The sequence below is a fragment of the Pseudomonas sp. HMWF006 genome (assembly GCF_003061205.1).
Taxonomy (GTDB): Bacteria; Pseudomonadota; Gammaproteobacteria; order Pseudomonadales; family Pseudomonadaceae; genus Aquipseudomonas; species Aquipseudomonas monsensis.
On sequence record NZ_QAIU01000263.1, the window covers coordinates 2,397 to 44,127 of the forward strand.

Annotated in this window: 36 protein-coding genes and 2 pseudogenes; 28 read left to right on the forward strand and 10 right to left on the reverse strand. The window is 54.5% G+C overall.

The window, feature by feature from the left end; genetic code table 11:
• From DBR24_RS10705 to DBR24_RS10725, 5 genes are all read left to right on the forward strand, one after another.
• The coding region (locus tag DBR24_RS10705; RefSeq protein ID WP_218278131.1) for a hypothetical protein at positions 1-2,013 on the forward strand (2,013 nt) is incomplete at its 5' end.
• Between the two features lie 445 nt (positions 2,014-2,458).
• Entirely contained in the window at positions 2,459-3,151 is a 693-nt protein-coding gene (locus DBR24_RS30920; RefSeq protein WP_158277029.1) for a Shedu immune nuclease family protein, read from the forward strand.
• Between the two features lie 96 nt (positions 3,152-3,247).
• Positions 3,248-4,846 (forward strand): VPA1262 family N-terminal domain-containing protein, encoded by a 1,599-nt coding sequence (locus tag DBR24_RS10715; protein ID WP_128614709.1) that lies wholly within the window; start codon positions 3,248-3,250, stop codon positions 4,844-4,846.
• Entirely contained in the window at positions 4,836-5,465 is a 630-nt protein-coding gene (locus DBR24_RS10720; protein WP_128614710.1) for a phosphatidylserine/phosphatidylglycerophosphate/cardiolipin synthase family protein, read from the forward strand. Before DBR24_RS10715 ends, DBR24_RS10720 begins: the two co-directional genes overlap by 11 nt.
• Positions 5,462-7,441, forward strand: a complete 1,980-nt coding sequence (locus tag DBR24_RS10725; protein ID WP_128614711.1) for a hypothetical protein — start codon at positions 5,462-5,464, stop codon at positions 7,439-7,441. The genes DBR24_RS10720 and DBR24_RS10725 overlap by 4 nt, the downstream gene beginning before the upstream one ends.
• Before the next feature lie 176 nt (positions 7,442-7,617).
• Here DBR24_RS10725 and DBR24_RS10730 read toward each other — a convergent pair whose 3' ends face one another.
• From DBR24_RS10730 to DBR24_RS10740, 3 genes are all read right to left on the reverse strand, one after another.
• Complete coding sequence (locus DBR24_RS10730; RefSeq protein WP_128614712.1) at positions 7,618-9,060, reverse strand: hypothetical protein; 1,443 nt, start codon at positions 9,058-9,060, stop codon at positions 7,618-7,620.
• Complete coding sequence (locus DBR24_RS10735; RefSeq protein ID WP_128614713.1) at positions 9,060-14,093, reverse strand: AAA domain-containing protein; 5,034 nt, start codon at positions 14,091-14,093, stop codon at positions 9,060-9,062. The genes DBR24_RS10730 and DBR24_RS10735 overlap by 1 nt, the downstream gene beginning before the upstream one ends.
• Before the next feature lie 298 nt (positions 14,094-14,391).
• The gene (locus tag DBR24_RS10740) at positions 14,392-14,613 is read right to left on the reverse strand and encodes a hypothetical protein (RefSeq protein WP_128614714.1); all 222 of its coding nucleotides are present in this window, start codon (positions 14,611-14,613) and stop codon (positions 14,392-14,394) included.
• A 10-nt stretch (positions 14,614-14,623) separates the two neighbouring features.
• Here DBR24_RS10740 and DBR24_RS10745 point away from each other — a divergent pair, with 10 nt between their 5' ends.
• Positions 14,624-16,435, forward strand: a complete 1,812-nt coding sequence (locus tag DBR24_RS10745) for a hypothetical protein (protein ID WP_128614715.1) — start codon at positions 14,624-14,626, stop codon at positions 16,433-16,435.
• A 331-nt stretch (positions 16,436-16,766) separates the two neighbouring features.
• Here DBR24_RS10745 and DBR24_RS10755 read toward each other — a convergent pair whose 3' ends face one another.
• Together DBR24_RS10755 and DBR24_RS10760 are read right to left on the reverse strand one after the other, a co-directional pair.
• A complete protein-coding gene (locus tag DBR24_RS10755) occupies positions 16,767-17,666 on the reverse strand; it encodes a hypothetical protein (RefSeq protein ID WP_128614716.1) in 900 nt (299 codons plus the stop codon).
• Positions 17,667-17,785: 119 nt separating this feature from the next.
• A complete protein-coding gene (locus DBR24_RS10760) occupies positions 17,786-18,085 on the reverse strand; it encodes a hypothetical protein (RefSeq protein ID WP_128614717.1) in 300 nt (99 codons plus the stop codon).
• A 202-nt stretch (positions 18,086-18,287) separates the two neighbouring features.
• Between DBR24_RS10760 and DBR24_RS10765 the strand changes: the two genes are divergently transcribed.
• Both DBR24_RS10765 and DBR24_RS34815 read left to right on the forward strand, forming a co-directional pair.
• Positions 18,288-18,656 (forward strand): hypothetical protein, encoded by a 369-nt coding sequence (locus DBR24_RS10765; RefSeq protein ID WP_128614718.1) that lies wholly within the window; start codon positions 18,288-18,290, stop codon positions 18,654-18,656.
• Between the two features lie 9 nt (positions 18,657-18,665).
• Positions 18,666-18,944 (forward strand): transposase, encoded by a 279-nt coding sequence (locus DBR24_RS34815; RefSeq protein ID WP_371921267.1) that lies wholly within the window; start codon positions 18,666-18,668, stop codon positions 18,942-18,944.
• A gap of 229 nt (positions 18,945-19,173) precedes the next feature.
• Here DBR24_RS34815 and DBR24_RS10780 read toward each other — a convergent pair whose 3' ends face one another.
• On the reverse strand, positions 19,174-19,401 hold the full coding sequence (locus DBR24_RS10780) for a solute carrier family 23 protein (protein ID WP_371921268.1): 228 nt from the start codon (positions 19,399-19,401) through the stop codon (positions 19,174-19,176).
• Between the two features lie 33 nt (positions 19,402-19,434).
• On the opposite strand from DBR24_RS10780, the pseudogene DBR24_RS10785 reads away from it, so the two are divergent.
• A pseudogene (locus DBR24_RS10785) lies at positions 19,435-19,737 on the forward strand (LysR substrate-binding domain-containing protein); the annotation flags it as partial.
• A gap of 1 nt (position 19,738) precedes the next feature.
• On the opposite strand, the gene DBR24_RS10790 reads toward DBR24_RS10785, so the two are convergent.
• Entirely contained in the window at positions 19,739-20,143 is a 405-nt protein-coding gene (locus tag DBR24_RS10790) for a thioesterase family protein (protein ID WP_128614720.1), read from the reverse strand.
• Positions 20,144-20,528: 385 nt separating this feature from the next.
• On the opposite strand from DBR24_RS10790, the gene DBR24_RS10795 reads away from it, so the two are divergent.
• From DBR24_RS10795 to DBR24_RS10815, 5 genes are all read left to right on the forward strand, one after another.
• Positions 20,529-21,710, forward strand: coding sequence for a ferritin-like domain-containing protein (locus tag DBR24_RS10795; protein ID WP_158277030.1), 1,182 nt, complete (start codon positions 20,529-20,531; stop codon positions 21,708-21,710).
• A gap of 10 nt (positions 21,711-21,720) precedes the next feature.
• Positions 21,721-22,233: a PaaI family thioesterase gene (locus DBR24_RS10800; RefSeq protein WP_123468734.1), complete on the forward strand. Its 513-nt coding sequence runs from the start codon at positions 21,721-21,723 to the stop codon at positions 22,231-22,233.
• Positions 22,220-22,483, forward strand: coding sequence for an acyl carrier protein (locus DBR24_RS10805; RefSeq protein ID WP_158277031.1), 264 nt, complete (start codon positions 22,220-22,222; stop codon positions 22,481-22,483). The genes DBR24_RS10800 and DBR24_RS10805 overlap by 14 nt, the downstream gene beginning before the upstream one ends.
• Positions 22,484-22,656: 173 nt before the next feature.
• Positions 22,657-24,237 (forward strand): AMP-binding protein, encoded by a 1,581-nt coding sequence (locus tag DBR24_RS10810; RefSeq protein ID WP_158277032.1) that lies wholly within the window; start codon positions 22,657-22,659, stop codon positions 24,235-24,237.
• A complete protein-coding gene (locus DBR24_RS10815; protein WP_128614724.1) occupies positions 24,234-24,809 on the forward strand; it encodes an acyl-CoA thioesterase in 576 nt (191 codons plus the stop codon). The genes DBR24_RS10810 and DBR24_RS10815 overlap by 4 nt, the downstream gene beginning before the upstream one ends.
• Positions 24,810-24,863: 54 nt before the next feature.
• Here DBR24_RS10815 and DBR24_RS10820 read toward each other — a convergent pair whose 3' ends face one another.
• Positions 24,864-26,429: a carbohydrate porin gene (locus DBR24_RS10820; protein ID WP_128614725.1), complete on the reverse strand. Its 1,566-nt coding sequence runs from the start codon at positions 26,427-26,429 to the stop codon at positions 24,864-24,866.
• Positions 26,430-26,596: 167 nt separating this feature from the next.
• Between DBR24_RS10820 and DBR24_RS10825 the strand changes: the two genes are divergently transcribed.
• From DBR24_RS10825 to DBR24_RS10870, 10 genes are all read left to right on the forward strand, one after another.
• Entirely contained in the window at positions 26,597-27,871 is a 1,275-nt protein-coding gene (locus DBR24_RS10825) for an ABC transporter substrate-binding protein (RefSeq protein ID WP_128614726.1), read from the forward strand.
• A 21-nt stretch (positions 27,872-27,892) separates the two neighbouring features.
• Entirely contained in the window at positions 27,893-28,855 is a 963-nt protein-coding gene (locus DBR24_RS10830; RefSeq protein ID WP_128614727.1) for a carbohydrate ABC transporter permease, read from the forward strand.
• Positions 28,852-29,694: a carbohydrate ABC transporter permease gene (locus tag DBR24_RS10835; protein WP_128614728.1), complete on the forward strand. Its 843-nt coding sequence runs from the start codon at positions 28,852-28,854 to the stop codon at positions 29,692-29,694. The genes DBR24_RS10830 and DBR24_RS10835 overlap by 4 nt, the downstream gene beginning before the upstream one ends.
• Positions 29,695-29,721: 27 nt before the next feature.
• Positions 29,722-30,867, forward strand: coding sequence for an ABC transporter ATP-binding protein (locus tag DBR24_RS10840; protein WP_128614729.1), 1,146 nt, complete (start codon positions 29,722-29,724; stop codon positions 30,865-30,867).
• Positions 30,864-32,366 carry a sucrose-6-phosphate hydrolase gene (locus DBR24_RS10845; RefSeq protein ID WP_177490514.1) on the forward strand — a complete coding sequence of 501 codons (1,503 nt, stop codon included), beginning with the start codon at positions 30,864-30,866 and terminating at the stop codon, positions 32,364-32,366. Before DBR24_RS10840 ends, DBR24_RS10845 begins: the two co-directional genes overlap by 4 nt.
• A gap of 75 nt (positions 32,367-32,441) precedes the next feature.
• A complete protein-coding gene (locus DBR24_RS10850) occupies positions 32,442-33,434 on the forward strand; it encodes a LacI family DNA-binding transcriptional regulator (protein WP_123468714.1) in 993 nt (330 codons plus the stop codon).
• 272 nt (positions 33,435-33,706) lie between these two features.
• Positions 33,707-34,264 carry a GTP cyclohydrolase I FolE gene (gene folE, locus DBR24_RS10855; RefSeq protein ID WP_123468712.1) on the forward strand — a complete coding sequence of 186 codons (558 nt, stop codon included), beginning with the start codon at positions 33,707-33,709 and terminating at the stop codon, positions 34,262-34,264.
• Between the two features lie 82 nt (positions 34,265-34,346).
• Positions 34,347-34,889, forward strand: coding sequence for a DUF3833 domain-containing protein (locus tag DBR24_RS10860; RefSeq protein WP_128614731.1), 543 nt, complete (start codon positions 34,347-34,349; stop codon positions 34,887-34,889).
• Positions 34,886-35,596, forward strand: a complete 711-nt coding sequence (locus DBR24_RS10865; protein WP_123468708.1) for an SDR family NAD(P)-dependent oxidoreductase — start codon at positions 34,886-34,888, stop codon at positions 35,594-35,596. Before DBR24_RS10860 ends, DBR24_RS10865 begins: the two co-directional genes overlap by 4 nt.
• 14 nt (positions 35,597-35,610) lie before the next feature.
• Positions 35,611-35,916 (forward strand): DUF6482 family protein, encoded by a 306-nt coding sequence (locus DBR24_RS10870; RefSeq protein WP_064587549.1) that lies wholly within the window; start codon positions 35,611-35,613, stop codon positions 35,914-35,916.
• Positions 35,917-35,925: 9 nt separating this feature from the next.
• Here the strand turns inward: DBR24_RS10870 and DBR24_RS10875 are convergent, their stop codons facing one another.
• Positions 35,926-36,798, reverse strand: a complete 873-nt coding sequence (locus DBR24_RS10875) for a patatin-like phospholipase family protein (protein ID WP_128614732.1) — start codon at positions 36,796-36,798, stop codon at positions 35,926-35,928.
• Between the two features lie 165 nt (positions 36,799-36,963).
• Between DBR24_RS10875 and DBR24_RS10880 the strand changes: the two genes are divergently transcribed.
• Positions 36,964-37,602, forward strand: a complete 639-nt coding sequence (locus DBR24_RS10880) for a cytochrome b/b6 domain-containing protein (protein ID WP_128614733.1) — start codon at positions 36,964-36,966, stop codon at positions 37,600-37,602.
• The gene (locus tag DBR24_RS10885) at positions 37,599-38,375 is read left to right on the forward strand and encodes a molybdopterin-dependent oxidoreductase (protein WP_128614734.1); all 777 of its coding nucleotides are present in this window, start codon (positions 37,599-37,601) and stop codon (positions 38,373-38,375) included. The genes DBR24_RS10880 and DBR24_RS10885 overlap by 4 nt, the downstream gene beginning before the upstream one ends.
• Before the next feature lie 55 nt (positions 38,376-38,430).
• Here DBR24_RS10885 and DBR24_RS10890 read toward each other — a convergent pair.
• Positions 38,431-38,967 (reverse strand): annotated as a pseudogene (locus DBR24_RS10890) (NmrA family NAD(P)-binding protein); the annotation flags it as partial.
• Between the two features lie 529 nt (positions 38,968-39,496).
• Here DBR24_RS10890 and DBR24_RS10895 point away from each other — a divergent pair.
• Complete coding sequence (locus DBR24_RS10895; RefSeq protein WP_128614735.1) at positions 39,497-40,243, forward strand: DJ-1/PfpI family protein; 747 nt, start codon at positions 39,497-39,499, stop codon at positions 40,241-40,243.
• A gap of 104 nt (positions 40,244-40,347) precedes the next feature.
• Positions 40,348-41,731, forward strand: a 1,384-nt coding sequence (locus DBR24_RS10900) for a multicopper oxidase domain-containing protein (protein ID WP_158277033.1), incomplete at its 3' end; no start/stop codon positions are given.

Genomic DNA, 41,731 nt, shown 5'->3' on the forward strand with positions numbered 1-41,731 from the left:
ATTTTGAGACTGCAAGAAATCTGGCAAAGCTGGTTCGTCAGAGCTTCAGGGGCGGGAACTGAGGAACGGCCAATCTCACCAAATCAATGCCTCGATGAAGCGATTCTCAGTGGTGGTTCTGTGACCCCTTTGGGCGCTGATCGTTTGGTATTCTTGAATCCTCTGCGGATGAAATACGCCCCCGCACCACTGACGTTCGTTTGTAATAAATGCAGCCTCTTCAAACGTTTTAAATCAGTCCATGATCTAGCCAAAGGGATGGAACAGCTGCGGAAGAACCACTGCACAGCAGCAAATGCTAAGGGTGTTTGCCAATGGCGGCAGATCGATGTGGTATTCGTGCATTGGTCGGGTGAGTGGATGCCTGTAACTCCTGGTCGATGGGAGTGGGATGAGCGTAACAACACACGTAGGCTTTATGGTGAGGAGTGCAATCTGTGCGGTGGATATGACTTTAAACTGAATACCGACTCACCTCGCATCGGTAAGTGGCACTTCTACTGTGCCAAGCCCTCCTGCGGGCACAAAGGCTCGAATGAATGGCGTCAAAACGATAAGTTCACGACGGAGGTCTTCCGCGACCAAGCCAGCAGGCGTGTCAGCGAACGACGGATGGAACCTATCTCGTATCGAGCGTCGTCAGCGTACTATGCTCAATCCGAGCAATTTGTCCTATTCCCGGAGTCGGAGCACCAGCTGATCACCCTGCTGGAACCGCAACGGGAAGATGAACTGGGTACCTTTATCGGCACCCTTTTTAGATTTGGTGGCGCTGAACTCACACCTGTGGAAATGAAGTCAATTTTGCAGTCAGCCGGTAAAGCCGAAGAATGGGAGTCTTACGAGAATTTTTCTCGGATGCGCGAGATTGCGGCTAAGTCAGGGGATACACCCATTCAAACAATGATGGATAGCGAGCTCAAAAAGCTTGTGAATAGATGGACAACCAGTAATCCGCCGCTAATACCACCACGGGTTGATCTTCCGCCAAGCATAAATCAGCAACTTGCGTTGCGTAGCGATTACACCAGCCGCTTCGACCCCTTCGTTCTGGCGGTAGAGCATGAGGCATTGAACAGGGGCAAGCTTTCGGCGCCACCCGATGGGGGGCGCGCTAAGTTTGTGCGTTTCAAACATCTTGATAATGACCTTGCGCCAAGAGAAACAAATGCTAAAGCGAAGCAGGAAGGCGAAACTCAACAATTGATGAAAAAGCTTGGCATGGCGGATCTGGGATTGATCCGAGAATTTGACCTGTGCCGATTTACCCATGGATACACGCGTGTTTCCGCCACACCAACACTGAATAAACGCAACCAGGATATGCCTGTTCGCTTGAAGCTCTTTGAGCCCTTAAGTAATGGCAAACGACCTGTTTATGTCGTGACCCAGGCTAACGAGGCATTGTATGTGCGACTCGACCCTGATGCCGTTTATAAGTGGTTACAGGCTGTAGGGGTCTCAGACTTGCCGCAGTGGGACAGCAGCGGCTCCATCAAGCTGGGTGGGAAACTGCTAGAAGTTGCAGAACCCTTCGGACGCTATTTCTCCCTTCTCAAAGAAGGGGATGCATCAACCTACCGCTACGTGTACACCCTGTTGCACACATATGCACATGCGCTCATGAAAAACGTGGCTGAGCTGTCAGGCTTGGACCTGGGCTCTATGGGGGAGTACATCTTTCCCCTCGACCTCGCATTTGTAGTGTATCGAAATGGCACCACCATGGACCTTGGCAACCTGTCATCGTTGTGGCGCAACGAAAACAATCTATTCTTACGGCGGTTCTTAGATACGTCGATCCATCGGTGCAACTCAGGTCGACTTTGCGATGCCGCCGGAGGGGCTTGCCCTGACTGCATCATGATTCCGGAAACGTCGTGTGTTGCGCAAAATCAGCTGCTGTCGCGTGCCGTACTGAAAGGCGGTCCTCCACCTCGCGAAGATGCGACACACAAGGGACAGCACATCCGCGGTTTTCTCGAGATGACTAACGAACACAATGAAAGCTGAATTACTCCACGCCTTTGATGTACTCACGCCACACTGCGATGTTAGCGCAGCCTTATGTGAAGCAGCAGGTCAAGGTGCCCTAGATGTGCCCCTGGACGTGCACTCCATTTGTACTCGTGTCGGACTTCCGCAGGCACGAGCTTCGTCAGTAGAGCGGACGTTGATCATAGGGCAAACGTGCAATTTGTTCACGCAGTCAACGCCACACAAATGGCAAGTGGGTGATCGTGTTCTGGCGTTAGAGTTAGCTCCCTTTTTACACGGTGCCCGGCTTTATCGAATACGTGTTAGCCATGCTGGTGGGCCATCCCCAACCCGCATGCAGCACGTGCTTATGACGGAAGCTCCCGCGCCCAGCAATTCAGAAATCGATACGGAGTCTGAAAACACGGACGAATTGGACCTCGCGTCAGGGCTCAGATGCATGGGTCCATCGCAACGTCCAATGGACGCATCGGAAGTTCGCCGGCGTGCGGTGGTAAAAGTCCGAGAGGATCTTCCGGCGCTTGCCGCTGAGCACCCACTTACCTTAATGGCGCTGCATGCAGATATCGAGCGGGTCTCGCTGCAGCAAATGATCGATTCATATCGCGACATGCTTGCTCAACAACTGAGCGAGAACATATGGCAGAAATTTTTCGATCAGAACATTTTTATTCTGACGATGTTGTTTTGTGGACCCGTGCATTTGGTAAGCGGACAGTTTCATGCCCAGCCCAGTGGAATCAGAGGGACAGGAGCCCAAATAGGTGACTATCTTTTTCGAGGAGCCGGTCAGGTTCTGTCAATTGTCGAGATCAAAAAGCCCTCTACGCCTCTTGTACAGAAAAGAGAATATCGCCATGGCGGCGGGGTCCATGCCCCAGACTCAGAGTTAAGCGGGGCAGTCAGTCAGGTGTTGTATCAACGCCACTCGCTACAGACGGCGTGGGGGATTCATCGTGATGATGAGATTCTGGCAGGCTCTCGGCCTGATAATACCCGTTGTGTGGTAATCGCAGGAACCCTACCCACCGAATCAAAGCAACTACGTTCGTTTGAGACTTTTAGATATTCCTACAAGGATGTCGAAATAATCACCTTTGATGAGCTTCTGCGGAAGATGGAGCTTTTTCTGATGCACCTAGTTGCTGAATAGCTTTCTTAGTGGCGTAACACTTACTCAACGTGGCGTCATATTTATACTGTTACATTATTTATGAACTCCCTGTAGTTCTTCACTAAGAGATTAGAGATGGCATTGAGCGACTTTCATGAATGGGCTGTTATACGGCTCGCAGTGCTTCAACAGACAAAACAATCAACCGGGCGGCTATTATTTGCCACAGTCACATTGCTTGCCCCTGGTCGTCCCATTCCTGAAAAGATGATTGGGATCGAGCGGCTCTCAGTAGGAAAAAGCGGAGCAACCCTTGTTTTTCGGCGTACCGTCTTGAGCACAGATTCGGCCATCACATGGTATCGCTCTTTATCCGCTGGCGAGGTAAAAGCACCTATCCCATTCAGACATGAGGATATAGAGCGTTATGACATGTGTACCATCATCGTTTCAGAACTGGTCGATGACCCGGCATGGCCAAAGCTCGGTCTGCCCATAGGAAAAGATCTCTTGGATCGATCGAGCGCAAACAACCATCCAGCCCCTTTCATCGGAAATGCTCCAGCTCGTGTACACCGCCGCATTGGTGATGACAGCGCTTTAAAGTTTGTATTGTCAGATGAAAAAGCTCGGGGCTTTCTTACCCGACGATTACATCTGGACCTACAACACTACCCGGAGTACCTGGGAGGGGCTGCACTTGTGGCGCCGGACCCTATAATTAAACAGATCGATAATTTTATGGTCCCGGCGAATGCAAAGCATGGTGAGCGCATTATTTACCGTTTCGTCCCTCGCCCGGGACAGAATCTACAGGGAATGCTTATTACAACGTTTGATGAGCATAGTGGATTGTTAACAGATTTCACGACCAGAAGCATTCCCGAGGATGGAATTTTCGAAATTGATAAAGGGATGTGTCTTGGTCGCTATGGCTATGTAGTAAGTCACCCGGAGCATGGGCCGCTGGTCCACCGTCCACCAGCTTCTTTCATACGTATAATGAATTTTTCACTGAGTGCGGTCGAGAAGACGCGGCGGGTGCGTGTACCAATCGGAGATTCACCAAAATCCCGTTCAATAGAGTATGAAGGCGTTCCTGAAACAACTTTAGCCTCGCAAAGTGTTATGGGGGGGCCTGATCCTGTTACGGCTAATAATCGTATTGGGGGGGCCAGCAGGAGACGTGAAGCAGTGCAGCGGGCCCAAGAGCATGGTCAACGCTGGTTTCCCAATGGTTCGCGGGAGAAGGCCATGGGATTTGTGCAAGACCAGATTAAACAAGCCTCGACCCGCATTATAATTGCCGACCCCTACCTTTCCGGTTTGCAACTAGGTCAGTTTTTGTACGGTGCCAGGCCCTCTGGATTGACCATCACATTGATGACATCGGCTGCCGCATTTTCGGATATCAAAGAAAAAAACGATGTACCAAAGCACAAAGTACAGAGCGAATTCTTACTAAGCCTACAGTCTTTGGAGATCGATCTAAAAGCTAACGTCACTGCCTATCTGCTTAAAGCTAATATTTTGCATGATCGCTTCATGGTCATCGATGACGATGTCTGGTTTCTGGGGAACTCTCTAAACGCGCTAGGCGACAAAGCATCAATGATCGTCAAGCTGCCTGACCCACAAGAAGTAATTGATCAGCTCGAGCAAATGATGTTGTCCGAAACGGCGTTAGATCCACGTTCTGAAAAGATCAGGTCAGGGCAAAACAATGAAAACTAGCCTTTTCTTTTCAGGAGTCACAGTTGCTACTCCTGCACCACCACCATTGCCAGAAAAGACGATTTTCTGGTGCGATCAGGATGGTGGGACACAGCGCTTCCCATCTGACCGGCAAGCCATATTCGACAGAATGCACGCTTCGGAGCAGACCCCATTACAAGCATTTGTTAAGGCGGTTTCTCAGGCGCAAGAACGAATCTGGGTTGTAGACGAGTATCTGTTCGCTCCTGCTGAAGGAAAGAAGCCAATGGTTAAGCTTGGTCAGATTCTAGATTGGTTCAAACCAGGTCTGGCAGCTAGCGATATCCGTATGTTGACCAAGACACACGAGGAAATTGATACAGAGATGCTGACGTTGTTCGAAGTGCTGGGTGACGAAATCAGCCTTGAGCCCCGCCGCCCCACAAGATGCGTAATTGAAGTCAGAACTCATCTTACAAAAAGCCATAACTACCTTCATGATCGATTCGCGATTATCGACGACGAGCTGTGGCACTTTGGGGGAAGCGTGGGAGGCTTTCATCACACTGTTAGTGCGGCCAGCCGAGGCTGGAGCGCTTTAGAGCATGGCGCGATCGAATTCTTTAAAATGATTTGGGATCCGAGGACAGGTAAATGAGCCAGCAGTGGCCATGCGAAACGCTGAGGGACACTCGGCAGGCAGAGCGGGACTCAGAAGATTTTAAACAACTTCTGACCGAAATTTTGGAAGCTTGTTCTGATGACATGCTGGAAGCATTCGAGAATATAGTGGGCTGCATCATTCACGGGAATTTGGAGATTTTAGATGTAAAAGCACGCGTTCTCACCATTATTCCCGCGTCTTGGAATGAGGATGAGCTGTATGTCAATCTACTGGTCTCTTGGATGAAAGCAAAAGCTTTGGCCGACTCTCCAACGGTCGATACATGGGAAAAAATTCGTCAGCTGGACAATTGCCCCTATGTACTCGACGTTTGGTTGATAGACGCCATGACAGTGTGCGGACAAAGTAAGATCGATGTTCGCGAAAGCTACATATCACTGGCCAAATTCGTTTTATATGCGCTTGCAAACGGCACCCTCAAGGCAGTGATGAGCCGCAATCAGGATCTGCGTGCCCAAGCGCAACTTTACTGGCAGCGATGCACTGATCGGTTGGATGAGATATGGTGGGGATTGAGGAACTGGGATGTTCTGAACTATGAGGACGAGTTCGCGATCTTCCGGATTTTCTATGATCTAGACCCAAAAGGATTCATACACGAAGCCTCTCTTCTGCGGGACCCTCACCTTCTGACATCAATGCTGAGTGTCAACGGGATCGGAGGCTTCACACCCAATTATGAAAGTTGGGAACGTTTTGCGATCCAAGCACCGATTGCCTTCCTAAGCGACGGAACCTGGAACGGCTCCCTATTGATGCCACTACTATTGGTCGACGCCCGCGATCAGATCATTCGGGCTGGCCTTGAACTACCTCGTGGATCGGAAGGCGAGGTCGAATCAGAACTCGTAAAAGTGACCAGTGCGCCTCTGATCACCAGTGTTGTTAACCTACTTGCCAATCGTCGGGACGCCTCCCCTCTTTTTGCCCGATTCTCCACTTGGCTGATGCGTAAAGTGCTGGAGTCGACAAGAGAGGAGATCGAAGACCCCAGAAATGCTGGATACTTTGACAGTGAGTTACTCGATGCAATCGGAAATATCCTTCCCAGTTGCCCTCCCTTAGCGTGCCCGCCTGAAGATGCAAGTCCATGGGAGCACTGGAGTTATAGATGTGCGCTAGCCTCACACGCACATTCCGGTGTAATGGACGCCCCAGACGTTCAGACTTTTCTGAAGGAGTGGGAGTTGTCCGCAGATGATTGGATGCGACGATCTGGAGAACTTTTGCGTCAACGCGCTGAATTCTACGTTGGCCAAAAGCGAGAATTCCCAGGTCTGGTAGCTTATCTGTTAGCGTACCCGTTTGTTTGCGCTCCCGAACCAGCACAATTGTGGTCCAATCTGTGGGTGAATACTTACGCGCTGAGAGAGATTGTCGAGTTTGGGTATCCAGATGCTGTCAACGGGTACCAATCTCGCTCGGACGCAAGTAGCCTTACATTAATGGCGTTCCAAATTGGTCTCGCTTTACTCGATCAGGTAAGCGCATGCTGCCAAATCCCAGACTCTGATCTCGCTCGGAGTATGAGCAAGCTACACAGCGCCCTCGCCCACGCCGCACTGCAGATGCTAGAAATCGACGATACTTTAGTCCTCAAGAGTTGGCAGAATGCTTTGAGGCATCTCGCAACCAGGCGCATGGTCTGGGAAGCACCCGGCGCGATCAAGCCTTCTAACATCTTTCTCCCTGATGATATCCCCACTACAGCTCACTATTTTCACAAATTAAGTTCCAATCCTTTTGAAATGCTCACACTTATGCATACCGCCTTGGCCAATGAGTACGACTTGAATAATTTACGAACACTGATGCTTCAAACCGATCTGAGGCTGTCCGATATAATTGCACTTGTAAAACGTCTTAATCAATACAACGAGTACAAATATCCTTTAAATGGGAATTCAATGGCAGCCATTGAAAAACTTGCTCGGGATCTCGATTCCTGAGTAATGAAGCTTTGCTATGAATAGCCTAGGTTTTCTACGCCGCGTCCTAGGTCGCAAGATGTGTAAGGCACCAGTGCGAAATCGGCGTCATTTGCGTAGTGCTCAATCTTTTCGATTGGGTAGAACCCGTCGAAGGCTCGAAGCCTTTACCCCACAGCTGCGAACGCCCCTAGCCACTATGAGGCGGCGGGTCGTTCGAAGCTACCGAGGTAGCGCTGCGTATTACCTATGACGTACTCGCTCATCGTGCGGTTTATCAGGTTTTCAACATTCAGGATCTTGGCGGCATCCTCCGTGATGAATCCGAATGGGATAGGCACCGGAGACAACGTCGGCAAAACCAAGTGGTAAATCACAACCGCGCATTTTCCGTGAATGACCATCGCCTCAAGCGGAGCCAATTGCTCTGATTCAACAAAGCCGCACAGAAGCAGTCTGGCATTGTTGCAGTCGCCTTTTGCGCGCTTGATCGCCGGCCAATCATCGCTGGCAGAAACAGGGATCAAAATCTTAGCGTCGAAAACCGGTTTACCATCATTCCCGCCGCCCTTGCTTTTTGTTTTTGAGAGATCAGAAAATGCACTGCAAATCTGGGCATGCCTGGCCGAGCGGCCCCAGAGCTCGTGAGAGGCCGGAGCCAGCCAGGACAAGCTAATCGGGGTGGCTTGCGGTTCACCCTGAAGCGCTTTCTGATGTTTGCGCAGTACCGAAGAAACTCTATCCCAGTTTTGCTGTAATTGAAGCGATCCAAAAAGTCGCAGCCCGGAAGACTCTCTAACCTGTGCCACGGCACTTGCGCTGTTGTACAGAGCAGAAAGGTCCAGCCCATTTGAAGACATGAAGTCATAGGCGTCCGAATCTCCCAAGATGTCGGCGAGCTGAAGAACCTGATTGAGGTTTCCTCTACCCAGCATGCGGCCCAACTGCTCCGTACGCTGACGCATATAGATCTCGTTTTCGCGCAGGCCTTCCTTCGCGACAAAGCGTATCTGCCGAGAGTCGGCATCAATGCTTACACGCTCTTCTATCTTTTCCCAGCCATCCCTTACTTTTTGAACGCCTGCGACCTTGTAGAGCTCCGGCGGCCCTCCGTCCTGGGGCTGCCCGCCCAGGTGACCAGCGCGATAAATGTCGTAAATCTGACGCATGAACGCACCGACGGCCTTAGCACCGGACTCGGAAAGCGTATCGCTTGGCGCCTGCAATTCCAGGCAACGTTTGGAGTCGGCATCTCCAAGGCTTTTTCCAAGGCAAGTAAACGACAGGAGCTCAAACACGAACATCTGCTCGCGCTCTTCCTTGCGCTTCACAATCGGTGACTCATGGTTGCTGGCAAACAAGCCACGGCCTTTATCGGTCAGCTCTATTCGCCCATCAGGACGCGTTTTAAGCTCCCCCGTTTGTAGAAACGGTGTGATTGCAAAACTGAGCTCTTGAGCCGTAAACCCGAAATAATTGGCGATTTCAGCTGGCAGCAGCGCCGAAATTTTTAGCAGCCGCAGAAGAAATTCCGGTACGACTGGCAGGCCCCCTTTGTCCACAAGGGTGTACTCAATACGGAACTGTTGCGCGGGCACCACCACGTCCAGCTCGAATAGAACAACTGGGTTAAGTTCCATCAGACAACCCTCCTGGCCGGCGTCACTGGTTTGATGCAGTAGTTGATCGTGTCCTGTTTCGTCTGGATAAAGCTGGCTACTTGACCCAATGGAAGCCTCGCGTTCCTGCCGCTCCACATTTTCAAACTACCTACGATGACCAACCGCTCCATCGCGCGTGACATCGCGACGTTGATACGATTCGGGGTCGCCAAAAAGCCAGGTGATTGATCCGCTTTGGCCCGAGTCAGGGAGACTATGATGATGTTGTTTTCTTTACCCTGATAACTATCGACGGTCTCAATTTTTACCAGCTTGCGGAACTCCTCCGACCAGATTTTCTCGGCAAATCTCTTTCTCACTAGTTTTCGCTGATCGAGATACATGCAGATGACCCCGATTGGAGGATCTTGCGACTCGGCCATCTCCATAGCCATGCCCGCGCAAAATTCGGTGTCCTCTGCGATTTCTTCTAGCAGCCGTATGATCGCATCCGCTTCAGCATTGTTAGACAGGCTCAGCGTGCCGCTGTCGTAGGCTTTCTTGCCTAACTCGCTGGTGTCGATCCAAGTCACCACATGGGACAGGCACTCAGGAACCTTTTGTGAAAAATAGGTAGGGCTTGGTCTGTAACCATTCTCAAGGTCTATGTCATAAAAGATCTCGTTAACCAGATCGCCAATCGCTGGAAGCATTCGATATTGCGTATTGAGCGTCGCCCGAGTGGCACGCCCATACTGGGAATGGAACACTCGCTCAAAGTCGCTGCGCATGACCTGCTGGAATTCAGCTGAGCTGGTGGTAATGCCCAGGGAACGGGCAATAGCTACCTTATGTTCTTCCTCATACGTAGGACGCAGCTGGTTGTGGTCGCCGACTAGCAGGACCCTAGAGCCCACCTGCATGGCGATCGCCAATTCACTCGGCGCCGATCGAGCAGCCTCGTCGATGATGACCCAATCAAAATGGGTTTCTGCAAGTTTGAGATGTTGCAGTCCGATACCCACGCAGGTGCCGCAAACCAATGTCCTGGACCGCATGAGGAACTCATCATAATTGGCCCTGTTGCTCGACAGGCGCTCAACGTACTCATGAGAAAGTTGGATCAGGTCAAGGCAGTGTTTAAATTCCGGAGGCCGCACGCCATGAACCGTTTGGACGTGATCATAGATGCGCTCCAGCAATTCTTGGGGTGAGCTTTCGCCCTCACCCAGCTCGCCAAGAAACAAGCTGGCATTAAGATTCAGCTCGCCCATCAGAGAGGACTTCAGCGCTTGCAAAGCCATTCGATCTGCTCCGCTTCCCTGAGCGCGCAAAATTTCCTCGTCCAGCTTTTTCAACGATCGGACCAAGTGAAACACTCGCTGATTCACATCGACCATCGTCTGGGCAAAAGCCTTACTTAAACCCAACGACGAAGCCATGAAGCCCACGCGCTCCTTAAGTTCAGCGCTAAACCCATTTCTCTGGCGGTCGACGATATTGCGAGAATAAACGTCCAGTAGCTCCTCAGAGACAACCTGATCACGGTTACTGAAACGTACAACGTTCAACTCGGTGTCCAGTCGACGGCAGTGCGCGCGGATCCGTTCTGCTGCAGTATTGACAGCTTCATGAGACTGGCTGACAAGGAGGATATTTCGCACCCCGACCTTGCTGATCAGATAATGGATGAAGGCCGCGATGAACTCTGTCTTACCTGTTCCCGGAGGCCCCTGCAAAAGGCCCACTGGGCCTGTGGTGATAAGCTGCGTAAATGCGGCACGCTGGGCCTCATTCAGCCCGATGACCGTGCCACTTGCAGTAGTGCGTTCGTATACTGCAAAGTCTGAATCGCTGGGCTCTTCAGCATATCTCCTTGGTGCCAGTTTGCATTTTTCGTCGAAGTAATCCATCAAATCCGGCAGCACTGATTGGCGGTTCATAATCCGCTCCATCGCACCACGACGACGCGTCATTGATGTCTTATTTTGCCGGCTTTGGAGGAACAATTGAGAGTCAGCCTGCACGCGTTTCGAACGACTGGAGGCAAGCACGTAGACTGCATCACGCACGCTCATGCCCAGGTTGATCTCACCGATATCAATATCCTTCTCCCCGTCTCTGAGGATCAGTCGGATGTTGTCTCCCGCCTCAAAACTCTCAAGGGCCTTCGCATCCATGGCGTAGGGAATCAAAAGTCCTACGCCATCCTTGTGGAAGTGTGGTTCTTCGGAAACACGGAAAGAGGGCTGGGCCTCAAGTTCCGTAGAGGTGATGGTTTTCCATATCTGGCTGACAGGAAAACTGCGCACTTTCACAGCTTCTAGCTGCGCCTCATCTATGGCCAGTCCGTTGTCCTCGTCCTCACCAGTAATCGAGTCCGCAACGCTTTCACCGTCCTCAATCGCCGCTTGCTTACGCACTTCAGCGTCATGCACCTGCGCGGCGAGATTTAAAAACGCCTCGTCTTTTGCCAGCAGCTTGGTCAGCTCATAGACATTGACGCTGGTACCGCCCGAAATGCTGAACCGTGCCTCTATGTGGTGGTTTGCCTGACGCGCCAGATAGGCGGGAACCCGCATCTCCTGATTGGCTCTGAACGCATTTACAAACTGCTTGGAAGCAGGATTGAACTCGGTCAGTAACTGCCCGCCGACACCTGCGAACGTCACCTCCAAGGCTTTGGTGGGGGCTCTTTGGTCGGGTTTCACTACAACGAATACTTTCCCGTTGTCAGGTAGGATCTCAAATGCATCGCCACTTCTGTTTCTAAGGACGACAGAGACGGTTTCAATGGTTTTTGCAGGCGTGAAAGCAGCTTCCAGAGCATCCTTGAAACGCTCCAGGGAAAGAAAGCCGGATTCAGTATCTTTCTCATGCGCGACGGCCGCCCTCAGGGCGGGAATGTCCTTTTGCGACGGCACGTCCCAGTCCATGTCCAAGAGCTCAAACACCATTCTCATCACAGCAAAGTTGTCTCGCTCTGCTGGGGTGCAGTTTTCCAATACGGGGCTGTAGCGGGTGTTGACCGGTGACGCGCCTGAAGCCGAGAAATCCGGACAGTCGAGCAGGTAGACTTGGGTATTTTCGGGAGCGGAACCGACATTGACTTTGACGTTGTGTGGATGCAGATCGCCGTGGCTCAATTGCTGGCCATGCAACCCGTCAACTGCCTCGATTAGCCCGTGGGCGACTACGATACGGGTCTCAACTGACAACCCCTTCAGCTCATCCCAGTGCTCACCGTCGATATGCTCCTGAGCCAGGAATGGGTTACCGCTGCGGTCGTAACCAAAGTGTTCAATTTTTGGCAGAAAGGCGAAACCGCTTCCTTTCAACTGTTCCAGGACTTCAAAGAAAGCCATCAACATCGGCCCTTGGCCGTCCTTGGGATCCCGGGCATTGATCGACGGCCACGATTTCACGACCAGGGCGCCGGATCGATAAATCAATTTCTCTGCCGTGTCGGCGATAGGGTCATCGTCCTCCCGGTAAGCGGAACTCAGCCGTAGATCGGTAGAGAAAACGTCCAGCTGCCGGTCATCAAACTCAAAACTGGCAGAGTTGTCGGGTGTAGACTCGCTCAATGCCTGCTGAAATGCACCGGCATGAGCGAACCGCTCCTTTGGATCATTCTGCAATGCTTGCACGAGGACGTTTGCAGGCCACTCTTCTGATGACTCAACCTGAGCTTGAATATTTGCAACGTAGGCGACATCGAGCTTCAGAGGCATTGGCCGGGCCTGAAGCAGATGCCAACCGATCAGCCCGAGCGCGAAGACATCACGACAAAATGGCGTACTGCCTTCCATCGCAGTGTCCAGGTCTTCAGGGAGTGCGATAGCACCGATGCTCAGCAGGGCACGCAAATCGCCGAGAGTACCGACAGGCTGATAATAGGCACTGATGAAATTGGAAAGAGCGATCGATGACGATGGAGAGAACCACACGCTGTGGTCACCCAGATCACGGTGAACAATGTTGAATCCATGCAGCCCGGCAAATTGGGCCAGAAGAATTTTGAAAAGCTGGACGCGCTCAAGCGCAGTCATCCGCTCCACAAAGCGGTTGATGAACTCGTTCAGGCGGTAATGCCCGTCCGGCATTTCAAGCAATTCGGCATATTGCTCGGTGATACTGTCGGGGCTGGCATTACGCTTAGGGCGAGCACAGCGATTCATCAACTCCTGATCGCGCAGACGGAGGTAGACCATGACATCCCTCTCGCGAGACAGGATTCGGTACCGTCCTTCAGTCGTTCGAGCACGGGTGTCATCGAGCTTCGAAAAGTCCCAGAGCCGGACCATCGCACGGTCATCCTTGTTATGGATATTGACCGCGTCGTACTCTCGGTAGACTTCTGTTGGGTGTGTGAACACCGCTTGAGGCTGCGCACGGTAGTCATCGACAACAAGCTCTTTGGGCTTAACCGTCCCTTCATTGATGATGCCATCGAAGAAGCCGAAATGCTCGTTCAAGCCGATATTCGAGCGCGCGTTGAATCGGTCTTTAAACCGCTTAGGGTCGGCCATTTCCAGAAAATCGTCCAGCAGCATGACATGCTGCATCTCGATCTCAGGAAGATTCAGGGTGCATTTGCCGGTGAGCACAATGCAGAAGTCGATCCAGGGCTCTTTCCCGTTAGGTAGCCGAGACTTTAGGCCCTTGATTCGTTTCCTCAGCTCAAAGGTTTTCCGACGAGTTTTGTCTACCGGCGAGACTTCTGTTTCCTTCCCGTCTTGGTGCCATTTACCGCCGTGGTTGGTGATCTCGCCGCGCCAGTGCTTAAGCTCGACAACAAGAACAAGGCTGTGGGTGACGATGACAAGATCGAACTCCCCATCTGAGCCCCGCGAGTTAGCAAAACGAAAGCCTGCGTAGCCGCGCCAAGGCCATACGCCATCGCCTGTCTCAGGTTTCTTCAATTGTTTCAGAACGTCAAACGACTTCCCTTTCGTGGGGCCTGATCCTGGTTCCGGAGGAAGCTCTTTGGGCCCAAATGCTTTGGCTATCTTGTGGATAGCGTCGATCTCAAACGAAAGGAGACCTCCTTCCCAATAGCGTACGTCCATGTAATCCCCGCGACTATTCACAATGGAGTCAATCTGCCATACGTTAAGGGAAATGGTGGCCTATTGAAATAAAATGTCGGGGGATTTAGCGATTTTGGATCCGTTTTCTTGAGATCCGCCTAGCCCACATTTTTCGCTTTCTAGGACTAACTTCAACTTCATCCGCGTTCAAGGCTCGGGCCTCGCCGATGACGACGCCCAACTGCGCCACGATCCATTCACTCCCACTGACGGGCCAAACGATCGCTCCATCCGACAACTGACCGCCAAACGTCTGCTCTTGGCCGATTTTTTGCTTTTAGCCACGGCTAGCTTGCGGTCGAGTCCAGCCGGTCATGAAAAGACCATGAGCACTGGTCAAGTGGCATGCAGTGATTGCCGAAGGAAAACTTAATTCAGTGTCCAGGATTAGTTGGCCACCACAAATGCTGCCTGGAAGCCCTCCTGCAAGATATGCTTGACCTTCAAACCAGTCAAAATGCAACAGTGCTTCGCCCAGCGCAAAGCCAATCAACGCCAAGGAGTGCGCCATGCCGGCCAGTTACCCACCAGAGTGGTTCCAGATGGCGGACGTCAGGCGGCGTCGATTATCGGCCGCTATCTGGATTCCCTTGCGTCAATCCGAAGTGATTCACAAAGGCGGTGCAGATAGAGAGCTCGGCGCATTCGAAGAATCGCTTTGCGTCGGCTCGCTGGCGGTATACGCAGATCAGCGTGAGATAGGCGAAACACTAGGTTGGAGCTCCATTGGGTTGATGCATACCCCAGGGCCTTATGCCTTTTGCGACGGCCGCTACAAGCCAGCAGATCAGTATCTCCATGAGGATGAAGAGCCGCCAGTGGGAGTGGAGCTCGTTCTTCTGAACCATTTCAACAGTGACCACGATACGGAATGGCTGATAAATCAGGATCTACTCCTTGCACTACGATTGATGCAGGAGGGTGATTCATGGGTAAGCCCCAACGAAGGTTACATGGAGGTTATCCGGCAGCGCAGGAATGAAGATGGTCGAGTGATCGCCATCGAAATTCGTGCTGAACATTTGCGAGATTATTTATGTGCACGCGGTCTGGCCCTCAGGCTGGCGCAATACCGGGAGCGTAAGCAATATCTCGCTGATGCTTCTCACATCCCATGGCATGGTGCTCCTGTCGAAGAGAGGAAGGGTAACGAGCTTTTCAGGTTGCATACTTTTAGCATCAGGGCCGATGGAGGCTTGCTGGGCCGAATGTCGATCATGAGAGTCTGGCGCACAGATGTTGACTCTGAAGAAGACGTCCCGGCATTTGAGGCAGAAAACAACAGCAACACGGACTATGAGCATTATGAAGTCGAACACTCCGGGCTCACCTATCAGCAAGTAGACGGTCGCCTCTGGCGTGAAGAGTGGGTAGAGCCCGCAGCGAAAAGCGAACGAGTTCGTGGAGATCGGCCCGAGGAAGAGCTGTATTACACGACAGGAGCCGCTGGCGAAAAGCTGCCGGCCAGCGCGCTCAACGATGAGGACATCGGGCTGTATCTATGGTTCAAGGCAGATGTAATTGCAAACCTGTTGGCGATTAAGGGTTCGGCGTTGGAGTGGTACACATCGGACACTGGCTCGGTCAAGTGCTCGCCGGACTACGATATTCATTTTGGGGTAAACGAGCAGAACCATATCAATGCTCACGCCTACGACGTCGTCAAGCTACCACTTTGGCAGCAAAAGATATGGCATGGGTTCAACATCTCGCCAGACGGTCGCCCCTCACGCGAACTGGTTGCGTCCCAATTCCAAAGCGATCCCGCAGATACCATCGCGCCGGAAGCGATGTTCAAGATGGTGATAGTCAAACTGAACTCGCTCTTCTCCGAACACTTCGAGGCTCCGTTGTTTAAACCCCATGACCATTCGGCTGATATCCTGCGTAACTGTCACCGCTTCCGCGCGTTAGACAAAAATGGGGTGTTGGCGTTGGCCAAAGACATTTCCAGATTGACTGTGGACTCTATCGACATCGAGCTTCTGAAGCAGACTGTGTATGTTGACCCTAAGGAAAAACTGGGAAGCCTGAAGCTCCTGGAGCGCCTGCTGTTAAAATATTGCGACAAAGACGCAGCACGTCAGATGATGACACCGCTTCATATCGCTTACGGGCTGCGCCTTGGCGACGCTCACCTGCCTTCCAAGACAGATTTGGAGGACGCGCTACGCGATCTGAATATAGCTGACGACACTCATCCAATTACAATCGGAGCAACCTTGCTGGGCCGGGTGGGGATCAGCCTCATTGAGATAGGGAATACCATTCATACTGGGCTGAAAGCCGCCAATTCACCTCTCCGTGAACCCATTCCTTGATGTCGTTACGAAACTCTTGGATCTCGACCGGCGAGTACTTGAGCTTTTCAAAGGTCTGGCCCAGCTGCAGATCTATTCGGTTGCAGACCTCATTGCCAATCGTTAACCCGATGACCGCTGTGATTTGCTGATCATTGAGCTGGAAGATATCCACGTTGGGGTCTTGCTCGTGCCACTGCGCTAACGCATCGGCTGCTGCGTTTCTCATCGGCTTGTAAGGCCACCGCGGCAGCGACCGCACAGCTGAAAGCGCGTGCAGATCAATGCCCCTCTGCCCTAGGCGACGGCACAGTCAACTTGCCGCCGCCCTGTTGAGCTGGAGCTGTACCAGTCAGATGAGGAAGTTTAGATACCCGCGTTTTCCCGCTGTGGAGTTGTGATACTTGCGGAGCCAGAAGTATTTCTTGAGCACGCCTCGGTTGACATGTCTGAGTTTCTTGTCGGAATAGTTTATTCGGTAGGCTGCCCAAAATTCCTGAATCGATTCGATCACCAGCTTCTTTTGAGCGGTGAGGTACTCCTCACACTGTTTACGCGCTCGGACAGCCGTTCTAATACCAGCAAAGCTCCCCAAAGAGCGTGCTACAGAAGGCGACTTGGGGTCCGCAGCTGCCAACATGAGATCGAGAGTGTTGACATAGGTGATGTCTTTCTCCTGCACCAAAAACTCTGAGTCGCCATACATGGTTTTGAAGAGCCAGCGCACCATTATCATCAGCTCCTCGTTGCGCAGCACATCATCGGCTAAAGCGAGACGGGCCGACTTAGCCTTCCCTTCTGCCTCGCTCGCCGCGCTGAGGCCTGCACCAACGGCAAAACTGTCGTTGATGTCACAGTACTCGGTAGAGATGCCGCCCCGAAAAGTGATCTGTTTCTCCAGCAGGCACTTATTCATCAAGAGGCCCAATCGAATGCTCAAGAGCATCAGTGTGTTGGCCGAATGCATCAACACACGCTGAGCATTGGTCTCCCCGGCCACCTCCTTCGGTTTGAACGTCACCACGATGGAGTCGGAGATGCAGGCGCTTTTGACGTCATACCACTCGTACGGGTTAAAACCACTCTTGTCCTGGTACCCTTGCACCATAGCCTTTTCATACTCGACGAGAAGGTCTCGGTTGGTGACCATGAACTCCAGAAGCTCTTGCGCCGACTCATCGCTGGTCACTGCTGTATTCAGCTTCTTGAATCCCAGCATGTCGATAAAAACTGTCCACTGCACTGCTTTCATTGCTTAGAAATCACTTATCCAAAAGAGGTGGTCAGGAGGGTACGTGGAACACCAGAGCAGTGATGATCAGCTCGCGGTTCGCGTCACCAGGCTGGTGGAAAACGTAGCGGAAGCCGCTTTCATGCGGATATTTCTCCTTTCGTGTGAGCCTGGGTAGTGGCATCCACGCCCGCCAGCACCCGGCTCATTTCGACGGTGGCCAGTTGCATCAGGTAAGCAATCAAATTCTCAGGCGTAGTGTTGAGGAATCGATTCGCCTCTAGCCGCTCAACTTCAGTGGGAAGTTTCCCATTGGCCTCAACGAGCAACTGGTCGAGTTTGTTGCTGGAGAACAGATAGCCGTCAGATGTTGGCGAAAAGAACATCCTGAGTACCTCGATGAAGAATGATGGCAGATCATACTGGCTTTCTGCCCACACGAACCACTATCACGCGCTAGTGCTCGCTGCAGTCTCCCCAGGCAAGACTCCTGCCAGGCGCGCCTGCGTGATGAAACAAATGGACACCAAAAATCCAGGATGACCGCACACTGTAGTGCGAGCATGACCACGCCTTAAACCGCTCTATCTCAAGGGACTCCAGATGCGTAAGAGAAGTGACCCGCCGACCCGAATGACCTACTTGGGCATGATCATCTCGATGCCGTTCATCTTCGGGCTAGCGCTCTGGATGCAAGGTGATCTGACGCCACAGACAGCCACCCTCACCCTCACCGTGACCGGGCTTCTCTATCTGAACCTTCGCTGGATCCAAGACTTCTTCCGCGCCGGCTGGCAGCAAGACTTCGAGCATAAGCTAGCTCACACCCACGCAGAGCTCGCCCGCAAAGATCTCACCGCGAAAGAACGTCGTCGGCTGGAGCATTACCGGGACCAGTTGCCCAATCGCTTTCACCTGGTCACCTCTCCGGACGAAACGTACCGCACGGTCAAGGTTATCGGCGTCGCGCTCAAAGCTGCCGCTACTGTCCTGAAGAATTTTTCGCGTTAAGCCTGCTCAGTGAGCCCCCTTCGGACGCCCGCTCCAGGGCGTCCACCAATTCGTCCGACGCATCCCGTAGCCTACGATTCTCCCTCCCGTCATCCGAGCCGAGCTGAAACTCGCGAGCATGGCGAAGAGATGACGCGTAAATCCAAGCCTGGATTACCCCGCATGTTTGATCGCCCCAAGTACCGCCAACGTAATGTGATCGAGCGTATGTTCGGTTGGCTAAAAGAGAACCGCCGACTTGTGACACGCGTCGACAAGCTCGCAAAAAGTTATGGTGCGATGGTTTAGCTGGCTTGTGTCATGCGGTGTCTGCGAAACCTTTTTTCAGACAGAGCTTAGGAGTGTCCTGGAAACTAGCTCTATGAACACAAATCGATGAACAGGCGAGTTAATTCCGAGAACATTGAGTCTGTAATGTCGGGCCCGCGAGCCACTTATGAACATCTGACATCGCCCACTTGTTAAATGGTGTATTGCGCTAAGCACCCTCACGCTAAGCATGTCTCCACTTCGACAATCAACCCAGCATTTTGTAGATCTGAGTAACCACCTGCCTCGTAGCATCTTCAAGCGCAATCAAACCGATGTTCTGGGTGAAAACGTTGTAGGGACAGCTGTTGAACAAACAGCCGAGCATGGTCGAGAAACCGTCAGCGCGAAACGCGTTATCGAAAGTCCGTTGCGTGGTCGGTTTGCCGATCGTGAGGCAGTTGTCGGTGGTCCCGGCCATGATCACTAATGTCACACTGACCGTGGCCAAACCCGGCAACAGATTGGCGGGTTACCCAAGGAACTTGCGTTCCAGCAACTAGGCAGATTGATCATGCTGCATGTCTGCCAACCCAGCCATCCATTGGCGCAACTCGATACCGTCACGTTCGGCGACCAGCGCGCCTATCGCCGCCTGGCCTTCAGCGCCCACGCGAGTAAGTTGCCGAGCAGCGAATACCTGCGTTCGCCCCAGTTGTGGCAAGCGGAAAGCTATCTGGCGTTATTCGAAATGGTTCGTGCCGTGCTCGACTGGACCACCCTGCCCCGGCAACTGATCAAGCGTGAATTGGCCAAGGGTGAACTGGTGGAGTTTATGAAAGAAGTGCTCTTAACTGAGCTGGAATGGGTATAACTTCCTTGCTTTCTGGTGAGACGCATACGTGGGTGATATTCGCCGTAAAAGCCAATAAGTCCTTACCTAAAAACCCCTCAACCAAAAAGGTAAAAGAGTGCGCCCCCAGCTTGGCCACACCAACTTTTATAATCATTTCATCATCCCACGTTACCGGGCTCAGCAACTCTATCGACATCGCGCGAACCGGCGGCAGAATATTAAAACCCATTAAAGTTCTAAGCCCTGGAGCGCCCAGCCACCGGTCAAGCGCTACATAAATAGCTTCTACAGCGAAATATGAGAACCGTGGAGTGTAAACCACTCCTGCCGGGTCACAATCTCCGAACAAAATGGTTCGACTTACAAAAACTGCATCCGGCATTAAATCACCCCTGTCGTTATTGGTTATCCACGCCGCCGGCATTTTGCCTATTAACGCAACGGCCGCCCTACCACTGTATCAGGTCATTCAAACGTGCCACTGGATCTTTGCATTCTCGCGAGTCCGCGCCCCTCTCACCTATTGGGTACTAGAGATTTTCTTCTCGAAGGCCTGCGAATAACATAATTCCAACAACCGAGCAAGTAGACTAAAGCCTTGTGCGTGGCGGCAAATTCACCTCTTCTTTTTGGATCCAGCGTCTATATACTGCGCCCCGCCGTGACCAGGACTGGTTTCTCGGTCTAGAAACTGACCTCGTGGTCATGGTTCTGGCGCGACACGCTCAGGTGTCGATATGGAGCTGTATACATTGCAAGGGACTTCTATGAATATCTTTTACCTCCACTCTGGTAACGTTAACTCGTCCGCTATCTCGCTAGTTGATCGCAAGGGTTATGCTGTTGTCGAAAAAGCCATTCATGAGTTTGTTAATAACATTGACTTAGAGGGCTCCGATTGTTCGGTCATTTTGATTGCATCTGATCAGTTGCATGAAGTAGAACAAGTGCTGGAAGCCGTTAAAAACCCAGGCCTGCTGGTCAGCACACGAGTTCTGCTGGTCAGCGATGACCCGCAAGTGTGTGCCCTGGGGGATTCGGTAAAGTACGATATCCAAGGTGTCATCCCTACAGATACGCCAATAGCCGATATTGAAAAAGTTATCGAGAAAGCGATTTTTGCGTTCACGACTCTTCAGTCAAAGCACAACATCAAGGAGTTCTATCTAGATAATAAGTTCAACGAAGTCTTTGACTGGTTTGAGCAATCACGGTGGGAATGGTCGGAAATCGGCGATCTTTCAAACATCGACAGAAGCCTGTTGACTGATGAAGACATTCAGCTTCTGCACGACGGTGCTGTTGTAGAACATACGACACTGCCCGGCTCACACAACTTCCTGAACGAATGGCGTGATGAATTCGGCTTTTCCACTTGGTCGTTGATGTGGGGGGCGGAAGAAGCCAGGCATGCTCTGGTTCAGGCCAAATACCTGAAGCAATTGGGTATCGAAGTTCGCTCAAAGCACGCCATGTTTACGCGTAAACCGTACGAAGTCGGCGACTACCCTTCCGCTACTCTAATGATGAACGTGATCTCTGAGTACCGGGCGGCCAACTACTACAACCTGCGCGCACATCGCACGAATGAACCCACACTGAAAAAAATCTGGCGCTTGCTCAGCAAGGACGAATCTCGTCATGCCAAGGCGTTCTATGTTTTCTGCAAAGAATTGTGTGATGAAAGCGACGTCAACATGCTGGAAGCACTCAAAATGGCTTATGTCTGGCTGATTGATGCGTCCTATGGTGTCAAACACCCTGCCGGCCTGTTTTTCCCGAACGCGGACTCGCCCGACTCGGTCAAGACAATTGAGCAGGACGTGGTGGGTGATGATGACAATGAGCGCGGTGATGCCAATGTCTATCGCGCCTTGCGTAATCTCACCGGCAATAAAGCCATCGTCGATACACGCTCACTGAAATCCGAGATCCGCGCCAGAATGTAGGTCGTACATCATGAAACACGCTCTTGTCGAAGAGACAGATGTAGCTTCGAATTGTTTTGGTTGCAGCGTTCAAAACGATATCGGCTTGAAACTATTGTTTGATGACGGTTTAGACGAGGTGTCTGCACCCGTATCTCTCGGCCGTCAGTATGAGTCTTACCCGGGCATAGTTCATGGTGGAATTGTTTCCACCGTACTGGATGAATCCATGGGAAGAGCCATTATGGTCTTCACAGGAAAAATGGCAGTCACGATGGGGCTGCGAGTTCGATTCATCAGTATTTGTGAGTCATTTGCAGCATATCGAGTAACAGGCAAAATCATCTCTACGAACGGCAACATGATAAAAGCTGAAGCGCGACTCTTGACGCCTGCTGGCGATTTGGTCGCCTTGGGTGAAGCGTCGTGGATCGTGATTGATCCTGAGTCAGTAATCAGTGGGCAGACCAAAGTCCCTTACAGAACTTCCCTTTATATAAAACACGAAATTAACCGCAATGGAGCTGCTTGTGAACGAAATTGAATTCGATGTATTGGACATTATTACCAAGGTTGTAGGGCTGGAAGTCGGCTCAGTGACCACAAGTACCAGCATCAGAGACCTTGGCGTGACGTCGATGAAGATCGTTGAAATGATTTTGATGATCGAGAAAAAATACAACATCGAGATGCCTGATGATGCAACTTACACAATCGAAACTGCGGGTCAGTTGATTGCTACCGTGCAGGTTTTGGTTGGAGCCAATCAGGCTGAGTCGCTCGCTATCAATTGATCGGCCAATAGGTTGCGCCTTGCCGTAGGTCAACAGACGGCAAGGCGTTTATTCGCCAGTTCTAACAATCAGGGAATGATGTGATTACGATATTGACTGCACTTTCACGTACAGCCAGGTTGTCACCAGGGCGTGGGTTTCACGTTATTAAAAATGGCAAGATTACGTCATTTTTGAGCTATGCCAGTCTGCATGAAAGTGCTCTGGCCAAAGCCAGTCTAATGCGTGCACATATAAAACTTAACGAGCGAGTTGGATTGATATTTTTCAACGAACTCAGCTTTATCGAAAGCTTTTTTTCCATCTTGTTTGCAGGTGGCGTCCCCGTCCCCATCGCTCCGCCGCAACCGTTCTCGCCGTTACACGGTTTCTTCCGGCGTGTCGGACTGATTGCCAGGCAATCCAATATCCACAGAATCCTGGTTTCCGAATCGATCAGCGAAGAGGTCAAAGAGTCTCTCGGCATTCATACTTCCTCGATCGTGCAAACGCTTGATGAGTTTTGTGCTCTGGATAAGAGCAATGTAGAGGTTTCACTTGCCCCTGCCGATGCAGTCAGTGATACCGCGTTGATCCAGTACACGTCTGGCAGCACCTCGGATCCTAAAGGGGTCGTGGTATCTCAAGAAAATCTGATCTTGAATGTCGCTGCGATGTGCGAATCGTTTGAAATGAATGCCGAGTCTGCCGGTGTGACATGGCTCCCGTTCTTTCATGATATGGGTTTGATCGGTGGGCTTTTGTTACCCGTGTTTGCCGGCTCTGACTCTTACATTATGCGAACCGCTGACTTTGTCAAAGCGCCGCTGAGCTGGTTAAGGGCCATTTCCGACTTTTCCTTGAAGATTTCACCCGCACCGAACTTTGCCTATAAATATTGCCTGGAACGATTCAACGCCGATTCGTTGACAGGCTTGAACTTAAGCACTTGGCGCTCCGCCACCAGCGGAGCGGAACCTATCAACCCTAAAGTCATGCGAGCCTTTACGCAGGCTTTCGCTACTTACGGCTTCTCTGCAGATTCGATCATGCCTTTGTATGGAATGGCCGAAGCGACTTTGGGGGCCACGTTCAGCGCCGTAGGCGCAGGCATGCAAAGTATCTATGTCGACCGTGAGGCGCTTAATAAGGGTTTGGTTGTGCGGACAGACAACAATGCCCCGGCAAGTAAAGAGATTGTCTCGTGTGGAAAGCCCATCCGCCATGTAGAAGTTAGCATTCGAGCCGACAATCTGGGGTTTATGAGCACCCCGCTCCTACTGGGTGAAATTGCGCTGAAGGGGCACTCTGTATGCAGCGCATATGATAACGATCAGGAAAATACCACCGCCATGCTTGAAAATGGCTGGTTCTTGACCGGAGATATAGGCTTCTTGCATGAGGAAGAGTTATACGTCGTGGGACGCAGCAAGGAAGTCATCATTATCAACGGCGCTAATTACTTCGCCAACGACATTGAAAGTTATACGTCTGAGGTCGCTGGAATTCGAGGGGTTGCGGCAGTTGCCCAGATCGGATCAGACAGTGAAGAATGCGCGTTACTCATCGTCCCGGCAAAAGGCAGTGATCCAGACAGTCTGACTCAAACCGTTCGCAGAAAGATCAATGACGAACTGGGCATTCACATCGCAAGTATCGACATCATTTCTCCCGGTCAGTTGTTCAAAACGACCAGTGGAAAGATTGATCGAGCAAAAATGAAATCACTCTACAACGATAATTTCTCACGCTCCGCCGAGGCAGTTAATCCATGAACCTGTTTTTCAGATTATTCATCATGTCGTTGGCGGGTGCTGTAATGCGATGGCGCAAGCCTACCCATTTCAGGAGCGCGACAGCCATTAGATTCACCGCTGGCCCCCTCGATATAGATTTGAACATGCACATCAATAATGGGCGTTTCCTGTCGCTTGCCGATCTCGGCAGGCTGCATTTCCTGTGGTCAGTCGGCACGCTTGGAGGGATTCTGAAAAACGGTTGGATGCCTCTGGTAGGCAACGTGGATATTGAATACAAAAAATCGATAAAACTATTTCAACGGTTTGAAGTTAAAACCGAGCTTCTTTACTGGGATGAAAAATGGTTTTACTTCCAGCATGTCTTCCTGGTCGGACCGAAAGTGTCGGCAGTGGCCAACGTCAAGGCACTCTTGATCGACCGCTCGCGTAAAACTGTTGAGCCTGCCCGAGTATTTGCGCTGATCGGTGAATGCCCTGAACCTCCAGCCGTGCCCGAATCCATTAATGATTGGATAGTACGACCCCGGGCACAACCACACACTGCGACGTCCTTAAAGGCAGAAGCTCTCGAATCACAGAGCGAGTAGCACTGCTGGCTTGGTGCAGTGCGACCAAGCCGCACTGCACTTGTCTCTCGGCCTTTAAAACCAGGTCTCCATCTGAATGCCGTACTGCCAGACACCTCCCGCATGGAAGTCGGTCATGCCAAAGGCATCTGTGGTGCTGAATCTGTCCAGATCCGAAGACCAGTTCATGAAGCTTGCGAACACTCGCAGTTCAGGACGCGTAAGAAGATCTGCAACGTCAAGTTTGAATGTCGGGGCGACCGTGAATTTCCAGAAGTTACCGTCGACCGCATTACGTTGCAGATAGCCCTTGGGATCGAGGTTCATGGTTTGCCAACTCAGTTCGTAGGCCATCTCGAAGTTGCTGTTGATTTTGTTAGCCAGTCGCACGTTCAGAGTCAGCCAGCGGTAGTCGTCACCCTTGACGTATCGGTCCTTGCTTTGCTCGGCCAGCAAGCTGGGCCCGATACGCCAGTCAGGCGCAAGCGGGGTCTCCCCGTAAAGTGCCAGCCGCAGCGCGCGGGCCTCGTCGATCAACTCCCCGTCCGAGCCAACGTTCTTGACCTCTGCACCCAGGCCTTGCCCATAGAGCAGCGCCGTTTTGAAGAAGCCTTCTCTGCCGAAAAAAGTTTTCTGGTGATTGGCCAGCATGCTGTGCAAGCCGGAATCCGCAGGCGTCAAACCGGCTTTATTGGTGCGGGTCGAGAAATCGTTTTTCTTCGCACCGATGGCGTTGTACATCCATTGCCACTGGCCATCCGCGAAAAACTGGTTGGAGGTCAGAATGTAGCTTTCCACATCGGCATTGATACCCCCTTGACTGAAATCCCCGTAGCTACGCCCAATCAAGGAGTAATTCGAGCGCCAGTTCTTGTTCATCTGCACATCGTAAATGCCACCGCCGGTGCCAGCCAGGTAGACGACGTCCGAGTCCAGCCAGTGGATATCGAAGTTGTCTCTGTCGAAGCGCTTGCCTGCCCACAGCGTGGCGTTCTCGAACACTGAATTGCCTTTGAACGCGGCGACATGGTCGAGCGTGGCGAATACCTGGCGTACGTTGAGTTTGCTTTCGTCGGCCGTCCAGTCGTTGGAGCTTTCCACCCCGTCGGCGATGGAAACCGTGAACTTGGAGCGGGTGCCGTTTTGCGCATGGATCTCTTTCGACAGGTCGATACGCATGTAGGTGTCGTCTTCGTTGCCGAGTCGCCCCACTGCACCGCCCACCGAGCCGGCCGGCGTTGTATAAGGGCCGCCACGGCCACCACCGAGTCCCTCGTCGACCAACAATCCGGAGCGCGCATAGCCGTTGAAGCTGAACCCATCAGTGAGGTGTCCGGTACTGCCCTCTTTCTCCGGGCTTTGCTGACGGGCTTCGAGTTTTGCCAGTCGGGTATCCAGGTCAGGCGCCGAAATGGCTGTTGCGTTAGACGCGGCGGGCTGCAAGGGAGGGGACGCAAGTTTGATCTGCTGCAATTCTCGGACAAGTATTTGGGTCTGCTGTTCGGCCGTGGCTGCGCGCTTTTCGGCTGCGCTGGCACGGGCTTCAAGTGCGGCCATGCGCTGTTCCAGTGTCGCTGCCTGAGAGGTCGCCGCGGATGTGCCGAGCACACCTGCCAGGAGCCAGCCTGTTGCTTTATGCATGTGAAATCCCTGTTTGTTTTTATTGTTGGTTGACGCTATTGGCGCTTTTTTACCGGAGCAGCGCGTTGTCGCAATCAGCGAAAAAAAGGGTGCCTCATCGCAAATACGCTGCTACATTTGGCGATGTTAACGTTAACTTTTCTAAAAACAAAAATAAAGGACGCTCGATGAAACACCTGAAATCGCTCCTGCCCGCCACATTGATCACCCTGTTTGCCGCACTTCCATCCGTTTCGAGCGCAGCCGATCTGACGATCTCGTGCGGTGCTGTGGGTGCGGAGTTGCAACTGTGCAAGGAGGCCGTCGAGAGATGGTCGAAACAGACTGGCAACAACGTCGAGGTGGTCTCTACGCCTAACTCGGCGACCGAGAGGTTATCGTTCTATCAACAGATCCTCAGTGCGCAGTCCGCCGACATCGACATCATTCAAATCGACATGGTCTGGCCGGGGATGCTGGCCAAACACCTGATGGATCTGCGTGAGGTGCTTCCAGCCAACGCGACCCAAGGCTACTTCCAGGCACAGGTCGATAACGCCACCGTAAACGGACGTTTGGTGACGATGCCCTGGTTCACCGACTCGGGCCTGCTGTATTACCGCAAAGACTTGCTTGAGAAATACAACCGGCAGGTCCCCCAGACCTGGGAAGAAATGACTGCTACCGCGAGGGATGTTCAACAGGCCGAGCGCACCGCCGGGAACGCCACTGTCTGGGGTTACATCTTTCAGGGCCGCGCCTACGAGGGGCTGACGTGTAATGCGCTGGAGTGGATCAGCAGCCAGCCGCAAGGCGGGCTGATCAATCAACGCGGCGACATCGTGGTCAACAGTCAGGCTTCAAGAGCAGCTTTGACGTTGGCGAAAAGCTGGGTCGGCGACATCTCCCCGCGTGGCGTGCTCAATTACACCGAGGAAGAAGGCCGTGGCGTTTTCCAGTCGGGCAATGCGCTGTTCATGCGTAACTGGCCCTATGTCTGGGCCCTGGTGCAAAGCCAGGACAGTGCCGTAAAAGACAAAGTCGGGGTCGCTCCCCTGCCCCGCGGCGGCGAGGCCGGCGACCATGCCTCCACCCTCGGTGGCTGGGGCCTGGCGATATCGCGCTACAGCGCCCATCCCGAACTTGCCGCCGAGCTGGTGAGCTACCTGACCAGCGCCCAGGAGCAAAAACGTCGAGCCCTGGCAGGCGCCTATAACCCGGTGATCGAGTCGCTGTATCAAGATCCCGAGTTACTCGCGGCCATGCCTTATTACGCTCAGTTGCACAGCATTCTCAACGATGGGGTCATGCGCCCCGCGTCAATCACCGCCGATCGCTATCCGCGGGTCTCCAATGCGTTCTTCGATCGCGTGCATGGCGTGCTCGCGGGCGAGTTGCCCGTCGATCAGGCGCTGGCCGAACTGGAAAGCGAACTCACGCGCATCAAACGCCAGAACTGGTAAGCCACAAGGAAGGAAATCACCATGTCTGTCTCTACTGCCCATGCCCCCTTCGACGAGCTGCTGCTCACGAGGGAAACGCCCGTACAACGCCGTCGGGTACGCGCCGCCTGGCTGTTCCTGACACCGATGCTGTTGTGTCTGGCCCTGGTCGCTGCCTGGCCGCTGCTGCGCACATTCTGGTTCAGCCTGACCGACGCCAGCCTGGCGGACAGCGGTGGCGCAACCTTCATCGGCTTGAGCAATTATCTGGTCCGCAACGGTTCCGCCTGGTCGGGCATCCTCGTCGATCCACAATGGTGGAATGCGGTGCGCAACACGTTGTATTTCACTGTGGTGTCAGTGGGTCTGGAAGTCGTACTGGGGCTGTTGGTGGCGTTGCTGTTGAACATCAAGTTCACCGGCCGTTCTCTGGTGCGTGCGTTGATTCTGATTCCATGGGCGATTCCGACCATTGTCTCGGCAAAGATCTGGGCATGGATGCTGAACGACCAGTTCGGCATCATCAATCACTTGATGCTGAGCCTCGGCCTGATTGACGCGCCCCTGGCCTGGACGGCAGATGCAGACCTGTCGATGTGGGCGGTGATCATCGTCGACGTCTGGAAGACCGTGCCTTTTGTCACGCTGCTGATGCTGGCGGCCTTGCAGATGTTGCCAAGCGATTGCTACGAAGCGGCCCGGGTCGATGGCATCCACCCGCTGAAAGTGTTCTGGCGTGTCACCCTTCCCCTGTTGATGCCTGCACTGCTGGTGGCAGCGATCTTTCGCATTCTCGACTCGCTGCGGGTATTCGACGTGATCTATGTGCTGACCTCGAACTCGTCGAGCACCATGAGCATGTCGGTGTATGCCCGTCAGCACCTGGTGGAATTCCAGGACGTCGGTTACGGCAGCGCGGCTTCAACCCTGTTGTTTCTGGTGGTGGCGGTCATCGCCATGCTTTATCTCTACCTCGGCCGCCGTCAACTGGAGGTCCGTTCATGAGCCCGCGCCTGCTGAAAAAAGCGTTGTTGCGCCTCGGCTTCTGGTGCCTGATCGGGGTGTTGTTGCTGTATGCGGTTTTCCCCTTCTACTACGCCATCCTCACGTCGCTGAAGCCGTCCAGCGCCTTGTTCGAGATCAGCTACTGGATCGCAAACCCGGACTTCTCCAATTACGCGGCGATCCTCCATCAAGCCTCATTCCTGCGGGCGATCGGTAATTCGCTGGTGGTTGCGCTGTGCGTGGTGACACTGGCGCTGTTCCTCAGCCTGACCGCCGCCTATGCCTTGGGCCGGGTGAAATTCCGCGGGCGTGGCACGGTGTTGATGATGGTGCTTGGCGTGTCGATGTTTCCCCAGGTTGCGGTGCTGTCGGGGCTGTTCGAAGTGATCCGCGCCTTGGGTCTGTACAACACGCCCTGGGCGTTGATCCTGAGCTACACGATTTTCACCCTGCCCTTCACCGTCTGGGTACTGACCACATTCATGGGGCAATTGCCCCATGAATTGGAGGAAGCGGCAATCATGGATGGCGCCTCGCCTTGGGTCACGCTGACCCGAGTGCTGTTGCCGTTGCTGTGGCCCGCGCTGGTGACCACTGGTTTATTGGCCTTCATCGCCGCGTGGAACGAGTTCCTGTTTGCCCTGACCTTCACCCTCACTGACACCCAACGCACGGTGCCGGTCGCCATCGCCTTGATTTCCGGCGGCAGCCCCCATGAGTTGCCTTGGGGCTTGTTGATGGCGGCCTCGGTGCTGGTCACCGTCCCACTGGTGATTCTGGTGCTGATCTTCCAGCGCCGAATCGTTTCCGGCCTTACTGCCGGCGCGTTAAAGGGTTGATGCCCAACAAAGACAAGGAACAGCATCGTGATCAAATTAAAACTGGACAACGTGAACAAACAATTGGGCGGCGTGCGGATTCTTCGCGACATCAACCTGGAGATCGCGGCGGGTGAATTCGTGGTGTTCGTCGGCCCTTCGGGCTGCGGAAAGTCGACCCTGCTGCGGCTGATCGCCGGACTGGATTCGATCTGCGCCGGCGACCTGCTGATCGACGGGCGACGGGTCAACGACCTGGAGCCGCGCGAGCGTGGCGTCGGCATGGTGTTTCAGTCTTATGCGCTATACCCGCACATGAGCGTCTACGACAACATCAGTTTTGGTCTCAAGCTTGCGAAGACGGAAAAGAGCAGCCTGCGCGAGCGGGTGCTGAAAACTGCGCAAATCCTGCAATTGGACAAGCTGCTGCAACGCAAGCCAAAAGAGCTGTCCGGTGGGCAGCGTCAGCGTGTGGCCATGGGCAGAGCCATGGCGCGAGAACCGGACATTTTGTTGTTCGATGAGCCGCTTTCCAACCTGGACGCGTCCTTGCGGGTGCAGATGCGCAACGAAATCGCCCGGCTGCATGCCCGACTGCGCTCGACCATGATCTACGTTACCCACGATCAGGTAGAAGCGATGACCCTGGCCGACAAAATTGTCGTGCTCAATGGCGGCCATGTAGAGCAGGTCGGCGCACCGCGCGAACTCTATGAGCGCCCGGCCAGCCGCTTTGTCGCCGGTTTTCTCGGCTCGCCCAGAATGAATTTTCTGCCGGTGCGCCTGCAGACGCCAGGCGAAACCAGCCTGGTCGATACCCTTGTATGGGGAATCATGCCCCTGCCCTTCGACAGCTCGAACCTGGCGACGGGCACGCAGCTGAGCCTGGGGATTCGTCCGGAGCATGTGTCGCTGAAGGCGGCGGATAAAGCCGCTGGCGTCATCGTTACCGCGGTCGAATACCTGGGCAGCGAAACCTACGTGCACCTCGAGACAGGTCAAGACGATCCACTGATCTGTCGTTGCGAAGTCAGCGCCGGATGGCAAGCCGGCGATCGGGTTGAGCTGCATCTGGACATCGACAACCTGCACCTGTTCGACGTCGACGGCGCGGCCTTGAAGCGCTACCCGCAAGCCATTGAAACCCTTCCGGATGGCGTCTTTCTGCGCTCGGCACGAGCAAGCGCCCTATGACTGAGTATTTGAATCGTATGAACGACCCAATGTCTTGCGCCCTTGACCTTGCGCAGCATGCGCTGAGTGATGGTCTGACTCGCGTCATCCAGGATTATCGTCCCGGTTATCATCTTGCCCCGCCGGCAGGCTGGATGAACGACCCTAACGGCGTCGTGTACTTTCGTGGCGAATATCACGTTTTCTATCAGCATCACCCCTTCGATGCGCAGTGGGGACGGATCTATTGGGGCCACGCCAAGAGTGCCGATCTGGTTCATTGGCAGCACCTGCCCATTGCGCTGGCTCCCGGCGATGACGTCGACCGTGACGGTTGTTTTTCCGGTAGCGCCGTGGTGTGTGGCGATACCTTGGCCCTGATCTACACCGGGCACACTTGGCTGGGTGATGTGGGAGACGAGCGTTTCATCCGTCAAGTGCAGTGCCTGGCAACAAGTACCGATGGCATCCACTTCGTCAAACATGGCGCCGTGATCGACCGCGCGCCGCAAGACACCATCATGCACTTCCGTGACCCCAAGGTCTGGCAGGAGGATGACTGTTGGTACCTGATTGCCGGCGCGCGTCTGGGCGACAGGCCGCTGCTGCCGTTGTACCGTTCCACGGATCTGCACACCTGGGAATTCCTCGACTATGTGTCCGCCGGCAGCGAGGGCGATGGCTATATGTGGGAATGCCCGGACCTGTTTCGCCTGAATGGACGCGACGTGCTGCTGTACTCGCCCCAAGGCATGCAAGCCGACGGTTACGACCGGCTCAACAAATACCAGACGGGTTACCGAGTGGGCCAACTCGATAGCGCATGGCATTTCACCGGTGGGCCTTTTATCGAGCTGGATAACGGCCACGATTTCTATGCAGCGCAAACGCTACTGGCCGCCGATGGTCGGCGCCTGGTGTGGGCGTGGCTCGACATGTGGGAAAGCCCGATGCCGAGCCAGGCCCATCACTGGTGCGGCATGCTAGGTGTGCCGCGTGAACTGGAACTGCGCGGCGATCGCCTTTGCGTGTATCCGGCACGGGAGCTCAGCGCTCTGCGCCTGGCGCCATTGCCGGATACGCCCGGCTGGGAAGATACGGGATCGCGGTGGGTGCCGGAAGTGCGCGGCGATATGCTAGAAATCCATGTGCAACTGGATCTGCTCGACTGCACCGACGGCCACTTGGGGATCGCCTTGCGTTGCAGCGACGATGGCCGTGAAGAAACCCTGCTCTACTACGATGCAGCACTGCAGCGCCTGGTGCTTGACCGCAGTCGCTCGGGTGCGCAAGTCACAGGCCAGCGCAGCGTATGGATAGACCCGACACAACAGCGACTCGAACTGCGCGTGTTCCTCGATCGTTCGTCCGTCGAGGTGTTCGACGAAAACGGGCGCTTCAGCCTCAGCAGTCGCGTCTATCCGCGGCCCGACAGCCTGGGCGTGAAGCTTCTGGCAAGCGGGACTGGCGGACGTGTGTCGATTTGCGGGGCATGGCCTCTTGGTTCTGGATGGCTATGAACGGCGTCATTCGGGTCGCGAGAAGCGCGGGCCCTGTGTCATGATCTGGCGTCAACCTGACCGATTTTGCCTCACATGACTTCAGTGAAAGACGTTGCACAGCTGGCCGGCGTGTCCTTGATGACGGTTTCTCGTGCGCTCAACAGTCCGGAAAAACTGAGCGCCGAAACCCTTCAGCGGGTGCGTCGGGCCATTGATGAATTGCAGTTCGTACCGAGCCTGTCAGCGCGCAAGATGCGCGGCGATAACCTGCAGTCGCGGACCATCGGTGTGTTCGCGCTGGACACGGCAACCACGCCGTTCGCGGTCGAGTTGCTGCTGTCCATTGAGCAGACCGCACAGCAGGCAGGCTGGAATGTCTTTATCCTCAACCTGCTCAGCAACCCGCCCACCGACCAGAACATCGACCTGATGCTGTCGCACCGTCCGGACGGCTTGATCTTCAGCGCCATGGGATTTCGCCAGGTTTCCATTCCCGAACGATTGAAGAGCAAACCGTTGGTCCTCGCCAATTGCCTGGCCGATGACCGCCGTCTCGTCAGCTATGTACCCGACGATGAAGCAGGCCAATACCGGGCCGTACACCATGCGTTGAACCTCGGCTACAAGCGCCCGCTGTGTATCAATCTGCCCAAACAGAGTCTGGCCTGGGGGCTACGCCAAAAAGGCCTGCAACGTGCCTGTCAGGCATTCGGACTGGCGCCGGAGGCACTCCTGCAATACGACCTTTCCGACCATGATGCCTATAGCGAAACGGCCGCTATCCTCGATCGGCACATCAACGATGGTCGCCCCCAATTCGATATCCTGATCTGTGGCAACGACCGCATTGCCTTTTGTGCCTATCAGTTGCTATTGGGCCGAGGCCTGAAAATTCCCGAAGATGTCGCGGTGCTTGGCTATGACAACATGGTCGGTATTGCAGAGCTGTTCATCCCCCCGCTGACCACGGTGCAACTGCCGTACTACGAGATCGGGCGCAAGGCTGTCCGGCACCTGATCGAGACCCTCGACGTATCGGGCGCCCAGCCGGTTGATTGTCCATTGGTGGTCAGAACATCGCTATGAGCCTGGAAGGGCCCGCGCAGGGCCCTTTTCGTACTTCAAGCAAAATGGTCCGGCCATTGAGCCAATCCTTCACCGTCTGATCGAAACCTGTCCCGGCAACCTCACACACTGCGATGTGAGGTTTTCGCATCTGCACAAAAAAGATTGCCGATTCATTGTCAGGTGATTTTTTTCAGCCTATCTTGAATAAAACCTATACAGAACGCTTTGTCGCGTACAACTCTTTCGCTATGGATCGGCCTTAACGTACAGCACCACCGCGAGAACCTTGAATGAACCCACTACTAGCCAGCCATTACCGTGAAATCCTCGTCGGCGTCGGTGAAAACCCCGAACGCGAGGGATTGTTGGACACGCCCAAGCGTGCCGCCAAAGCAATGCAGTATCTGTGCAATGGCTACACGATGAGCCTGGAAGACGTCACCAACGGCGCGCTGTTCGAATCGCAGAGCGATGAAATGGTGATCGTCAGCGACATCGAGCTTTATTCCTTGTGCGAGCACCACATGCTGCCCTTTATCGGCAAGGCGCACGTGGCCTATATCCCCACCGGCAGAGTCCTCGGGCTGTCGAAGGTCGCGCGCGTGGTGGACATGTTCGCGCGTCGCCTGCAGATCCAGGAAAACCTCACCCGGCAGATTGCTGAAGCCATCCAGCAGATCACCGACGCTGCCGGTGTGGCAGTGGTCATTGAAGCTCGGCACATGTGCATGATGATGCGCGGCGTGGAGAAGCAGAATTCGGTCATGACTTCCTCCGTGATGCTCGGCGCGTTCCGTGACAGTTCCACGACGCGGCAGGAATTCCTGCAACTGATCGGACGGCGATAAACCTATACAGGTCAAAGGTACTGTACAAGCCGATCGTTCGACACTTCACCCTCTTCGCTCGAGTACTTCAGGGAGTAAGGCAATGACCCGATTTCTGCTGTTACTGACATTGGTCCTCAGCGTCGCGAGCTGCGGCAGTGTGGATGTCACCCGCTATGCGGATCAGCAACCAGCGTTGGATCTGGAGCAGTTTTTCAGTCAGCCCGTCAAAGCCTGGGGGATGTTTCAGAAGCGCAGCGGTGAGGTGGCCAAGCGGTTCGAGGTCAACATCGTCAGCCGTCGTGAGGGCAACAACCTGATTCTCGACGAGCATTTCCTGTACAGCGACGGCACCCGCCAGCGCCGCGTCTGGACCCTCACGCCCGAGGGCCAAGGGCGCTGGAGCGGGCGCGCGGATGACGTGGTGGGCGTCGCCAAGGGCCAGGTCGCTGGCAATACCTTGCACTGGCGCTATCGCCTGAACCTGCCGGTCGACGACTCGACGTACGAAATGAGCATGGACGACTGGATGTACCTGATGGACGAGGACACGCTGATCAACCGCACCGCCATGTCCAAGTTCGGGGTAGAGGTCGGCCAGGTGACGTTGTTCTTCCGTCGCCAGGGTGCCGGAGCAAGCCAATGAACCGCGCACTGACCATGGCCTCGCTCGGCGACGGTTACCGTGCGCTGGTGATCGGCGCCAGTGGAGCCCTCGGCACAGCTTTTTGCGAACAACTTGAACAGGATCCGCGCTGTGCCGGGGTTCGTGCGCTGGGGCGCCGGACCGTTCCCGCACTGGACCTGGAACGCCCCGAAACGATTGCCGGTGCTGCCACGGAGCTGGCAGCCGAAGCACCGTATCAGTTGATCATCCACGCGGCCGGCCTGCTCCATCGCGACGCGATCAAGCCGGAAAAAAGCTTCAGCGCGATCGAGCCGGAGGCGCTGCAAGCCGTGTTTCAAGTGAACACGCTGGGACCGGCATTGGTGCTGCGCCACTTTCTGCCGCTGCTCGATCCTCAGGGAGCGATGGCGATGCTTTCGGCCAAGGTCGGGAGCATTGGCGACAACCGTTTGGGCGGCTGGTACGCCTATCGTGCATCCAAGGCTGCACTGAACATGCTGATCAAGACCGCAGCCATCGAACTGGCGCGCACTCGCCCGCAGAGCCGCTTGCTCAGCCTGCATCCGGGCACTGTCGTATCGGCGCTATCGCAACCTTTTCGCGGGGCGTCCAGCGCCCGGCCGGCAGACGTCGCCGCTGACCAGCTACTGACCTTGATTGACCAGTTGACGCCGGCCGACAGCGGCCATTTCTTTGCCTACGATGGAGAACGCCTACCCTGGTAGGCAAGGAGTGAAGCATGAACCTGCAAACCCTCACCGAACGTGCGGCCAACAGCGAAATCCGCGAGCTGGAGCTGCTGTCACTCGAAGGTGGTTTTTACCTGGCACGGATCCGCCTCGATCACGGCCAGTTCACCCTGCTTGATGATGCAGCCAAGCCGATGCACCTGCGTTCGATCACTCACCTGCGGGACCTGCTGCAAACCGTGCCGGCCTTTCCGTGCGTGCTGGTGCAGCAATGCGTACATGACGAAATGTGTGGCCGGGATACGGGGCCTGTCGAAGAGCTGCGTATTCCTTTTTCGCTCACCACGCCGTTATGAGGCGGACAATCACTCGTCATCCAGATGATGCGTGTGAGCCAGCAACGAATCGGGTATCCCGTCACGGATCAAACCACCCTCGCCTATCCAGGCCTGGGTGGATTGATATGCGCGTTGCAGCAGTTGATCGGTCTGATTGAAATCGAATACCGAAGCATCCAGCGGGCACAACGGCGGCACGACATGGATAGCTGCGCGCGCGCGATACAACTCGATGTCACGCACCAGCTGACGCATGCTCATCAAGTTAAGCGTATGCAAGGCCAACGCCACTAGCCCACTGGGCGGACACGGGCAGGCACAACCGAACCCGGTGGGTAAAACCACAACCCGTGTCGCACCCAATGCCACGGCACTGGCAATCGGTGTGTTGCTGGTGACGCCGCCGTCGACCAGAAATTTTTCGCCGAGTCGCACGCAGGGAAACACCAGAGGTATCGCAGCGCTGGCGAGCAAAGCCTGTTCAGCACTGCCACTGGATAAAAGCTCTTCGGCACCGCTGAGCAAATTGGTGGTGACGATATAGAGCGGTAACTCGGTATCTTCGATCAATTTGACCGGCAGTGACCTGCTTACCAAACGGTGCAAGGCGGATGCACTCAGCAGGTGACCGCGACGATTCAGAAGGCCCTTGAGGGTGTCGAGCGCCGAAAACGGGAACACGTCCGACTTGCGCAGGCTACGCCAGAAGTCCGCGAGCTCGCTCACGCCTTTGGCATTCGGTCTGGCTGCAAAGTAAGCACCGTTGATGGCGCCGACCGACGCGCCAACCACCAGGTCGAATACAACGTCAGCCTCCACCAGGGCCCGTAACATCCCGACCTGAACCGCCCCCAGGCTTCCACCGCCGGCCAGGACAAGCGCCGTTTTTATCGTTGGCATAACCCTGCCCTCACCGCTCTGTTCAGATGACAAGCCTAGCTGGCTGGCGACCGTTACCAAGAGAATGTTTACGCTGCGCCCATATTGAAGGCAGGCGCTCTGGTCCGGGGTAGCGTCTACACTCGTCAATAGGTAAGACGTTGTTCAGAGCTGGAGGCTCCTCCAATGCCATCTGTACCTGAAACAACCAGTGCCGCTGCGCCGGCCCCGCCCAACAGCCATCCTGCCTGGCTGAGACTGGCCCATTGGCTGAACGCTTTGGCGGTAGTGGTGATGGTCACAAGCGGATGGCGTATCTACAACGCCTCTCCGCTTTATGGTTTCAATTTCCCCAACGCGATCACCTTGGGCGGCTGGTTGGGGGGCGCGTTGCAATGGCATTTCGCAGCCATGTGGGTGCTGGTCGGCGTCGGCCTTCTCTATGTGCTTTTCAATATTTTCAGCGGTCGACTGTCACGGCGTTTCTTCCCCGTTTCCCCCAAAGGCTTTTTTCATGACCTGTGGTCTGCACTGCATGGTCAGCTAGGGCATGACGATATAAGCCATTACAACCATGTGCAGCGTGTGGCGTATCTTTTTGTGATGCTCGACATTATCGTTTTGGTGATTTCCGGATTGGTGTTGTGGAAATCAGTCCAGTTTCCGCTGTTACGCGAACTGCTCGGCGGCTACGACAGCGCACGGCATGTGCACTTCATTGCGATGTTTTTATTGGTGGCGTTCATCGTCGTGCATTTGGTGATGGTCGCACTCGTGCCGAAGACGTTATGGGCCATGATTGCAGGCCATAAGGAGCACGTATGAGGAAGCGCCCGGAACTGGATGAATCGGCCATTTTGAAGGACGCGCGAAAAATTATCTCGCTCAAGGTCGAAGATCACTCGCGACGCGCCTTCCTGCTGCGCAGTTTGACCCTTGGCGGCGTGGCCATGTTGTCCGGCTGCAATATCTCAGATAACGAACAGGTTGAAACGGCGCTGGCGTCCATGTCGCGCTTCAATGACCGGGTTCAGGGCTGGCTGTTCAACCCCAACGCCTTGGCCCCCACCTATCCTGAGTCGATGATCACACGGCCATTTCCCTTCAATGCCTTTTACGGCATCGACGAAGCACCGGCCGTCGATGAAGAGAGCTACCGCCTGGAAGTCTCCGGCATGGTCGCCGACAAGCACAGCTGGAAGCTTGAGGAACTGCGCGCCATGGCCCAGACCGAGCAGATCACCCGGCATATTTGCGTCGAGGGCTGGAGCGCTATCGGACGCTGGGGCGGTGTGCGCTTCAGCGAGTTCCTCAAGCGCGTCGGGGCCGACACTGATGCGAAGTACGTCGGTTTCAAATGCGCAGACGATTACTACACCAGTATCGACATGCCCACGGCGCTGCATGCACAAACCCTGCTGACACTGACTTACGATGGTGCCGTACTGCCGCGTCAATATGGCTTCCCGATGAAACTGCGGATGCCGACCAAACTCGGCTACAAGAACCCGAAACACATCCAGGCAATGTTCGTCACCAATACCTATCCCGGTGGTTACTGGGAGGACCAGGGCTATAACTGGTTCGGTGGTAGTTGACACCCAAGGTAACCTCATCGCGCGAAATGATCTGCGCTTATTCGCGAGTTGAGTTTCAAGGCCCAGGAAATGAATCGGAAATGGCATCGCGTACAAAGTCTTCATAGGTGCGCAGTGGATGCTCTATGAGGGTCTGTAGGTGTTCTACAGTTCCTTCGGCTGATCGCATGCCGAAGTTCTGAATACCCGACATCATCAGACGCATGTCATACGCCAGCCAGGTGGGGCCATACGAAGCCAGTTGTCCTTCGAAAGCGGCCACGTCATCCCCTCCATAGGCGATCTCACGGCCCAAGGCATGGCTCCAGATATTCGCCACCGACGTACCTGTGAGCACTTGCGGCCCAACCAATTCCAGAGTTTCACGGCGCAGCGCAGAGGGCGCCGTATCGCGTCGCAGTAACTCTGCGACCGCGACATCAGCGATATCGTACGTGTCAATCATCGACACGCCTGCCCCGCCGATTGGCATGGGGTAAACCGAGTAATTCTGAATAGTCTGCTGCACCATGTGGTCGTTTTGCATGAAGTAAGCCGGACGCAGAATCGTGGCTGGCATGTCCAGACTCTCGATCATGCGCTCAACCGTATAGTTACGCTTTTACGCGTCTGCCAGAATCGCTTGGTCATAGGCCACCGCACTTGGCGAGCACTCTGCGCTGAATGAGTATCCGGTTTGATTAGATCACTCCGCGAAAAGGCTTCGAATTCGCTGCTCATTTCTCACTGCCCAGTTAACGTCGTGGCTAGGCGTTTGCAGTGTGCGACGACGGATGAATGTGCTGTAAGCCTTATCCGCACCCCTCCAGTGGCTGCACAAAAAATACGAAGTAGAAGTCATTTCCAGGCCAACATTTTGCATTGATAGGTGTGACTGTTTCAGGCTTCTTACAAGTCATGGTGCGAAAACCACCAGGCCCAATACCATTGGGCGGTTGCGCATAAAATCTTCTTGCACGCATGACAACCCCGACTATGCTGCCAAAACCCTCTCTACTGGCCATTGGCCTTGGGTGGACGACCTCCGGTTCCGCTGTCCGGGCATCGCATTGCTGATTGGCGCAACGCTATACACCTGACGACGCCAGTGCGTTCGCCGCGGTGTTCCCAAGGAGGGAGTCATGCCTGCACCAGGACACTACCTGATCGCAATTGCCATCTACGATGGTGTGGACTTGCTCGACATCAGCGCCCCTTACGAACTGTTCAACTGGATGAAGCTGGTTGAACCGCAGACGAACACCAGCGCCCCTCGCCGCTCCGTCCGGCTGATTTCCCTTGATGGGCCATCCATCACCACGCGTGATGGCATGACCATCGGTGGCGATCTACCGGTGTTCGATCAACATTCCGATGACATCGACCTGCTGTGGATTCCCGGCGGTGAACCCACCGATTTGCAACGTCTGATGAAAGATCCCCGGCGTATGACCTGGCTGTTTCAGCAAGGCAGTGCTGCGCAATATTGCGCCTCGGTCTGCGAAGGTGCCTTGCTCGCGGCCGCAGCAGGTTTGCTGGACGGTTATAACGCCACCACGCATTGGGCCTTTATCGCCTGCCTGAAACTGTTCACTCGGGTCAATGTGGTAGACGGTTATCCTCGTTACATCGTCGACAGACAACGTATCACCGGCGGTGGCATTTCATCGGGGCTCGACGAAGCCTTGGCAATCATTGCCTTGATTGCCGGTGAGCTGGTCGCCCAAAAGGTGCAGTTGAACATCCAGTACAACCCCCGTCCTCCCTTCACCAGCGGCGACCCTTCCGTTGCCAAACCACCGGTCTACACCCCGGGCGCCGGGCGCACCTGCGATTCGGCTCTCGCTGAAACCATCGCCCTTGTGCTCAAGCGCACCGGTTCTTCATAGGAGGCGCACAGCTACCGGCGTTCACATTGCCCGGTCGAACTATCTCAACGGACACCCGGCTGTCATGGCTGTGGGACATTTGCGCAATGCGCAGGGAGCAGGAAATGAATTCGCGTTACAGGATCTTCGCAGGGCTGATCGTGTGTGCAACCACCTCCACGGCACTCGCCGAACTCACGGCTCAACCGTTCCTTTCACCGCCCAGGCTCCTTGAAAAAAGCCAGACAGGCACGCTGAAGGCCATTGAACTGGCCCAACCATCAACAGGGTGCGATCCGGCAGGTGACATCACGCGTGACGGGCAAACAGTCGAACTCAACCTGCAAGTGCAGAAGCGCGAAAACTACATCTACAACCCGGGGAGGCCCGACGGTGCCAAAGACAAGGTCATGTTGCGCTCATACGGCGGCTGTCTGACGGGGCCGCTCATTGATGTGCAACCGGGCAACACCCTGCGGGTGCATCTGGACAATCAACTGGAGAAAAACGATCCCAGTTGTCCGGGGGGGCTTGATCCGGCGAATGGCGATCCCGGCTGTTTCAACACGATCAATCTGCACTACCACGGAATGCACGTCTCACCGTCCGGCAACAGCGATAACGTGCTGCTGAACATCGCGCCGCAAACAAAGTTTGAGTACGAGGTCAATATTCCCACCGATCACCCTTCAGGTACGTTCTGGTATCACGCACACCGACATGGTTCCACGGCGCTTCAGGTCGCCAGCGGCGCAGCGGGCGCGCTGATCGTGCGCGGCAATCGCCCCTACACCGGTGACAAGCCGGGAGACATCGACACCATCCTCAAGGACGCGGCGGGCAAGCCCCTCACCGAGCAAGTCTTTCTGTTCCAGCAAATTCCTTATGCGTGTTTCGACGACAAGGGCAACATCATCACGCAGAAGGACGGCACCTGGTCGTGCCCCGGCGATAAAACCGGTGTGGTGGAGAACTTCGACGCGCAACTCTCCTCCCCCACGGTCTGGGACAACAGCGGCCGGTTCACCAGTATCAACGGTGCGGTCCAGCCGACTTTGCGCGGCATAGCCGCAGGAGAAATTCAACGCTGGCGCTTCATTCACGGCGGCATCCATGACACCGTGAATTTGCAAATCGTGCCCATGAACACCAGTGGTGCCAAAGCCAGTCTTGCGCTGCAGGGCATACTCGGCGGCACGCCAAAGGAACAAGCAGCGCTGATCGCCGACCTGTGCCCGGTGACAGTGCCTGACTCCAGCAAACCGGTCGAACTTGTTCCGCAATTCGAGATCGCCGCCGACGGCCTGACGCGCACTGCCATCCGCCCGATCGGGGTGAACAAGAAAAGTGTCAGTGGTGGCATCGGCAGTAATTTTCTGCAACCAGGCTATCGCAGTGATGTGTTGCTGATGTTCCCCCGTGATGGCACCTATTGCGTGCTGAACCAGGCGGCAACGCCGGCAGAGCGTGCGAATGCCGGCCCCAATGGCGGCCCCGGCGGACAAGGTC

Coding starts and splice junctions, on each gene's coding strand:
- DBR24_RS30920 (WP_158277029.1), top strand. CDS start 2,459: ATGGACGCATCGGAAGTTCGCCGGCGTGCGGTGGTAAAAGTCCGAGAG.
- DBR24_RS10715 (WP_128614709.1), top strand. CDS start 3,248: ATGGCATTGAGCGACTTTCATGAATGGGCTGTTATACGGCTCGCAGTG.
- DBR24_RS10720 (WP_128614710.1), top strand. CDS start 4,836: ATGAAAACTAGCCTTTTCTTTTCAGGAGTCACAGTTGCTACTCCTGCA.
- DBR24_RS10725 (WP_128614711.1), top strand. CDS start 5,462: ATGAGCCAGCAGTGGCCATGCGAAACGCTGAGGGACACTCGGCAGGCA.
- DBR24_RS10730 (WP_128614712.1), bottom strand. CDS start 9,060: ATGGAACTTAACCCAGTTGTTCTATTCGAGCTGGACGTGGTGGTGCCC.
- DBR24_RS10735 (WP_128614713.1), bottom strand. CDS start 14,093: ATGGACGTACGCTATTGGGAAGGAGGTCTCCTTTCGTTTGAGATCGAC.
- DBR24_RS10745 (WP_128614715.1), top strand. CDS start 14,624: ATGCCGGCCAGTTACCCACCAGAGTGGTTCCAGATGGCGGACGTCAGG.
- DBR24_RS10755 (WP_128614716.1), bottom strand. CDS start 17,666: ATGAAAGCAGTGCAGTGGACAGTTTTTATCGACATGCTGGGATTCAAG.
- DBR24_RS10790 (WP_128614720.1), bottom strand. CDS start 20,143: ATGCCGGATGCAGTTTTTGTAAGTCGAACCATTTTGTTCGGAGATTGT.
- DBR24_RS10795 (WP_158277030.1), top strand. CDS start 20,529: ATGAATATCTTTTACCTCCACTCTGGTAACGTTAACTCGTCCGCTATC.
- DBR24_RS10800 (WP_123468734.1), top strand. CDS start 21,721: ATGAAACACGCTCTTGTCGAAGAGACAGATGTAGCTTCGAATTGTTTT.
- DBR24_RS10815 (WP_128614724.1), top strand. CDS start 24,234: ATGAACCTGTTTTTCAGATTATTCATCATGTCGTTGGCGGGTGCTGTA.
- DBR24_RS10820 (WP_128614725.1), bottom strand. CDS start 26,429: ATGCATAAAGCAACAGGCTGGCTCCTGGCAGGTGTGCTCGGCACATCC.
- DBR24_RS10825 (WP_128614726.1), top strand. CDS start 26,597: ATGAAACACCTGAAATCGCTCCTGCCCGCCACATTGATCACCCTGTTT.
- DBR24_RS10830 (WP_128614727.1), top strand. CDS start 27,893: ATGTCTGTCTCTACTGCCCATGCCCCCTTCGACGAGCTGCTGCTCACG.
- DBR24_RS10835 (WP_128614728.1), top strand. CDS start 28,852: ATGAGCCCGCGCCTGCTGAAAAAAGCGTTGTTGCGCCTCGGCTTCTGG.
- DBR24_RS10845 (WP_177490514.1), top strand. CDS start 30,864: ATGACTGAGTATTTGAATCGTATGAACGACCCAATGTCTTGCGCCCTT.
- DBR24_RS10850 (WP_123468714.1), top strand. CDS start 32,442: ATGACTTCAGTGAAAGACGTTGCACAGCTGGCCGGCGTGTCCTTGATG.
- folE (WP_123468712.1), top strand. CDS start 33,707: ATGAACCCACTACTAGCCAGCCATTACCGTGAAATCCTCGTCGGCGTC.
- DBR24_RS10860 (WP_128614731.1), top strand. CDS start 34,347: ATGACCCGATTTCTGCTGTTACTGACATTGGTCCTCAGCGTCGCGAGC.
- DBR24_RS10865 (WP_123468708.1), top strand. CDS start 34,886: ATGAACCGCGCACTGACCATGGCCTCGCTCGGCGACGGTTACCGTGCG.
- DBR24_RS10870 (WP_064587549.1), top strand. CDS start 35,611: ATGAACCTGCAAACCCTCACCGAACGTGCGGCCAACAGCGAAATCCGC.
- DBR24_RS10875 (WP_128614732.1), bottom strand. CDS start 36,798: ATGCCAACGATAAAAACGGCGCTTGTCCTGGCCGGCGGTGGAAGCCTG.
- DBR24_RS10880 (WP_128614733.1), top strand. CDS start 36,964: ATGCCATCTGTACCTGAAACAACCAGTGCCGCTGCGCCGGCCCCGCCC.
- DBR24_RS10885 (WP_128614734.1), top strand. CDS start 37,599: ATGAGGAAGCGCCCGGAACTGGATGAATCGGCCATTTTGAAGGACGCG.
- DBR24_RS10895 (WP_128614735.1), top strand. CDS start 39,497: ATGCCTGCACCAGGACACTACCTGATCGCAATTGCCATCTACGATGGT.